General features: G+C 45.6%; 63 protein-coding genes (1 of these 63 only partly in view). All 63 read right to left on the bottom strand.

Translation table 11 applies throughout. The features are described 5' to 3' along the window. Positions 1 to 715 carry the 5' portion of a hypothetical protein gene (locus ACRXC1_RS00315; RefSeq protein WP_433655616.1) on the bottom strand. The gene continues 56 nt to the left of window position 1, outside the view, so the window shows 715 of its 771 coding nt (coding positions 1-715); it begins with the start codon at positions 713 to 715; the stop codon falls past the left edge of the window. Between the two features lie 11 nt (positions 716 to 726). Beyond that, a complete protein-coding gene (locus tag ACRXC1_RS00310; RefSeq protein WP_433655614.1) occupies positions 727 to 1,908 on the bottom strand; it encodes an AAA family ATPase in 1,182 nt (393 codons plus the stop codon). 209 nt (positions 1,909 to 2,117) lie between these two features. Beyond that, the gene (locus tag ACRXC1_RS00305; RefSeq protein ID WP_433655612.1) at positions 2,118 to 3,440 is read right to left on the bottom strand and encodes an AAA family ATPase; all 1,323 of its coding nucleotides are present in this window, start codon (positions 3,438 to 3,440) and stop codon (positions 2,118 to 2,120) included. Between the two features lie 28 nt (positions 3,441 to 3,468). Continuing rightward, the gene (locus ACRXC1_RS00300; RefSeq protein ID WP_433655610.1) at positions 3,469 to 4,068 is read right to left on the bottom strand and encodes a hypothetical protein; all 600 of its coding nucleotides are present in this window, start codon (positions 4,066 to 4,068) and stop codon (positions 3,469 to 3,471) included. Between the two features lie 2 nt (positions 4,069 to 4,070). Continuing rightward, positions 4,071 to 4,262 carry a hypothetical protein gene (locus ACRXC1_RS00295; RefSeq protein ID WP_433655608.1) on the bottom strand — a complete coding sequence of 64 codons (192 nt, stop codon included), beginning with the start codon at positions 4,260 to 4,262 and terminating at the stop codon, positions 4,071 to 4,073. Between the two features lie 498 nt (positions 4,263 to 4,760). Beyond that, the gene (locus ACRXC1_RS00290; RefSeq protein ID WP_433655606.1) at positions 4,761 to 4,946 is read right to left on the bottom strand and encodes a hypothetical protein; all 186 of its coding nucleotides are present in this window, start codon (positions 4,944 to 4,946) and stop codon (positions 4,761 to 4,763) included. 337 nt (positions 4,947 to 5,283) lie between these two features. Continuing rightward, complete coding sequence (locus tag ACRXC1_RS00285; protein WP_433655604.1) at positions 5,284 to 5,823, bottom strand: hypothetical protein; 540 nt, start codon at positions 5,821 to 5,823, stop codon at positions 5,284 to 5,286. 201 nt (positions 5,824 to 6,024) lie between these two features. Continuing rightward, on the bottom strand, positions 6,025 to 6,588 hold the full coding sequence (locus tag ACRXC1_RS00280) for a hypothetical protein (protein ID WP_433655602.1): 564 nt from the start codon (positions 6,586 to 6,588) through the stop codon (positions 6,025 to 6,027). Positions 6,589 to 6,590: 2 nt separating this feature from the next. Further along, complete coding sequence (locus ACRXC1_RS00275) at positions 6,591 to 6,938, bottom strand: hypothetical protein (protein WP_433655600.1); 348 nt, start codon at positions 6,936 to 6,938, stop codon at positions 6,591 to 6,593. Positions 6,939 to 7,031: 93 nt separating this feature from the next. Then, positions 7,032 to 8,570 carry a hypothetical protein gene (locus tag ACRXC1_RS00270; RefSeq protein ID WP_433655598.1) on the bottom strand — a complete coding sequence of 513 codons (1,539 nt, stop codon included), beginning with the start codon at positions 8,568 to 8,570 and terminating at the stop codon, positions 7,032 to 7,034. After that, positions 8,560 to 11,154: a phage tail protein gene (locus ACRXC1_RS00265; RefSeq protein ID WP_433655596.1), complete on the bottom strand. Its 2,595-nt coding sequence runs from the start codon at positions 11,152 to 11,154 to the stop codon at positions 8,560 to 8,562. The genes ACRXC1_RS00270 and ACRXC1_RS00265 overlap by 11 nt, the downstream gene beginning before the upstream one ends. Position 11,155: 1 nt before the next feature. Next, positions 11,156 to 11,971, bottom strand: coding sequence for a phage BR0599 family protein (locus ACRXC1_RS00260; RefSeq protein ID WP_433655594.1), 816 nt, complete (start codon positions 11,969 to 11,971; stop codon positions 11,156 to 11,158). 1 nt (position 11,972) lies between these two features. Next, the gene (locus tag ACRXC1_RS00255; protein ID WP_433655592.1) at positions 11,973 to 13,262 is read right to left on the bottom strand and encodes a hypothetical protein; all 1,290 of its coding nucleotides are present in this window, start codon (positions 13,260 to 13,262) and stop codon (positions 11,973 to 11,975) included. A 494-nt stretch (positions 13,263 to 13,756) separates the two neighbouring features. Then, a complete protein-coding gene (locus ACRXC1_RS00250) occupies positions 13,757 to 15,073 on the bottom strand; it encodes a hypothetical protein (protein WP_433655590.1) in 1,317 nt (438 codons plus the stop codon). Beyond that, positions 15,073 to 16,605, bottom strand: coding sequence for a hypothetical protein (locus ACRXC1_RS00245; protein ID WP_433655588.1), 1,533 nt, complete (start codon positions 16,603 to 16,605; stop codon positions 15,073 to 15,075). The genes ACRXC1_RS00250 and ACRXC1_RS00245 overlap by 1 nt, the downstream gene beginning before the upstream one ends. Before the next feature lie 12 nt (positions 16,606 to 16,617). After that, positions 16,618 to 20,148, bottom strand: coding sequence for a hypothetical protein (locus ACRXC1_RS00240; RefSeq protein WP_433655586.1), 3,531 nt, complete (start codon positions 20,146 to 20,148; stop codon positions 16,618 to 16,620). A gap of 190 nt (positions 20,149 to 20,338) precedes the next feature. Next, entirely contained in the window at positions 20,339 to 20,800 is a 462-nt protein-coding gene (locus tag ACRXC1_RS00235; protein WP_433655584.1) for a phage pre-tape measure protein, read from the bottom strand. Between the two features lie 86 nt (positions 20,801 to 20,886). Next, positions 20,887 to 21,663, bottom strand: a complete 777-nt coding sequence (locus ACRXC1_RS00230; protein WP_433655582.1) for a hypothetical protein — start codon at positions 21,661 to 21,663, stop codon at positions 20,887 to 20,889. A 13-nt stretch (positions 21,664 to 21,676) separates the two neighbouring features. Continuing rightward, positions 21,677 to 22,123: a hypothetical protein gene (locus ACRXC1_RS00225; protein WP_433655580.1), complete on the bottom strand. Its 447-nt coding sequence runs from the start codon at positions 22,121 to 22,123 to the stop codon at positions 21,677 to 21,679. After that, positions 22,123 to 22,536, bottom strand: a complete 414-nt coding sequence (locus ACRXC1_RS00220; protein WP_433655578.1) for a phage virion morphogenesis protein — start codon at positions 22,534 to 22,536, stop codon at positions 22,123 to 22,125. Before ACRXC1_RS00220 ends, ACRXC1_RS00225 begins: the two co-directional genes overlap by 1 nt. Before the next feature lie 618 nt (positions 22,537 to 23,154). Next, positions 23,155 to 23,478, bottom strand: a complete 324-nt coding sequence (locus ACRXC1_RS00215) for a hypothetical protein (RefSeq protein ID WP_433655576.1) — start codon at positions 23,476 to 23,478, stop codon at positions 23,155 to 23,157. Positions 23,479 to 23,573: 95 nt separating this feature from the next. After that, entirely contained in the window at positions 23,574 to 24,578 is a 1,005-nt protein-coding gene (locus ACRXC1_RS00210) for a hypothetical protein (RefSeq protein WP_433655574.1), read from the bottom strand. A gap of 68 nt (positions 24,579 to 24,646) precedes the next feature. Then, a complete protein-coding gene (locus ACRXC1_RS00205; protein WP_433655572.1) occupies positions 24,647 to 25,681 on the bottom strand; it encodes a hypothetical protein in 1,035 nt (344 codons plus the stop codon). Positions 25,682 to 25,787: 106 nt separating this feature from the next. Next, positions 25,788 to 26,423: an XkdF-like putative serine protease domain-containing protein gene (locus ACRXC1_RS00200; RefSeq protein ID WP_433655570.1), complete on the bottom strand. Its 636-nt coding sequence runs from the start codon at positions 26,421 to 26,423 to the stop codon at positions 25,788 to 25,790. A 256-nt stretch (positions 26,424 to 26,679) separates the two neighbouring features. Beyond that, positions 26,680 to 27,852 carry a hypothetical protein gene (locus ACRXC1_RS00195; RefSeq protein ID WP_433655568.1) on the bottom strand — a complete coding sequence of 391 codons (1,173 nt, stop codon included), beginning with the start codon at positions 27,850 to 27,852 and terminating at the stop codon, positions 26,680 to 26,682. After that, positions 27,845 to 29,431 carry a hypothetical protein gene (locus ACRXC1_RS00190; protein WP_433655566.1) on the bottom strand — a complete coding sequence of 529 codons (1,587 nt, stop codon included), beginning with the start codon at positions 29,429 to 29,431 and terminating at the stop codon, positions 27,845 to 27,847. Before ACRXC1_RS00190 ends, ACRXC1_RS00195 begins: the two co-directional genes overlap by 8 nt. A gap of 291 nt (positions 29,432 to 29,722) precedes the next feature. Beyond that, positions 29,723 to 32,152, bottom strand: coding sequence for a DNA polymerase (locus ACRXC1_RS00185; RefSeq protein WP_433655565.1), 2,430 nt, complete (start codon positions 32,150 to 32,152; stop codon positions 29,723 to 29,725). 9 nt (positions 32,153 to 32,161) lie between these two features. Then, positions 32,162 to 32,995, bottom strand: a complete 834-nt coding sequence (locus ACRXC1_RS00180; protein WP_433655563.1) for a hypothetical protein — start codon at positions 32,993 to 32,995, stop codon at positions 32,162 to 32,164. A 181-nt stretch (positions 32,996 to 33,176) separates the two neighbouring features. Then, positions 33,177 to 33,683 carry a protein-tyrosine phosphatase family protein gene (locus tag ACRXC1_RS00175; RefSeq protein WP_433655561.1) on the bottom strand — a complete coding sequence of 169 codons (507 nt, stop codon included), beginning with the start codon at positions 33,681 to 33,683 and terminating at the stop codon, positions 33,177 to 33,179. Then, positions 33,680 to 34,720 (bottom strand): hypothetical protein, encoded by a 1,041-nt coding sequence (locus ACRXC1_RS00170; protein ID WP_433655559.1) that lies wholly within the window; start codon positions 34,718 to 34,720, stop codon positions 33,680 to 33,682. Before ACRXC1_RS00170 ends, ACRXC1_RS00175 begins: the two co-directional genes overlap by 4 nt. Positions 34,721 to 34,782: 62 nt before the next feature. Further along, a complete protein-coding gene (locus tag ACRXC1_RS00165; RefSeq protein ID WP_433655557.1) occupies positions 34,783 to 35,418 on the bottom strand; it encodes a protein-tyrosine phosphatase family protein in 636 nt (211 codons plus the stop codon). Continuing rightward, positions 35,411 to 35,734: a hypothetical protein gene (locus ACRXC1_RS00160; protein WP_433655555.1), complete on the bottom strand. Its 324-nt coding sequence runs from the start codon at positions 35,732 to 35,734 to the stop codon at positions 35,411 to 35,413. Before ACRXC1_RS00160 ends, ACRXC1_RS00165 begins: the two co-directional genes overlap by 8 nt. Before the next feature lie 3 nt (positions 35,735 to 35,737). Next, entirely contained in the window at positions 35,738 to 37,837 is a 2,100-nt protein-coding gene (locus tag ACRXC1_RS00155; RefSeq protein ID WP_433655553.1) for a PEP/pyruvate-binding domain-containing protein, read from the bottom strand. A 118-nt stretch (positions 37,838 to 37,955) separates the two neighbouring features. Continuing rightward, on the bottom strand, positions 37,956 to 38,576 hold the full coding sequence (locus tag ACRXC1_RS00150; RefSeq protein WP_433655551.1) for a hypothetical protein: 621 nt from the start codon (positions 38,574 to 38,576) through the stop codon (positions 37,956 to 37,958). Between the two features lie 275 nt (positions 38,577 to 38,851). Continuing rightward, a complete protein-coding gene (locus ACRXC1_RS00145) occupies positions 38,852 to 39,424 on the bottom strand; it encodes a hypothetical protein (protein ID WP_433655549.1) in 573 nt (190 codons plus the stop codon). Between the two features lie 214 nt (positions 39,425 to 39,638). Further along, positions 39,639 to 40,145, bottom strand: a complete 507-nt coding sequence (locus tag ACRXC1_RS00140; protein ID WP_433655547.1) for an RNase H family protein — start codon at positions 40,143 to 40,145, stop codon at positions 39,639 to 39,641. Between the two features lies 1 nt (position 40,146). Then, positions 40,147 to 40,470 carry a hypothetical protein gene (locus ACRXC1_RS00135; RefSeq protein WP_433655545.1) on the bottom strand — a complete coding sequence of 108 codons (324 nt, stop codon included), beginning with the start codon at positions 40,468 to 40,470 and terminating at the stop codon, positions 40,147 to 40,149. A 128-nt stretch (positions 40,471 to 40,598) separates the two neighbouring features. Beyond that, positions 40,599 to 41,003 (bottom strand): hypothetical protein, encoded by a 405-nt coding sequence (locus ACRXC1_RS00130; protein WP_433655543.1) that lies wholly within the window; start codon positions 41,001 to 41,003, stop codon positions 40,599 to 40,601. Continuing rightward, positions 40,984 to 41,277 (bottom strand): hypothetical protein, encoded by a 294-nt coding sequence (locus ACRXC1_RS00125; protein ID WP_433655542.1) that lies wholly within the window; start codon positions 41,275 to 41,277, stop codon positions 40,984 to 40,986. Before ACRXC1_RS00125 ends, ACRXC1_RS00130 begins: the two co-directional genes overlap by 20 nt. A gap of 1 nt (position 41,278) precedes the next feature. Beyond that, on the bottom strand, positions 41,279 to 41,863 hold the full coding sequence (locus ACRXC1_RS00120) for a hypothetical protein (RefSeq protein ID WP_433655540.1): 585 nt from the start codon (positions 41,861 to 41,863) through the stop codon (positions 41,279 to 41,281). 117 nt (positions 41,864 to 41,980) lie between these two features. Next, positions 41,981 to 42,412 carry a YcbK family protein gene (locus tag ACRXC1_RS00115; protein ID WP_433655712.1) on the bottom strand — a complete coding sequence of 144 codons (432 nt, stop codon included), beginning with the start codon at positions 42,410 to 42,412 and terminating at the stop codon, positions 41,981 to 41,983. Positions 42,413 to 43,064: 652 nt separating this feature from the next. Next, positions 43,065 to 43,583 carry a polynucleotide kinase gene (locus ACRXC1_RS00110; protein ID WP_433655538.1) on the bottom strand — a complete coding sequence of 173 codons (519 nt, stop codon included), beginning with the start codon at positions 43,581 to 43,583 and terminating at the stop codon, positions 43,065 to 43,067. Then, positions 43,568 to 44,119 (bottom strand): hypothetical protein, encoded by a 552-nt coding sequence (locus ACRXC1_RS00105; RefSeq protein ID WP_433655536.1) that lies wholly within the window; start codon positions 44,117 to 44,119, stop codon positions 43,568 to 43,570. Before ACRXC1_RS00105 ends, ACRXC1_RS00110 begins: the two co-directional genes overlap by 16 nt. A 1-nt stretch (position 44,120) precedes the next feature. Then, complete coding sequence (locus ACRXC1_RS00100) at positions 44,121 to 45,365, bottom strand: helix-turn-helix domain-containing protein (RefSeq protein WP_433655534.1); 1,245 nt, start codon at positions 45,363 to 45,365, stop codon at positions 44,121 to 44,123. Between the two features lie 57 nt (positions 45,366 to 45,422). Next, the gene (locus tag ACRXC1_RS00095; RefSeq protein WP_433655532.1) at positions 45,423 to 45,644 is read right to left on the bottom strand and encodes a hypothetical protein; all 222 of its coding nucleotides are present in this window, start codon (positions 45,642 to 45,644) and stop codon (positions 45,423 to 45,425) included. Beyond that, complete coding sequence (locus tag ACRXC1_RS00090) at positions 45,634 to 45,780, bottom strand: hypothetical protein (protein WP_433655530.1); 147 nt, start codon at positions 45,778 to 45,780, stop codon at positions 45,634 to 45,636. The genes ACRXC1_RS00095 and ACRXC1_RS00090 overlap by 11 nt, the downstream gene beginning before the upstream one ends. A 123-nt stretch (positions 45,781 to 45,903) precedes the next feature. Then, positions 45,904 to 46,719, bottom strand: a complete 816-nt coding sequence (locus ACRXC1_RS00085) for a hypothetical protein (RefSeq protein ID WP_433655528.1) — start codon at positions 46,717 to 46,719, stop codon at positions 45,904 to 45,906. A gap of 87 nt (positions 46,720 to 46,806) precedes the next feature. After that, complete coding sequence (locus ACRXC1_RS00080) at positions 46,807 to 47,124, bottom strand: hypothetical protein (RefSeq protein WP_433655526.1); 318 nt, start codon at positions 47,122 to 47,124, stop codon at positions 46,807 to 46,809. Beyond that, on the bottom strand, positions 47,111 to 47,335 hold the full coding sequence (locus tag ACRXC1_RS00075) for a hypothetical protein (RefSeq protein WP_433655525.1): 225 nt from the start codon (positions 47,333 to 47,335) through the stop codon (positions 47,111 to 47,113). Before ACRXC1_RS00075 ends, ACRXC1_RS00080 begins: the two co-directional genes overlap by 14 nt. Before the next feature lie 202 nt (positions 47,336 to 47,537). Beyond that, positions 47,538 to 48,392 (bottom strand): thymidylate synthase, encoded by an 855-nt coding sequence (locus ACRXC1_RS00070; RefSeq protein ID WP_433655710.1) that lies wholly within the window; start codon positions 48,390 to 48,392, stop codon positions 47,538 to 47,540. Between the two features lie 6 nt (positions 48,393 to 48,398). After that, positions 48,399 to 48,791, bottom strand: coding sequence for a hypothetical protein (locus ACRXC1_RS00065; protein WP_433655523.1), 393 nt, complete (start codon positions 48,789 to 48,791; stop codon positions 48,399 to 48,401). Positions 48,792 to 49,108: 317 nt separating this feature from the next. Then, a complete protein-coding gene (locus ACRXC1_RS00060) occupies positions 49,109 to 49,684 on the bottom strand; it encodes a hypothetical protein (protein WP_433655521.1) in 576 nt (191 codons plus the stop codon). A 370-nt stretch (positions 49,685 to 50,054) separates the two neighbouring features. Further along, entirely contained in the window at positions 50,055 to 50,273 is a 219-nt protein-coding gene (locus ACRXC1_RS00055) for a hypothetical protein (RefSeq protein ID WP_433655519.1), read from the bottom strand. 40 nt (positions 50,274 to 50,313) lie between these two features. Beyond that, a complete protein-coding gene (locus tag ACRXC1_RS00050; RefSeq protein WP_433655517.1) occupies positions 50,314 to 50,637 on the bottom strand; it encodes a hypothetical protein in 324 nt (107 codons plus the stop codon). Positions 50,638 to 50,886: 249 nt separating this feature from the next. Beyond that, positions 50,887 to 51,270, bottom strand: coding sequence for a GIY-YIG nuclease family protein (locus ACRXC1_RS00045; RefSeq protein WP_433655515.1), 384 nt, complete (start codon positions 51,268 to 51,270; stop codon positions 50,887 to 50,889). Continuing rightward, positions 51,270 to 51,503, bottom strand: a complete 234-nt coding sequence (locus ACRXC1_RS00040; protein WP_433655513.1) for a hypothetical protein — start codon at positions 51,501 to 51,503, stop codon at positions 51,270 to 51,272. The genes ACRXC1_RS00045 and ACRXC1_RS00040 overlap by 1 nt, the downstream gene beginning before the upstream one ends. A 150-nt stretch (positions 51,504 to 51,653) precedes the next feature. Next, positions 51,654 to 51,950, bottom strand: coding sequence for a hypothetical protein (locus ACRXC1_RS00035; protein WP_433655511.1), 297 nt, complete (start codon positions 51,948 to 51,950; stop codon positions 51,654 to 51,656). Positions 51,951 to 52,012: 62 nt separating this feature from the next. Next, positions 52,013 to 52,252, bottom strand: a complete 240-nt coding sequence (locus ACRXC1_RS00030; RefSeq protein WP_433655509.1) for a hypothetical protein — start codon at positions 52,250 to 52,252, stop codon at positions 52,013 to 52,015. Between the two features lie 1,445 nt (positions 52,253 to 53,697). Beyond that, a complete protein-coding gene (locus ACRXC1_RS00025; protein ID WP_433655708.1) occupies positions 53,698 to 53,850 on the bottom strand; it encodes a DUF7170 family protein in 153 nt (50 codons plus the stop codon). 127 nt (positions 53,851 to 53,977) lie between these two features. Further along, positions 53,978 to 54,586, bottom strand: coding sequence for a hypothetical protein (locus tag ACRXC1_RS00020; protein WP_433655507.1), 609 nt, complete (start codon positions 54,584 to 54,586; stop codon positions 53,978 to 53,980). A gap of 450 nt (positions 54,587 to 55,036) precedes the next feature. Further along, positions 55,037 to 56,017, bottom strand: a complete 981-nt coding sequence (locus ACRXC1_RS00015; RefSeq protein WP_433655505.1) for a hypothetical protein — start codon at positions 56,015 to 56,017, stop codon at positions 55,037 to 55,039. 4 nt (positions 56,018 to 56,021) lie between these two features. Then, positions 56,022 to 56,264, bottom strand: coding sequence for a hypothetical protein (locus ACRXC1_RS00010; RefSeq protein WP_433655503.1), 243 nt, complete (start codon positions 56,262 to 56,264; stop codon positions 56,022 to 56,024). Between the two features lie 2 nt (positions 56,265 to 56,266). Continuing rightward, the coding region (locus tag ACRXC1_RS00005) for a hypothetical protein (RefSeq protein ID WP_433655501.1) at positions 56,267 to 56,505 on the bottom strand (239 nt) is incomplete at its 5' end.

The following is a 56,505-nucleotide window of genomic DNA, read 5'->3' as shown; positions in this document are numbered from 1 at the left end:
TAGATAAATCCTCCTCGCTTACTTTCTTCGCGGCGTATTTATCTTTTTTAGGCTTGTTGGCCTTACCAGTGCCAGCGGCCTTACCCGAACTGGTAGCTGTAGGTATGCTTGGTGCCGTCTTGGTACCTGACGTACCCGCAGCTTTACTAGCCTGTTTGTTATTGTATTTCTCGATAACATCCTGCTTGGTTGGTACCGCTGGGTCGTTACAGTACCCTAGGTCGATACCACAAGATTTAAAGTCAGCATGTAGGCCGTCAAAAATATGCTCTACCACTTCCATTAGTTTGTAACGCGGTGTACCACCCATCGCAGTAACACCCTTGAGGACGTCTGCCACAAAACCACAGGCGCATGCTTTAGCGGTAGCTAGGTCTAGGTTAAAATCTTTGTCCGGTATGCTAGTGGTTATTTTACGCTCTAGCATGTATGACGCGTAATCGCTCTTAACCTTAGCGTGCTTTGCTTGGGTTGGCTTAGTTGCTGTTAACTTGCTGGTCATCCCTTGGTAGTCCAGTGGTACCCCGTTGTCTACTTGGAAGCGCACGCGGTATCCAATGTACAGCATCATGGAGCCGTCAACGTAACTACCCTGCACATTTGATAGCTGACGAATACCCACTTTGATAGCCGCCCCATTAATGGTCATGTCAGCAACTACTACGAACTCCGGCACACCACTGGTACCGCTCATCATTTCTGGATTAATACTCATGGTTGTCCCTCCTATGAATAATTCAATTTTTTAATGTATTTGATGTACAGGCCTGTTATTTCAGCCTGTGCTAAAAACTTGCCTTTCACGGTGCGTACCTTGATACCGTCTACTACGTTGTAGCGCTTTGCTGTTAGCTCCTGCCACACCAGACCCATATCCGGCAATATTAGGCCTTCTTTGTGAAATGGTTCCGCTAGCCCTTGTACGAACTTGGCTACTTCTTTCTCGTCCGCTGGCATGCCGTTTAACGTAATGTTCTCATCTATGCGCGGCGGGCGGTACATTTCTTGTGGTAAAGCATCTATATTGTTGGTAGTCATAACAACCAGTATTCGTGCTTTGCGCTCTTGCAACCACCATAGTAGTTTAGCTAACATGCGGCTGCTTGCCCCGTCTTCTTCACCTGACCTAATCACTTTCTCCACTTCGTCTAGCAGTAGCACACAAGGTGCCATTTGCTCCACGGTGTTTAGTGCTTTTTCTAGGTTGGTTTCTGCTTCACCTGACCATTTGCTTAACATGTCGCCTATGCCTAGGTGTAGTAATTGGACTCCTAGCTCTTGGGCTAGGTATTTGGCACCCGCTGATTTACCAGTACCCGCCACGCCCTCTAGCAGCACACCACGCGGTGTTAATCTATCAATAACTGCGTGCCTAAATGGCTGCTTATTGGTATCTAACCATTCTACTAGGTCTGCGTCCGGCACATAATATGGTTGGGCTGATTCAATTAGCTTTAACCCGCGTACGTCACCGACAAAGGCCTTGCGTGTTTCACGTATACCGCTTGGGGTAATCTCCCCGTCCCTAGCCTTAGTTAGACGTAGTACCGCGTCAATGTTGGTTAGAGTTAGACCTTGTACAGCCTTTTGGGTCATTGGGATTAGTATTTCATCTACAAAGGGTAATAGCGCGTCATAAACCATATTATCTGGTGGGTTTAGTACACCCGCATGGTAACCTAGGCCGAAGTCCTCCCCGTTGCGTAGTACTACTACCACCGTAGAGCGCTTCTCTACGCAAGTTTCGTATATGTCTTTCCATGCAATGTCTTTGGGGTTGCCGATAAATGCTACCACCTTGTTACCAAATGAATTGGAGTTACTATCCCCTATAATTAATTTGGCTAATGGTTTTTCTTCGGATACAACACCGTTTGATGGAAACATGCGATTCGCGTCTGTTGTCATATGGCGTATGATAGCCGTATCGTAGAATGGGTCGTTAGAGTGTACGACCACTAGTGGTAATTTTGCTGTTATTGCTTGTTGTACTAAACAGGCCATTAGTTGCACTCCGAGGGTAAGTGGGTGCAGCCACTTGCTTGTCATCATCGGGCTAGAATCGGATTTACAAGGGCTGCATAGGTTAATTTCACCAGATTTATTAGCAGTTGGTTTTACCCTGCTGCATTTTGAGTATTAACTAGCTTTGGTCGTTTGTCAATAAACTTTTTAAGTTCACGTTTAACCACTTCCGCATCTAGTTTAGCCTCTATTTTAATCTTGTTAATGTCCTTAGCAATTAGGCTAGGAAACTCCACATCCGGCATTTCACCATATAATAGCTCAAAGTGGGCTTTAACTGCTTCCGGCCTAATTTCTGGTAACTCTATGGTTACGTCGGTGCGCCCTTCTCGTAGCACAGCGCTATCAATCGACGCTATACAGTTGGTGGTCATAATAACCACCTGCTTGTCTAGTGGCACTACCCCATCCAACACGTTTAACACCCCCGATAGGGTCAACCAGTCTAGGCTAGCTTCTTTGGTACCAGTTTTAATGGTTAGCTGCTTGTCCTCGTTATCTGCTTCTAGGTCACCTGTCACGTTATCGCGCTTATGTATGCACTTAGCGGAATCGAAGTCCTCAAGCACTAACATGGTATTTTCTGGCACCTCTGCGAAGGCTTTTTTCAATGACTCGTCACTAAAGCGGGCTAGAGGTACTAACGCTATGTTCATGTCATAGCATGAGGCTAACGCTCTAATTAGGGTTGACTTACCGTTACCTGCCCTTCCGTGTAATAGCATGGATAGCTTATGCGCTAGACCTTTGGCTAGCATGTCTTCCCTGTGCTCTAGGAAAAACTGCATATGCTCTTTTAACTCTTTTACTGTCTCTGGATTTAACGCTAGTCTGTCTAGGTCTAGTTTCGGTGTCCTGCTCTGCACGCGCCAATTATTGTCGCCCCACTCGTACACCTCTAATTTGCTGTTATCCACCTTCGGGGTTAGGTCTTCTACTAATTTGGCAAAGGCCTCATGACTGCGACCAAAGGTGTGTATCATTAGCTGCTCTTTTTGAATATCCGAACCGCTCGAATCCTCTTTGCTCTTTCGTACCCACATTAGGCGTTTTTTGTAAAAGAACAAATGCAGACCGTAGCCCACTGTTAACCGCAGCGTGTGTCCATTACCGTGGCTATCGTAGAACGTGTCTAGCATCAAATTACGGGTGAAATGTTTATTGGAGTTTTCCCTAATATAGGTGGACATTCTGATAAAGGTCTGGTTTTTGTTCCAGTCCGTATTATTCAAAACCATAGAGGTGGTTAACTGCGTCCACAAAAAGTTAAATACCCTATTAGGTAAGTCTTTAAGCACATAAGCAATAGCCGTGCCAACCATACCCGATACTGCAAGCGCTAGCGCCCCCGCTACCATTTCGTTACCACTACTCAACTCTATAATGTAGTCCATGATGTGAGATAACCAATCCATAACACCTCCTAGTGCAATCGCTTGCAATTTATCGTTTAGTTGACTTAATTAATTTTTTAAACTTTTCCCAGTATGCTTGCCTAACCTTCCCTAATAGTACTGTCTCGTCGGTTGTGCTGCCTTTGGTCATCTGTGAGTTTATGTGCCTTTTAACTATTTTGTCGTACTCTACAAGTCTAGTTAGCGGTACGTAGTCGTTACACCTGCGCATAAGGCTAAATAATAGGTCTCTTTCTGCTAGGTAATTAGACTCAAATTCCGAGGACTTAATTTTAAAATATGGTTCCCCCTCCTCCGGTATCCAAATTAGACCCCAACCGTCTGGTAGGTCTTCCGGTTTTATAAGGTGTTCTGGGCACGCATAGTAACGGTATCTACCCATACCTTTTTTAGGGTACTTTCTAAAGTCCTTTTTCTTGTCCCGTAAAAAGTCGGTACGGTCTACCTTGACCTCTATTAAGTCCGTAACCCCGTCGCTTCTAAAAAAGATAACGTCCGGTGATTCTCTGTTACGACCATTGCCCCCCATCACTTCGTAAAATGATAGGTGGGCTGTAAAACCTTTACCGTTAGCGCGTGACTTACCACCCATGGGTAGTACCCTCTGGATTGCTTCATCATGCGTCATAACTACCCCTTAGCTACTAAGTACTCGCAGTCACTTTTAAAGCGTTCGATACCGTGTAGTTGCGTCCCGTCTTCTTCGAATAGCTCGTCACCGATACGCTCTACAGCCCATGCAAAGTTAGTACCGTACTCGGTGCCAACTATGATGAAACGCCCACTTTCCGGCATAGTGTCTACTGCTTCGAAATTTTTCATAATACGTCTCTCTTGTTCATGTGCAATACATCTACATGGGTCTCCCCGAATACTTCCGCCATTGCATCATCATTAGTTACTACGAGATTAACTCGCCCTAGTTCTTCCTGCGGCATACCCATTAGCCAGCGTTCGTACACTTCCTTGTTAGCTAGTTGGTTACCGTCGGGTCTTAAAAATAGCTGTGCATAGGAGTTAGCTAGCACGCCCTGTTTATTTAGCCACTTGCGTACATCTTCTCGGCACGCTTCTACTGAGTTAGCCCACAAATACACGTCGTAATCTGGGTTTGCTAGGTACATTTTCAACAAAGTCATAATAGGCTTAATCGGCTCGTCCTTTATACCTGCTCTATGGAATTTTAACCACTCCGCTGCGCACTTACGCTTTGTACCAATTGGTATCAAATTTAAACGCCATGATGCGTCGCGTAGAGTATTGTCAACTGTGAAAATTACAATGTTCCGTTTGCTACTCATTAGTCAGCCTTAGCCCGCGCTAAAACGGGTCTGATACGTTCTTATTGTACGACCACTCGTGGTCATGATGTGCCGCAGCTTCCACTAAAAAGTCCATACCGTCTGCGTACTCGCCGTCAGTAATATCATGGGTAATTCCCCAATCACCTGTAGCCAGCTTCTCAAAAGTATAGCACTCTACCGACTGGTGACTAGTCTCACACATGATTAAAAGTTTATCATCCCCTAGGTACAGCTCGCGTAGTACCGTTAGGCCTTTGGAGCTAACTACGCCCTTGATTGCCTGTTGTAGCCCCGCGCGTTTGTACTCCACTGGTTTGTGGGTACCTTCAAATACCGAGTCAATAACGAAACAGTCCGCTGTCCAAGGGTCTGGTTCGTTAGTGTTATCGTTTAGCCAGTTTACTAGCTCGTTAGCTAAGGCGTCCTCGTCCGTGACGTCCGTTACCTGCACGTGTGCTACGTAGCGCGTTAACGTGTCAGCACAGTGTAGTGCTACCGTGTATTCTTTTAATTCGGTCTTAGGCATGGCTTTGCCCTCCTTATTGTATGTTACCGTCATCTTTCGGATTCCAGCCCTCAAGGTCGAAGGTGTCCTTACATTCTGGCTTAACTACATGTAGGTCAGCCGTACCACCGTGTAGATTTGGTTTTAATTTAGGGTCTGGTTGTTCACCCTGCGGTAGGAATTGCATAGCTTCCTCAAAATTAGAAAGGAGCTTGGACTGATTCGGTACCCCGAAGCCGTCACATACTTCTTGCATCATATGGGTCATTACGGCTACTAGGGTACCAGACGCGTGGTCTAGTTCTTGCTGTGCTGCCTGTGCTTCTGGCGAGTCGATACCTTGTTGTGCGGCTATAAGTTCCGCTCTTTGGTCTACTTCCATAGTCTGACAAGTTATCTGGTCGAAAATATGCAGTACTGCCGAGGCACCAGAAAAGAAACAACCGCGTAGGGCTTCCGTTTGCTCCTCTGATAAGCTGTCTTTGATATGCGCGATATAGCGTTGAAATATTTCTTCAAGGCTAAACGAATTAAGCGAGATATTAAACTGTACTTTATGGCCTTTCATGCTCATTTTACGGTTCCTTATTTTTCGAGGGTAAGGTAGCAATCCAAGTTACTAACCACGATGGTAGTAAAGAGAGTGGGTTTTACTTGTGATTGCTTAATTGAAAGTATACTTAACTTTACTGCTTTGTCAAAGAAATAAATCTAAAAATAATTGCGCCCCCGCTGTATTAGCTAAGGGGCGCGTTTATCTGATTTTAAGTACTGCTTACGAGATACTAGGAGGCCTTTTAGTCCTACCCCCGAACCACCACAAAATCACTGTGGTAGACACATAACAAACGGTGAAAATCAGATATTGCATTAATGTAAATGCCTCTTTACCGTCGTTAATAGTCTGTAGGGTAACTAAAAATTTATCCAAGTTGTTATAAATAAAGTAGGTCATGTACGCAAGAATCGCCATACTACCGAACGACGCGACTACTCGCACCAATCGTCTACCTACTTCTACCATGCCGAAAAGGAAGGCTATAAAGCGGTTACGGTGGTTTGTATCGTCTGAATCACGGCTAGCAAACTGGTACGAACTCATCATACGGTTGTCTGCTGATATTTCTCGCTCGTGCTCGTTCTTTAGCTTGGCTGTTTCTAATGTGTACTGGTGCGTCTTGTCCATCATTAGCACCTCATGCGCGCGTTTATCTTTGCGCTCGTCGGCTTCAAGCTCGGCTATTTTTAGCTCTTTCTTATTGTTAAGATACGTACCTATTAGTCCGGTTACACCGCCCAGTAGGGTACCCAACCCGCCGCTTAATAGTGCTTCTAACATGCTTAATTACTCCTACTGCACTCCGGTAGTCCCGCCAGTGTGCAAACCCTAACTAGTTCAATTTCCATTTCTTGTAGGTCGTCCTTCAACCCGCGAATCTCCCCAGCTAGCTGCTCCTTTGTGGCATAACCACTCATTTCTACCTTCATATCGTTAACCACTTGCTTTGTTTCTTTAGTGTCTGCGACTAAGGTAGCTATTTGCGGTTGTACTGCCGCTTGAAAGGACAGCGATTGTAAATTACTTAAACCTATCCAACCTAGTAAGGAAACCACTACCGCAGCTAGTATCCCCATACCCCAGTTTTTTAGGTTAACACGTCCGTTATCGTTGGCGTCTTTATCACTCATAACCCTCTCTTTTTCAATATGCAAAGGTGCCAATACCTAAGACTAATTAGATACTAGCACCTGAGTGTTAAAACGGCAACTAACTAAATGTAATTAGAACAAATCTAACGTAAGTTCTATGTCATCAATATATGCGTCTAAGTTGGAACCGCCCACCCTAAGCATACTAATGTCAATTTCTATTTTTTCCGTGGTTGCTGGGAATATTACTACTTCCGTGCGGTGTGTCCATACCCCGCTACTAGTTGCTATTACTATAGGGTTGGTGGTGGCTAGAACCACATCGCTAGCATCTAGTGCTTTTAGGCCTAACCCTCCTTGGTCTTCTCCATTAAAACTACGTTGCCACCAAGAAACCGTAGCCCTAATATCGTAGGTAGCTGCCTCACTAGCCGTGATATAACCCCCCGCTACTAGGTCAATAACTTGGTTTGCCTCTACTGCCGCTGTGGCATCACCAAAAAAGTAATAACTACCTGTATGCGGTGTTGGGCTTGAACTCCTCACAGCTAAAGTACCTAGGGTGTTAGTCCACCCTGTGGTGTCTCCGGTCTCTGCTCCGCCGTTGACTACTGTAACTACTTCTGTCCTAACTGGTGTCTGTGCTTTTACAAACATCACGGCCTCCATGTTAGCTACCGTAGCACCCGCTGGCTCCAAGAATACCACAGATTCCATATTGTTAACGTGTAGGCCTTCCGGTTTCAAGAACGTTATAGCCTCCATGTTTGTTACTGCTGTTGGTAGTATCTGGGTGGCTGCTAGTGTCCAGTCTATAGCATTAGTCGAGTACAGCACCTCGCTAGGGGTATAAAACCCTTGAGCTAGGCCGTAGTCCCCCGCCGATTGTACCGTTTGGAAGTAGTCCGTACCCGACGGTGCAACGTATGATACCAATAGACCTAGGGTTAGTTTCCATCGGTATATGGTATCGTCTAGTGCCCAACACAGATAACCAGCTACGCTTAATTGCTTATGCGGGTAATGCGCATAGTACTGGTTCAATGATATAGCGTTAACTGCATTTAGATTAACACTCCATGCCATAGGGGCATATCTTGCCGTCACTGGGTCAAATTGATTAAACGTTAGGCCTACCCCAGATTCCCATGCGGATACACTTGGGTAGCATAGCGTAAGCCCAGTAACTAGTACGTCTTTAAAATAAACCGCTAAGGTGCTCTTATCTACCACCTCATAAAACGCCGTCCTAGTCACAGTGCCATTAACACCCACCTCTAGGGAAACCCCCGCGAAGTAATAAAACCCGTCAAACTCACACGCTTGACCCTGTACTACGTTCCTAGTTATGCCTACCGTGCCTAGGGACTCTACTCCACTGGTAGTTATGGTGATAAATTTACCCTCATCTGTTACCAGCAAAACCCCCGTAGATATTTTTATCGTGTAAAGAAACTTAAACGACCCTATTAGGCCTATCGAGGCGTAGGTAGCTGTAACCCACGTTGACGTACCCGCGTCTAAGTAGTCGAACTCGTCACCTTCGCGTATATGGTACAAACGGGAACCCACTATATGTAGGCTCCCCTCTGTTTCGGCACTATTAATACCATCCACATACACTAACGGCTCACCTTCTGTAAAAGGTGCCACAGTTAGATTATGCGCCATGTCGTATCCCTATCATTTTACCATCAAAGTACACCATTGCCCCTGTAGGTGCTAATGGGTCTGATTCTACATCACGTTCTACGGTACCTTCTAAACGGCTAAATACTTTTACAGCCGTGTAGGTTGAGTCCTCCGCCGCGCTAACGTCCGTTGAGGTAATTGTAACCCACCCGTATGGGTCAGCCTGTACCCCAGCCCCGTACAAGTCCGCGTACGTGAATGTAGTCGTATTTAGTGCTGTAGCGCCTGTTAGTGCGCTCACGTTGTTAGTTAGTAGTAACCCGTCCGGTGAGTAAACCGATATAGTGTAGTCAGTATCCACCTGTAGAGCTTGGCTGGTGTCGTTACTATCCACGGCTATGCCTAACTCTTTAGGGTTGTTACCCCATGTAACCGTTAGGTCTACATCTGTATCTAGGTTGGTAAAGTCGTACACCCCGTTAACCTTCATGTCCGTTAGAACATAAGGCCTAGCTTTCTCACCATAAAACAAGTGTGATTGCTCGGTAATGTCATCTAGGTCTAACGATGCACCCACACCTAGTGGCTGTAGCTTGTAGTATAGTGTTTCACCTACATTATAGGTAACTGGTGGTATGAAACCCCCACCGTTTAGTAAGGCCACCCTAGAACCTGCTTGTGCGTCCACCATAGTGGTATTTAGCAGACCCCTGTGTAACCCTAAAAATACGTAGTCACCATCAGCGTTTAGGCTGTAGCTATCGTACCCTATAAACTCCCCACCAACGTATATTAGTGCCTCTTGGCTAGCCCCTGCCCCTGCTTCCGGTACCTCTAGTAAACCTCGTACTATTAAGTTACTGGTTGCCGAGTAGCTAGGGTCATTAACCCGTAGGCTCGACACGATTACCGCCGAATCCGTGAACGTCTCCGACTCGGCCTCGTCATCACTTAGTACCCCAGTCACATTACCAAAAAACGCGTTATATTCGGCGTTTATTGGGCTTGTGTTATACACCAGTGTAAGTAACTCCGGTGTGGCGTCCTCTGGGTATAGCGATAGTCCTATCGGTGTCTCTATATTAACTAGGTCGTCTAATTCCACCGCATCAAAGTTAGGTGGTGTCCAGTTATTATCATCCGGTACTGCGAATATGGTCTCTCCTCGGGTAAATACATCTTCCACAGCGTGTAGAATTACCTCACCTGATAGGTAGTCTCCTCGTTCTACCTTATTCACCCGCATTACCATTTCTTCTATACCGTAGCGGGGGTCTGACCACTTAAAGACCCTACCGACCTGCCATGTACTAATATCTCGCGTACATTTTAAGGTAGTTCTAACCAGTGGTATAGACAGCATACGCAAGTCCCTAAACCCTACCCTAATGGCAATCGATTTACTTGTTATGCCATGGTACTGGTTAGTCCGTGGTACTACCTTATTTTGCACGTACACGTTACCAATATCATTAACGGTTACCGTGTTTAACTCGAAGTACCTAGCGGGGTCGGAATAGGCTACGGTTATCTCGTTCATTGACCCATCCCAAGTCGAGCGGGTGAACTCCTCCACCTCTATTACCGTAGGTGATTCTAGTAGGTCTAGAGTCTCGGTATCATAATCCGAACGCATTAGGCCAAACCTTATCTTACCGGATATTTTGTCCTCGTAATAATACCCGCTGATATGTTGCATAATGTCGTCTAGTACATCTTTTATAGTCTTCTCGTTGTCCCACAACATAGATAAACCAAAGCCTTCATCGTACAACGTCTCACCCATGGCGCGTAGGTCGTCCACCTCGAAACTGTCCTCTGACCAACCCATACCCCAATCCGGCTCGGTTAATAACTCATGTATCATACACGCTGGGTTACAGTCTCCCGTTATGTCGTGCATACCCCCTGTTAGGTTAAGTGTGTTCGGTAACCTAGTACCAGTAAACCACATGGTACGTAGATTGGTACTATTGGCTACGTAACCCGTAGGCACTGGTAAAAACAAATTAAAGTTACCTAATTGTACGTCCTCACGCAGTGACGCACCATACCACACTACGTGTGCCACACCTGCTCTATTCGGCTGCTCGGCTCCTATCTGCCTATCTAGGTATGGGTCTGACGTTTGGTCGTCTGAACCGTTATAAAAACGAAAATACCCGTAGATACCCCCGCCTCGTTCATTACCACCATAAAGGTTATTATTGTCTACTAGCTGTAGCTCTTGGTCAGATACTAACCCCTCCCATGCTACCTTATCACCGTACCTTAACCTAGTCAGTGCGGTCATTTGTTGGGTCGCCCTAGTACCCCCTAGGCATAGCACTAGCTGCATACCCATATGGTACCTGTAACCCACGGTTATACTTTTCTTAGTGAAACCTGACCTTACTTTTTTCTTAACTGGTTGCACATAAAAGTCACCAGCCCATGTACAGTTAGGCGCTTTAAATTCCGCGGTACCCCATAAAACTGGTATGGGTCTTGCTTGTGTCGCTGTTGGGAATTTAAAGTCGGCTATACCTGCTGGTTTGGTGTGGCTGTCCACTGGCTTGGAAAATATTAGAGATATAACCAGCGCAATAATAATCTGTATTATTAAGTTAATGATAAACGCCATATTAGCCTATCCCCGTCTCGAAATAATTAATCGTAGGAATTGTAGTCCAACCACCAAACCTACCGAAGTTGTTAAATCTGTTTCGGCATACTGTCTCCGACTTATCGCACCCTGCCGAAATTTCTATCAAGTCCCCAACTTTTAGACCTGCTATCGGTGCTAATAACGTTAGGTTTTGGTTACCCGTATAGTTGGTTATCATCATGTGCGAGTTTCTGAACGTTACCAGACCCCCACGGTAGTACCCGTCTTCCTCTGGGGTCATGTCGGTGCTTATAACTTCGCCCACTATACCAGTTACGGTAACGTACTTGGTAAATGCTACCCTCTGCACGCCACAGGAGTTTTTATAGAGCACGTGTGGGCAGTTACCAGAAAATTTACGGCGTAGACCTACGGTACCCATACTTAACGCTAGGCTCATACACTCTATTTTAGCTTCAACATCGCTGTAAGCTGGTGACGTCATGTTGCCTATAAATAGCTGTGTCGAGTTTTCGTCTAGTAGCTCTAATGAGTCCCCCACTAGGTGCCCGCGCCACACGCGTATAGTGGGCATGTACGTTGGCAACTCTGTTTTAAACAGTGCGCCTATCTCCGTGTCTACCCCAGTCCATAACATCATCTTACTATCTTCTGCATCATAAGAATCTGTTAGCTCACTCCTGCGTATGCTGCTTGGTGTGTATAATTCACCCTTAAAGCTAACCTCTACGTCTATGTTACATACACGTATTGAACTTTCCGCCGTAGTAACTTTAAACAGTTCTACAGGTCGTGCGCCCTCCTTGAGCGCTTCATAATCACTATATGCCATATTAGGTACCAACCGTAGTAATCATACTCAATGAGCACGTTACAACCGCGTCCGTTGAGTATATCAATGTTATGGTGTCTGAATTTAAACGCCACTTTTGCAAAAAAGATATGTTCCTGACGGTATTAGCGTCCATTTCCTCTGCTATCGGGGTATCTAGTGTCAACACCAACTTACTATCGACGTCTAAACTTACGTTAGTTATTTCTCGGTAATAAATGCCTGTATGGGTTTCTACACAAATATGCTTGTATTGTGCTAGCCCCCAAAGCTCGCTAATGTAGTTATTGTTCTCTACTGTTAGAGTACTAAACCCTGCCTCGTACAACTTAGCTATCTTAAAGTCCTTAGTGTACGTTGGTTGCCAAAAACTGCGGTGCCGCCCTTCTATATAGAATAAGAACTCCCTTAAAAGCGAGATATTAGTTTTACCTCCTACTAGGTATGCCCAGTCTATTTGGTGCTGCGCTATTTCCATATCGTCGTAGTACACAGGGCTAGACGCTTGGTAATCCACTTTTTTGGTCATAGGCTTAGAATACTGCTCTGGTATATCCTCTGCCCAGTTAGGCCTAAGTGGCATTATAGGCGAGTTATTGTACAGGCCTATCCTTCCGCTATCCGCTGGTATAAAGGTTGCTATATCTTCCGGTGCAATATCGAACGTTATAGAATCTAGGGCGGCTTTAGTACTGGTCAGCCCTCGTACTAGTACTGGACTCCTAGAGGTTCCTGCTACCACCAAAGTAACCACCGACCCTACCCGCCATGACGATTTTAGGTCTGATTGTAACGTTACTGTGGTGTCAGTAACCGAGTCTACTTGCAGTATTTCGTAGTCATCCCACCCTAGGGTTAGCATTATCTGGTCACCTGCTTTAGCCCCTAGCTCTACATTATCCACTGTTAATACTGGCTGGTTTGCAAGCGCTTGCACTGCTAATATCACTTGCCGCTGCCATAACGGTACTGTGTAGTTTTGGCTATGCCATGTAGCCATACGTGCCCTAAACTGGTTTAGCTGTTCCTCGGCTATAACTGCCACTTGGTTTACTTGCACCCTTGGGTAATACCTTAGTGGCATACGTTGCTCATCACCCGTAACCGCTGTGGTAACTCCGGTTAGCCACGTGTAGGTCTCTACCAAGGTGCTAGCCCAGTTATGCCTATACCCAAATACCGACGACCTTAGACCCGTAACCCTTAAATCATAGGTGTCTCCGTTTAGCATGTTATAGGTAAAGGTTGCGTCTATTTTATCCTGACCCTCTGGGTCTGACAAAATACTCATTGGGTAGTACCCAAAGCTCTGCATATCCGACGGTACGCTTATTTGGGTATCCAGTGTTAAACCTGCGGCATTGGTTGGCGTAACGTTTGTTAACTGCTGTGGTCGTAAGTATGTACACCACACGTTAAAATATGTCGTCTTGAACCCAGTCAATACACCTAGGTCTACCACTTCCGGCAAAAAGTGCAAACGGTTAACAATCCATGTACTAGGACTACTCGCGTCGTCCCCCATGTTAATAGACGAAAGCCCCGAATCTATATTTAGATTTCGGGGTGTTTTTTGTATCGTTACGCTTAAATACGTTTTAGTGTTTTCGAAAGATTCCGTATTGTCCGTAGGCGTATTACCTTGATTCGCATCTAACCTATAGGCGAACGTAATAACGTCCTCTAGCCCATCCACTAGGTTAGGTGCTGGGGTATACCCTACTGCCACATCAGAATCTAGGGGTGATGGTGTAATCACCCCTGAGTATTGGATAACTGCCATTTTTATACCACTTTTCTAATAGCCAACCCTAGCCCAAATAGGTGCGCGTCTGGGTACGGGTTCATGTCAGCAAACACGCTACCACCCGAATAATCTATACCGTCCCTGTGCATGTTGTCCGTACCGTTAGCTTTTAGTGTGCTTAATGGAAATACCATATAGGTCTCACTACCTATCACTATCTCCTCCTTGCCCGCTAGGCTACCCATAGTGGTAACTGCTACGTGTTCCCAAGAACCCAAATACACTGCGCCTGTGGTCTCGTGCTCACACCATGCCGTTAGGGGTACTGGTGCCATTTGGCCTGTTACCTTATCAAATGTTGAGCCTGTCGGGTTGTCACCTATAAAGCTATGCGTCATTGCTGGCAACGTTGGTAACCCTAGTAGCTCCGAGCGCATTACCTGTGAATCATATTCACCGTCCACGGTGCTAATATTAACGTCTACTGCTGACGTCCTAGCAACATGTATACCTGTGGTTTGCCAAACCCTACCCCAGCCTTTCATGCCTAGTATGGTTTCGCCTGTGTAAAACACGCCCCCGTCCCCTTCACAGTATACCCCGCCGAAACATAAACTAGCTGGCACTACTGCTCTAGTGTAACCAGTACATAACGGTAAGTATCCGAAGTAGTCCGCCTGACTGTCTAGGCAGTTGCAAGAGCCTACAATATATTGACCACCCACGTAGGTGTGTGACTTAGCTAGATTACCTATCGTCATGTGCGAGTAGTGTTTTGGCTTGTACTCGGTAACTATATGCACGCAGTCTGGGTTAGTGTTGATGAATATATACACGTTTGGCACGTCGTCACCCGCCACTATTGCCGAGTACATATTAGCGCTAAACCCGTTACCGTCGTTATCGTCATCTAACCAAAATGCCTTAGCATCTGGTTGTTCCCACCAGTCCTTATTAACGTCGTAGGTTAAGTGCCTAATAGCCCCTAACCATGGCCTCTCGTTTAACGTTACGTCTCCGGCATAGTTGGATAGCTGGAATATAAAACGCCCGTCTTTGGCGTTCTTAGACGGCCAATCGGCGTTATGGTTAATACGCCCTTCATTTATAAAAGGTGTATCATAGTAACCACCTGCGGTACCGTCTATCGACGGGTACGGTCTGGCGCTAGTGTTAGTAGAGATAAACGTAACGTACGTGTTATCTGGGCATTGCATCGTAGTAGTTTGCATAGAGACTAGGTTAAGAGTCTCTGTCTGCGTCCTTATATGCGTATACCCGTTAGCCGCCATAAAAGTAGTTATAGCGTTCATTAGGTCGTCAGTATCAGTAGCCGACGTGTTTAGATAAGCCATTACTTAACCTCAATCATACAAAAATCGTTTGCACTCTGGCGGAATACGTTATTAAAAACTATATGGTAGTTGCCGTCTGCCTCCATAACGTTACCAGCCTGTTGCCCATTATCTGAACTAACCGCCGTCAAACCGTCAAACCTACCTAAAACCGCTTTCATTGAGTCCGTGTGCGAACTTAACCACACTGGTACTGGGGTGTACGTGCCGTCAAAGTTAGCCCTTAGCCTAGACATACCAAAGAAACTAAACGGTGCTACACCATAACGCACGTTGTTATAGTCCGTGCTATTCAACCCAGTAGATAACGTGTTAGCCACCTGCTTTCCACCTACTGGCTCATAGGTATCATTAAAGGTGTATACCGCTGCTTGACTAGTTGGGTTAGTACCACCTGTATAAACTACCGGATTCCAGTATGCTGAATGTACCGCTACTTGCTTTTGGTAGTACCCTGTATCGCCTTCTAAGTCATCGTCTAGCGCATAGGGTATATTACTACCTCCTACAAACATAGGGTACGGGTAATGCGTTGGTGCTTGGTGCCCTTGTAGTAACCCTACATAAAAGTGGTTGTACACTTCACCACTACCTACCACACCCATAACACGTCTACCAGTGATACTAATATAAAAGCTTATTAGCTCATGTTTCATAGTTATCGCTGGTTGCTCAATCGCTGGTATATACCCCTGTTGTAGCGTGTGGTCTATCCCATCAGTCCACCCAGTAAACCCAGTAAACGCCCAGTTAACATAGCGGTCAATCAAGCCCCAGTGCCTAAACTGCGCGTAGATATTTTCGTTACCTGTGTTACCTCTCCCGCGCATGGCTATACGTGTTATGCCCTCGTGTCCGGCCTCCTCGCCGTCGAACCGCATCACACCTAGGTCTTTCTCTAGCACCTCCCAGCGTTGTGCTACTGGTAGCTCACTCGCCCTTAGTGGGTAAACTATGTTATCCGATACACTAAAGTCCACACCGTCTAAAATAGTAAATGTATGCCCTGTTAGCTCTGTTCTAGCACCTTGGTATACCACACCTATTAGCCCAGACACTGAACCACTAACGTTAAATATCGCACCAGCCCCAGCCGTACTAGCTCCTGTACAGGTTAGCGTTAAATCTTCCTCTATACTACCTGCGGTGGTTTCTAGGTATACTTCTGCATCCACTGGCACACTACTTGAACCTTGCGCCGCGATAGTGATAGTGTCCCCCACTTGCCACGCAGTAGAGCCAACACCCACCATGAAATTTAAACCGTTATAGTTATATGCTTCATAGGTCTTAGCTGTTGGGGCACCTGCGCCCCCTACCGTAACCGAAAACTCCGCCGAGTTGGCGGTAGTTAATGTACACGTTAAAACAATCGCGGTATTAAATAGACTAATAGGCAATTCCAATCCATGGAGCTGCCCATTACCCGTACCTGCTACCACGTATCGCCCAACGGTAGAGCCGCCAGTCATAGCGGACACTAAGCGCGTGAATAGCTCACGCTCGTTTTTAGCAATACCTGCAATAAACATTTAAGTGCCTCCTTATTGAAGCAAGTTTTTAATCTTGGTTTTGTTCTTGTCCATAAACTGGATTAGCTCGCCTTGACCTCTACGTGACTGGATAAAGGCTTGCGCCTCGTTGTCGTCCTTAACTTGCACTAGGGTTACGTTTAGGTCACTACCCCTAGCCCCACCGTCCGGTGTTGACAATACGTCACCAGATACGAAACCACCCGAACTAAACCTAGGCGTCCTTGGCCTATGTATAGGCATTGAGCGTGTACCGCCTAATAAAGACGCTAGTAGCTCTCTAGGTATCATTTTGCGGCGCAACATTTCCATAAATTGCACGCCGTAATATGCCGTAGCGTCCGCTGGCTGCACGAACTCCTTATCTGATAGCCATGCCCTAATAGAGTCACTTTTAGTAGTACCAGCCCCGCGAACGTAACCCCCATCAGCGAACCCGACACCAGCGCCAAAGCCACCCCCAGCACCGCCAGCCACCGCACCTAAGATTAGGTTAGCGAACTGCTTAGCAACTACCGACTGCACTACCTCTAGCATCGACTGTAGTATGCCCTTCATAACGTCCTTAAAGGCATCACCCAAGCTCTTAGCCTCGGTAGCTATATCCGTTATAGCTTGCGCAAAACCCGAACCCGCCGCCTGTGCCCCAGCTTCTAGCATGTCGTCCACCATGCTTTTAGTGGTGTTATCCACTGTTATCTCTAACTGGGTGAACTGGTTTGCAAGCTCTTGTACTCGCGTTTTCAGTACTTGGCTACCAGACTCATTAGCTAACGTTTGCATTGCTTCCACTACACTGGCTATTTCTGGCCTCATAGACTGGTAAGCGGCCTTAATCTGGTTAATTGCCTCGGCTTCCGTGATTAGGTTTTGTTCTTGGGCTAGGCTGATAGAGGATAAGATAGCGTTAAACGCGTCTACCCTAGTATCAAACAAGTCCTGTAAAACGCCTAACCGCGCGTCTACTGCTGCTACGTCTATAGCGTCCTCTATAGCTAGATTGGCTTCATCCAGCTCTATGCCGGATAACTCGTCTTGTATTTTTTCCTTTAGCTTATTTAGTGGCCTTACCGCGTCTTCCACTGCCGATTCCATAGCCGCATCCAAACCTTCGATAGTTACGCCGTTTAAGTTAAGCTCGTTTTTAATGTCTTGTATCTTTTCCCTTGTATCTACTAGGCTCTCTAACCACTCTGGCCTTATAAAGCCTTCGTTACCTAGGTCTGCTTTGAACTGCTCAACGGTACCGCGTAGCACTTCCACTTGCTGGGCTAGTTCTTGACTGCCCGTCTGTTCGGCTAGCTTCTGCATACGCTCTAACAGTCCATCTAGTGTAGCGCCAGTATCACCGTATATCTTGCGTAGCTCCTCTTGGGCTGTAGCTTCCGTGATAATACCGCTTGCCACCTGCCTACCTAGTTTCTCTGCTCTGAGTTCCACGTCTTCCGATACGCGGTCAAACTCTGCCGATAATATGTCGAACTGCTTACGTGCGGTTTCTTGGTTTATTAAGGCATTAACTAGGTCAGCTTCGCCACCTAACTGCTTAATGCGGGTTATCACAGATTTATAGTTTAAGAAAGTGGCATTAGCCGCCGCCCCTAACCTAGCCTCTAGTGTCTTACCCGTGTCGGTGTAGAACTCTGCTAACTGTGCTTTATACCCGTCTAGTAATTCTTGCAGTACTAAACCGTTAACACCGCCGTTAGGGTCTACTGGCGTTATCTCCGTCTCTTGGCCTTCTTTTAATGACTCGTTATACGCTTTTTGGGCTGCGTCTAAAGCTAACTTAGCCTGTAGCACTTTCTCTACGGCTATACCCTCTTGTGCTGTTAGGTCAATAATAGCTTGCTGTGCCTCTGCTAGGTCGTCCTGTAGCTTCTGCTGCTTAGTCCTACTTAAATTAGACTCGTCTAGGCGTTGTTTTATTAGCTCCTCTGCGGTCTTCATTTGTGCTAGCCTTGACCTAATTTTGTTAACCGCATCCTCGGCTGAGTTATAACCGTCCGTAAGCTTCTTCAAGTTGGTAGCTGCTAAACTCTGGTTAGCATCGTCCACCCCTAGAATAGCGTCCCGCACCTTCTCTGCCGCTATACCGTTAGCGGAAAACGTGCCGAATAGGTCGTTTATTCCAATGATAGCTTTTTTCCAGTCGTCCCAGTCGTCGATACCATCACGAAGTACCTTATTAACAGACCCTATGCTAGCGGAAACGTCCTTAACTAGGTCTACAAAGTCCTCCATTAACGGCAGAATCGCTACACCTATACGACGCCATAGAGTCTCCAATGCCTTACCTAAGTCGGTTATAGCACGGTTAAACCTTAACGCGTCGGCTATCTCCTCGTCCGATAGTATCGCGCCCCGTTCCTCGGCAGCGTCCCCAAACTCTTTTAGGGCTTTACCGTTGTCGCGGATTATAGGCAGTAGTTTAGACGCTTCACCAGATATTGATTCCCATAAAAATATCTGCTGCTCTAGTGGTAGATTAGACTTTTCTAGGTCGTTTTGAACCGCCTGTAACGCCTCTAGGGTTTCCATTTGTTGCAGTTCCCTAGCAGTAAAGCTAACGCTCTCCCCTAGGGCGTCAAAGTAGTCTTGTAACGAACCACCCGCACCTGACAACATATCACCTATACGGTCGTTAAAGTCCTTTAGTACGTCTGCTGATTTTTTAAGGTCGAACCCCACACGCTCGCCACCCGCCGCAAAACGTTGCAAGTCCTGTGTGGACGTGTTAGCTACGGCTGATAGGTTCTTTAGTTCCTTGGCGTAGTTACCTACATCGTTAGCTGCCTTGAAACCAGCAAATGCTACGGTTAGGGCGGTACCTATACCTATTAGCACAGGGTTAACCCTACCCAGCACTACTAACAATTGGGACGCTTGCCCCGTTATACCACCGATATTACCGCCTACGGCGTCCGCAACATCCCCAACGTCGTCTAGGTCATCCTTAAATTTACGCATCCTTTTGCGTGTTTTTTCGGTCTCGTCGTCTAGGTCTTTTAGTTCGTCCTCTACGTCGTTTAGGTTGTCCGCTAGTTCTTCCGAAGACTCCGCCGCGTCATCAAAGTTTTCTTGCACGTTTTCGGCGTTCTCTGCTACGTCCTCTAGTGGTCGTGCTACGCCCTCCATAGCGTCTGCTGCTTCGCTAAAGCCTCTACCCGTTGCGCGTACAGATTGCCCAACGTCACCCATATTTTCATCTAGGCTGTTGGTACCTTTAATCGCTTCTCTGATAGATTTAAGCATTTCGTCGGTTGATTCACCTACGCCCCCAACCGTTTGGGAAAACTCGGTAAAACCATCACCAGCGCCCGCTACGTCCTTAGCCGTGGTTTTGGCAGCTTTGCCAACGTCTGCAAAATTATCCGATATGTCCCCTATTTCTACCCCTAGGTCTTCTAGGGCTTGTTGTACCTCTTTCCACTGGTCTGGGTCTAGTGTTTGTTTTAGTACTTTAGCTAATATTGATACTTGCTTAGTGGCTTCATCCTTGACGCGTACTATCAGCTCGGCTACGCCTGTCGTTTCAGCCATTGTTATTACCCTTTAAGAAATTTAAAAAGCGACTTAACGTCTTTTTCGTCCCCCCGTGCAGATACCATAAGCATGTGTGCCATATTTAGGTCACGGTGGCGTTCTTGCTCCCTACTTAACGCGTACCATACGTGTATTTGGTTTATGGTGTATGTCCTTGCGTTAACGTGACCCTTAGTTATTAGATACGCTATGGCCTCGGCAGTTTGATGCCAGAACCCGTTAAGTGCATCATCACTTTGTGCTGCACCGCTCCGGTCACTACTGTTTTTAGTAGTATCTCTAGCTCTGCCATAAACTTTCCCAACATTTCACCGTCTGGGAATGTTAGCTTGAATATTGTTGCAAGGATTTGTGCTTGGTATTGCGTAGGCATCTTTAGTGCCTTCTCTACGGCCTCTTTCGAGTCATTGCCGCAACCGCAAGCTATTAAATATGCGACCTTACGAGGTTGGTCTTCGAGTAGTTGGGTTACCGCGTTTGCATCACCCTGTAGGGCTAAGTCAAGGTAATGTAGGTTATCCTTGAACGCGGTTAGCAGTTGGTTGTATGGAATCCCCATGACTACCAATGCTTGGTTATTGTTTAGTTTAACAGTTTCCTGCGGTAATTCCAGTGCCGCAAGGTCTACGATATTTAATTTATCGTCCATACGAGGTCTCCACATACAAAAAAAGGTTAGGGGCAAAAAGTCCCTAACCTTAAATTTAGTCTAGTTTTTAGGCTTCGTCAATCTAATTAGTCCGCGATAATCTCACGGAAGAAGGACGAAATACCCGCACCACTTCGGGTGGCGTCTGCTAGTGCGGTAGCTGACACCGACGCTTGCGCTATACCGTCATTGATAAACCCTAGACCTGTAAATGGCTGCGTTTGTAAACGGAATATTTCTAAACGCACTGGCTTGTTACTATCTTGGGTGTTTAGACCATCTAGAATAAAGTAACGTTCCGGTGCTGCCGTTGTTAGCGCTTGTAGGTCGTACTGGGTATCATAGTCATAGGTTACCTTGATAGTGTCACCATCTACGATACCGTCGTCATTACCTGTCTTAATCATTATCGCGCCGCCTTCGGCGTTAATTTCCACGTCTACACCTTCGGTTAAGGTTAACGCTGCGTCTACCGCGTCCTTGAATGACAGGTTTGATACCGATACGTGGTCTAGGTATGTCCACTTATCTAGGTACACCTTAACTTCTAGGTCTGTTTCGGTAGCCGCTGCATTGTTGGTTACTGTACCAAGTAGACCTAACGCTAGCATGTCTGGGTCAAATGACTCAAAAGTAATCGCCACTGTTACCGTAGTTTCAGTAGCTAGAACCACGTCCACCGCACGCTGCCCAGACCACGATTCTTTATGTTCCTCGGTGGTCTGCTCGATAGAAATAGTAAGCTCTGGTACGTTACCAATAGGTACCATGCCCATAGGCTTACCCGTTGCGCCGTCCCTAACGCCCATTAAGCAAATACCTTGACCCGAGTAGTAACGGGAAGTGTTATTAGGTCGTGCCATAATTTTTTACTCTCTATATAGATTGTACTGTAGCTTGCCATACTTGGTGGTAACCTATGCCTTTATCGTCAAAGGTATATGGTCGCTCTGTTCTTAGCTGCCATTTGTGCATTGACGGGGCTGTTTGACCACCTATAGCCTCGCGTAAGTCTTGCAAGAATTGAGTTATACTAACTAAATCCGCCTCTGATACGCCCTCTTGTGTTGTTGGGCAGTTCTTTTTAGAGGTTAGGTTTTTCTTAGTTCCAAGAATGTATATCCCAAACATCATTTTAGCAGACCGTCCCTCTTTGTCTAGTCCATTAGGGTCTAGCCCTAAGTACACTAAACCTACAAAAGGTGGTGCAATGTGCGCCGTAAGCTCTAGCATATCGTCTGGGTCATATACCGTTATGTTTGACGTAACAGACTGGATAAGAGCTTTTATATTGTCTTCCATGGCTACTATTGATGTTGCCATTATTTAACCCTCGATATGATAAAGTCGGTAACGAATTGTAAGTCACCATCGTTAGTGTCTAGGAAAGGTCTAGCTACCATACCGTCTAGGCCTCTGTGGTGCTTAATAGCGTAGTCCTTGTCCGTCTGTATAGCCCTTATGCCTCTCCCGCGTTTAACTGCTTGGATACTCCTAAATAGGTCGCCTGAGTCGTATAAGGTACCCCCACCCCGTCCGGTCTCCTCACGCATGATAGCTGCCTTAGATATAGGCCACCTACTACCATCCGGTGCCGTCTGGTTTAAGAACCTCTTACGAATACGACTTAAAATTATCGCTACCGCATCGTCTGCCACCTTATCCGCGTCCAACTGCTTGTTAACTTTAACTAGTAGTCGTGTTGCGCTTCTAAAGTCTGCCTCAAAATCAAGCATAGGCTATTACTCCGCTTGGAACGCGTCCTGTCTCCCTCGCCTATATGGGGCTAAAAGCTCCTTAGCCTCACATGGCAGACCGTCACATAACTCGTCCGTGTTCTCAATGTTAGGTAATAAATAGTGGTACGCCGCTGTTACTAGGGCTGCTTCTTCTAACCAACTAGGCACGTTTTGTGCTAACTGGTACCCGTTACCGTCATCGGCGGTAGCTAGCCCCTTGTTATAGGTAACCTCTATTACTTGCCCCAACGCTACCCACTCTTGCAGTTTAACTATACCGTTTGTGCTGTCATGGGTATAAGTTAATGGGTCTACCGCCACAATATCACCAGAACTCAAACCATATTTAGAGCGTGCTACGTTGCAAGCGATTGCACCATTTATAAGGTTGTTTCTAAGCTCTAGTCTAATAACATTGGAACGTGACCTAAAGTCGGCACTACGTAGGGTGAATACATCTTTTACCCCTGTTACTTGGGTAAAGTCCGTACGCAAGTAAGCGGCAACATGGATAGTCGCCGCTTGAAGTAACGCACCACACCTAGCGTCAACGGCACCCAGACTAGGGGCGTTAACTCGCTGTTTAAGTTTTGCTAGGGTGGTTAAAATCATCTTTTAGACTTCCTCTATAGTCGGCCTATCTTTAGGCTCTGCCAGTGGCTCACCTAGGCCTAAGTCTAGGGGGTTGCTAACCTCTGTTTTAGTCATGGCCTCGTAGTCCTCCGCGCGCATAAACAGGTTTTCCCCCGTCATACGGTTTTTAGCCAATAGTAGGCGTTTTGCGTGGGATGGGCTTACCCCAAAGTCCTTGCCTCGGTATAGAGTACCCATACCCATGATAAACTGGGTCTTACGGCCTACTAGTACTAAACGTACTTGGTCTTCTGCTGCTGCTAGTTGCTCTGTACCTGCGGTTTTTTTTGTTTGCTGAACTGCCATAGCTAGTCCCTCTTGTGTTGTTGGTATTTTATAAGGAAAAAGGCACCCCTACGCTTATTTCCGCTGGGGTGCCTAGTTAGCCATTAACCCTTAGCTTAGGCTAGTGGGTCAAGGATGTTGTTATAGTGAATAACTGCCTCGGTTTCTTCGATTTGAACGTCAACACGTGCAGTTAGTACTACAACAAATTCACGCGCTCGAATGTCCTTATCAATTTCTAGCGATAGGTTACGCTGGATACCGAATAGCAAGTTTTTAGGGTCACATAGGATACCCTGCGACTCTGGCATAAGTGCCACTGGCACACATAGTACACCGTTACCATATACTGGCGCGGTACCTTGTGTATGCTTCGAGTCACCTAGCTGTGTTTCACGACCTGCTAGAGTGTCTGAGTACTCGGTAACTTGGTTATGCGACAAGAAATGGCGCATAGACTGCATGTTACGTTTGTACTTCGGCTCAAGCATTTGAATACCGATTTTAAACAGTTTACGTGTAATACCTTGGTTACCGTAATCTAGTGAGTTTGCTGTTTGCGCACGCTTCAACCAACCGTCAACTAGTGCTAGGTACGCATCACCCGACGCTGTATCACCTAGTAAACAAAGTTCTTCCATATCGATAGCTGCGCGCTCTGCGATAAGGTCAAGAATAGTGTTTAGGATACCGCCATTAGGTGCACCGCCTGACACTTGAGTAGCACCACCAAAGTTAATGTTACCGCCTTCAATGTTGTCCTCTAGCAGTTCGTATGGTAAACGAATCTCTGCCATGATTTCTTTGGTGTTCAATTCGATTTTCTCGAATTGTGGTTTAGAACGGTCAGCCGCCGCTAGTGCACGGTCGTCCTGTGCCACACCGCCAGTGTACGTACCTTGGTTAGCCGCACGCATGATACGCTCACCAAAACCGATTTTATTAATGCGGCGTGATGGTGCACTCATTGCGATAGTACGACAAACACGTAGCAATGTCGGCGCTTCGATTAGCTTACGGATAAAACGGTTTGACTGTTCAATCGTAAGGCTACCTTGTCCGTTAATCTCTGCTACCGCTAGGTCGGCCTTACGTAGAATAGTTTTGCTTTGTTGTGACATAACTCTGTCTCTCAATATCTAAAAGTAAAATTAAATAACAATGCCTTAAACTGGCATTAAGTCAAAGCTTAATAAAGCTCTATACCTGCTTCGTGTAGGTCGTCGTTATCGGCTAGGCTGCGTTCGTCTAACCCTAGGTCTAGGTCGTCGTCTGCTTCTGCCTCGGCAATAACTGTACCACGTGCATTGTTTAACACCGCTTCTGCTTTGCTAACTAACGCTTGTGATTCCCCCGTAGCTTTTACTGCTTCTTCTGCTTTTTGAGCGGTAATCTGCGCCGTTTCTTCTAGCGCACCCATACGCTCTGTCAAACCGTCAACCTTAGCAACTAGCTGGGTAGCCCATGCTGGTGCCTCGTCTTCTGTTTTAGTAGTTTTTTCCGGTTCTACTTCCGCCGTTACTTCTGGTTCTTCTTTACCTTTGTCCAGCTCGTCGCCTTCTTTGGTAAGTTCATCACCTTCCGTTTTTACTACCGCTTCGTCTTCGGTCTTAGTAGCCGTTTCGACGGTAGCTGCTGGGTCTTCTGTAGTGGTTGCTTCTTCCACCGCGGGGGTAAAGTCAATGCTTGCGATAGACTTAACCACTGTAACTGGTAGTGCCATAACTAGCTCTTTGACATATTCGCCAAACGCTTGTAACTCCGCTTCTGCTTTAGTTACTAGGTCTTGGTCGTCCTCTCCATAGGCGATATTAGCAATAGTATCCACTAGGGTATAGCCAGCCTCACGCAGACTCGGAAAAAACGATGTTTTGCGAATGTTGTCTTTGAACGACGTAGAGTTAGCCCAAAATTCCATCTTACTGGTGCTCTCTTTAACACCCGAAATGATAAACGACACGTTATCATCATGTTTGTAAACTAGGCAGTTTTCATCCATCTGCGGGTTGTCCACGAAGTTGATAACGTCGCAGTTATTAGCCTCGTCTTTAACCACTGATACTACATCTAGACCGTCTACGTCTTTTAGTAGCTCTGAGATTCGCTCGCCCTCGCCCTTGTGTACGATAGCTGCAATAACTACCGAGGTAGTTTGTTGCTCCGCTTTAATAGCACGTGCACCGATTGATGCTAGGTCGAGTGATGTTTGTGCACCTTTACTCATGGTATGGTTCCCATCCTCTGATTTATATATTTTGATTGGTTGTCGATTTGCACCGCGTTTAACTAAGCTAACCCATGTGCACTCAACGTCTGATAACGCAGTAGCGCTAAGTTTCTTGGTTGTCCGGTTGGTCATCGTCGTTCACCAATGCGTCAATAAAATTAAAAGTGTGGTTATGTTGTTCCGCGTCATCGGTCACAGTACCACGTGAAATTAAGTGATAATGCCCGTCCAAAATCTCTCCATTTTCCGCTAGTGGTGCCGACGTCTCACCGCCTAAAAAATCCCCACTCTCGTTAAAGTAGACTTTAAACAAATGTATATGCCCGTCACGCTCTGCGGTCTCACCTGTCATAGTAAACGGTATTTCAACGTCGTATAGGGCTGTGCTTTTATGCACCAAACCCTCAAAGCTAAAACCGTTTATGTCCCCACTTAGGTAAAGTTCCCACATTTCGTCCGGTAGCTTTACACCTATGACCCAAGCGCCAGCAATAAAAATAGGGTCACCTTCGTTAGCTATGTAGGATTCCACTATTCGTGCGCCTGTCTTGACGTTATTATGCTCGCGGTCAACTGCTGTTAGGTCACCGTTAGCCATGAACCCGTGCGCCATTGCGGTAATTTCCCAATGGGTCATCCACTCACCATGCGAGTCTAACACGTTCGGTATATAAACCTCCCCGTATATGACCTGCAAAAGCTTGTTATCTTCCTTAATGGGTACGTTAATTACTTTCATAATTTTTTCAGCTCACCTATAACGGTTTTAAGTGTAATCATTTGGCACAGTTCTTGCAAGTTTTACCACCAAATAAACCCAAACTTTTTACTTAACCGTAGTACTTCTTGTATCGCGGTTACTTCCTCTAGTCTTTTTCGGTGTTGTGCAAGCGTTTGCAATTTTTCCAATGCCGTTAGTTCTTCGTATTTTCTAACCTCCCTTTTTAGCACCCTTAAACGTAGGCGTAGTTTAAGGTAGTATTTTAGATTGTCTCTCATAGGAAACTCTTTACCTTCTCTAATGAATCAAAACTAATTCCAAAAATATCCATTAATTCGAAGTCGTCATATTCCCCAGACCTTATGGCTTTTATTAGTTCTTCGACCTCTACCACAGACAGGTTAGGTATCATTGACCATAGGTTAGTGGCCTCTTGTATGTTAACGTCGTCTAATATCTCCTTACCTAAGTTTGCTAGCCCTAAGTTAGAAAGTGGTATACCGAACTGGTCTAGTAACAAGGTCTCTGCCGTATCCTCCCCTAAAGGTACTATCAGTGGTTCCACTTCTTTTGGTGTTATTATCGATGTTGTTTCTGAAAAATCTACCTCGATAGTCTGCCCAGCCTCGTCTATATATGTCCTACAGTATGGGTGAAACGGTGGTATAGCCCAACCCGCTGCCATAAGCTCCGAGGTGTTCATAGACTTTAATAGCGCTAGGTCACTAGCTTTGGTAGCCCATGGGGCTAGGTACTTTAGCTCGTCTGGGTCTTCCGTTGCTAATAGCTTAATACTCTGCTCGTAGGCGTACTCCACTGGAAACACTTTACCGTGCATATGTTTACAAATGTCGGACGTTCTACCGTCTAACACTGCGTTAATACCATAGAAAGTTATAGCTCGTACTTGGGCTTCTACGGTAAACCCGTACTGCGCCAACCTTGAGCTATGTAACGATGAGATAAGCTTAATATTATTCTCACCTGCTAAACCTGCCGAATCGTCCATGAACGATACGAACTCTCGTATTTTCTCGGCTTTGGTTACCTTGCCCTGCACTGCTAGCGCCTCTATAGCCTTCATAGCGCGCTCCTGTATGATAGTCTCGGTCTTCTCTATCGAGGCTTTCATAAGGTTAACATGCTTTTTTAGGTACTCGTCCTGCGTAGCATCTGCGATAAGGTCTCTAGAATCGGCTAAGCGTGTCTGCCCAAACCTAAAAGAACCCTCGGACAATAAGCGCAATCTTTTGCGGTTTTGCCAAAAAACGCCGTTTAACTTTGTACTAGTTGCTGCCTTCTCTAGGGCACCATCATAGTTATTGTTATCCAGCTCTTTAGCTATAACTGCTACAAAAGAGTTGCGCTTTTTCTGGTAGGTTTTTAATAGTGTGCTTTCTATGGCTTGTTCAACGGCTATAAACGCCTGTGGTTGAACTTTAGCCATTCTCTACCCCTTCCCAGTCTGGGAAAACTAGTGCTAAAGCGTTACCGTCTACGTTGTTGTGTAACAAGTTGTAGTAACTTAACTTGCGCACTGTCATGTAATCGTTAGCCGTAAGTCCTAGTATTTCGTCCCCTACTTCTTTAACTAGCGCCACATCCCCATCAAAACACGCTTTAGTTACTAGGGTTGATAGCTCTATCAGCTCTAGTACTGACCTCTTAGGCGCAAAGTCGCCTTTCTTGGTTGGTGCATTTACAGGGGACTGCTTGCTAGTGTTCTTAGTATTAAGCGGGTCTGGTGTGCCGCCTTGCTTTTCTAGGGCTGCATCTATGCGTTTCTGCTGCTTCTCAAAGTTTTTATTTTCTTCTTCGTCTAGCTTAGTTTCGTCATAGGTCATGTTTAGGTCTGTTTCTTGGTTTAGTAGGTCAATAAAGTGCTCTACTGTAACCCCGCCCTCACGTTTCGCCATTTCGATAGCCTTTAATCGATTCTCCACGTTTTTCAAATTAAGCGGTTTAGACTTCAAACGATAGCCAGCCGTAAAAGTCTTTTCGTCAGCAAACACGGTGCGGTTTATAATGGTGTCAAACTCTAACCGCTCTGGCTCGAATACTTGGGTTTCCGTTACCATGTACATGGTATATGCCGTGGCAAAGTTGATACCGTCTATATCACCCATGAATAGCTTAGGTAACCTAAACGTTTTACGTATTTTAGATTCGCACTTGTCATCATAGTTTTCAAACATGGAATCGTTTTTGTCACCAAATTGGTGCACTTCCATATTAACGTTACCGTCCTTCTCTACCGAACCGCCCGTAGCCTCGGCCTCTATTACAGCTCCTTCTAGCTTCTGCTTGGCTGTCCCTGAGAAAATCATTTGTAACGCGTTACGTGCTGACTCTGTTAACGTACCGCCCGTAATAGCCACTAGTACTGGTGGCACACCCCCAGAATCAAAAAACGCTAGGTTTAATTCCTCGGCCTCCACCTGACCACGTACCGCCCTATGCGACGAAATCCAACGTGGTAAGCCATATGGGGTCTTTGAGTCCCTATCTAGCGTACCATGTATTATTTCGGTAGCGACTCTATCCGGTGGTACCTTGGTTTTACCACTGTCTTCACCTTGCCCTACTGCTTCACCCTCCCAGCGACCTGTAACCTTGTCTAGCTTACGGCTGGCTCCAAACTCCGCAAAGTATACAGGCGTTTTCGATACCACTTGTGCGAATCTACGCTCGCGTACCATCATTTTTACAGTGGTCTCAACCCCTTTTCGCTCTATAGTTAGAGTCTTCTCTGTTGGCTCTGATAGCTTACATAGTCGCATGTCTTCTGGTGCTACACGTCTAACGAATGTTATCTCGCCTAATATGTTCCTAATCACCTCTAGGAAGTAGTTGCCTGTCTCCTCTAGGTCTCTACGTATTAACCTACGTAGGCTTAATAGGTCTGTGTGCGGGTATATGTACTCGGCAAAGTCCCAGTACTGTTTAACGGCTGGGTCGTCATCGTCTACCATTTCCCCGTTTTCGTCCACAAAGTAAAACCCTGTACCGTCTATGTTAACTTCCATAGTCGCAATACAGGGTGCTAATGTTGGGTTTTCTCGGCACGCTTCACGTAGTGACGCAAAGTCGTATGGTGGGGCTATCATGTTAGCCGTCGAGCTACTACCTTCTGCGCTTACATAGAACTGAGAAAACTTGTCCTCACCCTCTTTAGCATTAGATTGTAGCAACCCGTCACCAGCTTTGCGCACTACCATAAACACGTTACTGTCTACGCTAGCGCGTTTTTCGGTTTGTGACATTGGTTTGTCTCCGGTGTATCTAGGTGCTAGATAATTCTAGCCCCTAGACCCTTATTAGTAAACAAAATCTGCTAGTAGCTCATCTTTACAGGCCATGTACTTATCAAAGTTCATAAGCTCTGATAGGTTATCGTGGTGTACTTCTGAATCTACATCAAATTTAACCTGTGGGTACCACCCGAATAGCTCACCTAATGGTAAGTTGCTCATAACCTCGGCAAGTTTAGGTATCCACTCCGCTGCGTGTTCCATAGGCACATACCCTAGTAGGGCATCGTGCACCATCATGCAAAGGCGTAATGGGTTAGACCTAGACCCGAAAACGCCGTACTCCTTCTCGAATAGGGTGGCAGCTAGCTGGGTTAAGTCTGATAGCGTCGCTTGTATAGGGCTGTTTATAGCCTGACGCTCCGCTTTACTTCTAATAAAACCGTCTGAGTGGTTTATTAGTGGCAGGTGGCGTATACGCCCTAGTGGGGTTCGGATAAACCCATTTTGTCTAGCGAAGTTATGGTACTCATTGTGCCATGGTTTTAAACGGTCGAACATATTAAAAAACCCTACGTGCGCTTCCTCTGCTTCTGCTAGGGTCATGTCTACCCCATAACTGTCTCTAGCATAATGGTAAAACCCATTAGCGCTCATACCATAGGATAACCCGAAGTTAGCTGGCTTACCACGCTGTCTAATCTTTTTATAAAGTTTAGGGTCAGTATGCTCTAGCGCTGCCACCTCCTCGTATGTCATCTTACTTATACCCGCCCCACCCAGTACGTGGGGGTCTTTACCCGCTTGAAAGTTGGCAATCATAGTAGGCTCATTGGCTACTACCGCGATTACCCGCAGCTCACCCGCGCAAAAGTCTATTTCGAAAAATAGGTGTCCCTCTGGTGGCCTAAAACACCACCTTAACCTAGGTGCCCATTTGCTGTGCTTAGGTACTGTTTGTATGGCTGGGTCTTTGGCACTTAAACGTCCTGTTACTGTACCTGAGTCGTCCCCACCGTAGTCCCCTCGAAATAGCATGTAACTAGGGTGAAACATACCATCTGCTCGTAAAAACTTGCCAAAACCGTCTATATAGGTTGACATAGTTTTTTTAGCGGTATTGAAGTTGTTATAAGCCTCTACAAACGCGCCCGCATCTGGGTGGTCTTTAAACTTGTTTAGGTGTTGCTTAGTGGTTGCTGGTATCCAGTTTGCCTTATTGGGGTCTTTCATTGACTTTTCGGTAAATTCCAACGGCTTTAGGTTCAAGCCTTGCGGACTAAACATAAAGTCTTGTATCACCGCAGCACGGGTTAAAGCTAAACCTTTACTCTGGTGTTTCGCCTTTAGCCTAGCGGGCATTAAACTCTCCGCTATCTGTTGCATGTTGTTTATTTCGGCCTCTAACTCACTTCGCACTATGGCCTTACGCTCTGGGTCTATCCTTACGCCTTCGTGCTCCATCCTTGTAAAGGTCTTAGAGCTTGGGTGTAGTAAATTAATATAGAACCTAGTTAACTGTGGGTCGCGTAGTAGCTCTTTCTTTTGCTGGTTGTACACCCGTAGGCACGCGTCCGTATCCCCGCCCGCGTATGTAGAAAAGCTGTCCCTATCTTTCGCTAGCTCTAAGTCCATGCGGCTTTTGTCTGCCTTATCATTAAACTCATCATCATAGCCACCTATCGGTGTATATAACTTCGCGTGGGTGTTTAGGCTATTAGACCTATTTTCATCTATCAATGACCCAACTAAGGTGGTATCAAACGTGAAATTATCCACCCAAAGACCCCATTTACGTAGAATCCAGCGCATATCATATTTTAGATTAGCACCAATAGTTTTAACTTTTTTAGTGGTGAATAGCCAAACTAACTGCCTGTACACGTCTTCCCTACTGTTTTTTGGTAATGGTTGGTCACTGTGCCCGTCAAATGACATACCAACTGACCTACCCTCTTTATAGGTAAAGAATATAGAAACTATCCAAGCGTCTGGGTTAACCTCATCCAGCCCTACGGTCTCTAAGTCCATAGCAACTGGCACACCTTCACCTGTTTTAGCGTACTCCGACTCTACGTACTCTAACACCTCGTTAAAGTTTTCAGCCCATGAGTAATCCCCTAATGGCGGTTTGATTGAACCTGTTATAACTCGTCGGCATGCTAGATTAGTGTCTAGTAGCATGTTTATTCTTGTGGAATAGTCCCTACCCGCTGCGTAAGGGTCGAAGGTGAAAATTAAACTAATACCGTTGTAGTTAACTTCCTTGTTTCGCATTGAAGTTACCGAACGGTTTTTAGGTACGGCACCCCAGCCAGCAAATCTATCATAGGTTTTTTTACCCATACAAAGACAAGTATCACCCGACTGAATCATTGATAAATCATCATTAGGTGATACTAGTTTGTAATCGAATTGGCCTTGATAGTTTTGCAGTACTGAGCCTATGGCTTTGCTAACCTCTGCGTGGTAGGAGGTTGTAACAATGTACAGCATAATTATTCCTTACGTTTGGTATATGCCACTATTTAATAGTATTTGGCTTGGTTTAAAACATTCTAGGTCAGCTACTATAGCCCCTAATACCCGCTTAGATGACTTGTAATCCATCCCTTCGAAGTGTAGTGACGCATATAACACTTTCTTACTAGTGGCGTCCATAACCACGTCTAACCCCGCGTCATTTAATTTATTATGATAAGCGCTGCCCTTAGCTATGGTTACGTTTTCCGAAGGCTCCACCCGTACACTAAAGGTTGTATCTTGCAACCTACAGGCTAGCTTATACATCGTTCCTAGTGCCGCCACACGGTACACAGAGTTAACCGCCGTCCCTTTAACCTTTTGACCTAGCGCTACTGCTACGGATAGCTTTACTGGCTCCGCTTTTTCATGGAGTACATCTACAGTAATCACATCTTCCGAGTGTTTTACTATACCGTGCCCTAAATGTATTAGTTCTACGCTCTTGTCCTGTGCCTCTATGTTACTTTCCGCTGCTACTGGGTCTAGTTTGCTAAAGTCTAACTTTAGCCCTTCTGCCTTTTCTTCATCTGGGGCTGTTACGGCTGGTTTATACTTCTTGGGGCATGCGTTTGCTTCCCCCACATCGTCTAAGAACTTAAAGTAGCTCTCTGTGACTGCTATCACAGCACTACAATTTTGTGCGGCTAAGGTCTCGGTGCTGTATGTTAGTTCTTCATAGGTACTTAATAGCGTTATTACGTGTTTGAGGAAATATCCTACACCTTTAGTTAGGTCTAATAATGGCTGTTTACCTAGCATACCGGACATTAAAGAACCTACCACGTGTGACCTAACCCTAAATATCATCATCATGTTTTTACTTTGGTTTGGTAATGGTATTAACACGTCAAAGCAATGGGTTTGGTAGTATATTTCACATTTATTTAGTTGCCCTAGGTGCGGTACCACCGTAGCGGGTAACCCATTTTGGAAAAGCGCACCTAATGATTTTTGAGTAAGTATGTTTAGTGTGACAGCCATAGTAGTAATCCTTCTATAATTCCCCAATCCAGTTTACACGATTCCCGTACACGGGGTTAACTTTACTAATCCCGAAATGGTCGTATAGGTAGTCTATCTGCTGCGCCGATTCTACAGCCCTGTTACAATAGTTGTCCCGTAGCCAGTGTACGGCATTTACGTTACCTGTTAGTTTCTTAACTAATACTGCTAGTACTAACCCTGTCCTACCGTGCCCACCTATACAACCTACGTGCACTACTTCACCCGCTTCTAATGCTGTCACTAGAGTATCTACTAGCTTGTGCAGTTTCTTTAGATTTGGTACCCCCATGTTAGGTATAGGGAAATTAATATACTTCCCCCCGTCCTTAGTGTCATAGGTTCTATGCGCCTGTATACCTTGCCTTGGGTTTAGGTCTACGTACAGGTCTGCTTTATGACAAGGGGCAAACCCGTTACCCCCGTATAGCTCCCCTTTTACGGCAGCGTCTAGTGGTACTTTTGGGTGGGTATGATAACACTTAATCTTACTAGTCATTTTTTAGTCCTTTTAAATGTGGTGTATTTCTCTTTAGGTGCTAACTGGTAATACCCTTTTTCTTTTTTATCTTTGGATATTACGGCGTCCCCTGTCGTGTATATTCCAAACTTGGTATACCAGTGCTTCTTATAGCCTCCTAACTTGGAATACGGTGTAGCATATTTTCCGTCCGTCACTAAGTCCCAGTTAACATGCGTGTCTAACCCATCGAAGTGTTTAGCCATTACTACGAAGACTTGTTTTAAGGATAACCCGTACTCGCCCCAACCTTTAAGATTTTTTAAAAGCAGCCCGTCAAAATCACAGAAAAATAAGTCATAAGCTAAATTTATTATTTGTCCGGCATGTTGTAAGTCAAGTACAGTTACTAGCTGGGACGACTCTTTCTCGTACACGGTTCCCTTGTTGAATATTGCACAGGTATTGTGCTGTAGGCTAAAAGACTGGTCTAAAAGTGTCATTAGTGGTATACGACCTAGTACATAGTTTTCTAGTACCTTGGCAATATCACCCCACTTCTTACCCCCGTAGGCAGTATCCCATTTTAACTGGTAATACCCCGTGGTCATCATTTCACAGTATGCCCCTAGAGTGGCGTCTCCCGTATATTTCGTTAACTTGTCATATGCTCCGGTAGAGCTGTTGCTTTTTATCTGATACCCGAGGGTACTAGCTGGTGTGTCCCCTAGCTTAGAGTGGTACTCAATCTCTGAGCTTCGACAATACCTAAACTCACGGTTACATATTAAAAATAGGTAGGCGTACATGTCCGAACCAAACATAGTGGTTAGCGCGTGGTATAAATCTACCACTTCCCCTAGGTCGTCTGGTATTACTGTACCACTATACCTGCTCTTTATTAAGGCCACACAGTGGTCTAGGTAATAAAATGCAAACGCTTGCACCGTAGGTTGTCTAGCCATGCCTAACGTATCTAGGTAATGTCTTAGGCCTAACCCAGCACTACTTAACGGTACTGGGGCTAGAGACACGAGGTTAAAAGCTGGTCTAGTGTACAGCTCGGGTATATTCATGTACGCCACTCCTATTGGCTTATTGCTAAGGTATTATTAACTAACTTTAGCGCTTTGTCAAACTACGGGTTATAGCTGTCTATAAAATCTAGCTGCTGTTTAGTCTCTATCGCGTGTGGGTGTACCTTGCTACGGATATGATTACGGTAATCCACCGCTGGCCTTACCGTCTGGTGGAAAAGCTTGTCATGTAATTTGCAGATACCTGCTAAGGCTAGCCCAGTCCTGCCTATACCACCCATACATCCTACGAAAATCTCGCCTTTATTGACTAATATCTCTAGCGCTTGCGTTATACCCTTACTAAATGTTTCCATGTCTGGTACGTCAAAGTCACGGGTTGGAATGTCTATAGTACATTCTAGGTTAATCTCTGCTGCCATTTTTACACCTGCTATGTCGTCCGGCTTCGTCGCATATGGTGCTCCGTATACGTACATAACGTCCCCTGCATGGTTACACAATTCTAGATACGGATAACCTTCGCGTGGTTTCTTAGGGTAAGACCACCCCAGCATCACCACTGGTATATTTTGGCAAATATGACGCACCATAGCCGCTACATGCGTCTCCATAAACTTTTGCTGTTTAAAAGCGAAGGCCGTCTCTGCTTCTATTCGCTTATCCATCTTTGCTTTAACCGCTTGTCTATTAGCACGGTGTAAACGTCGTTTTTTAGTTGCACTTAAATTACCCATTTTTTCGCTCCTTCACCTCACGACGTAAAAATGTTACGTCTTCTTTGGTACCATGAAACGCTAGCCGCGTTTGGTTTCTTTGGGCATCCATGAGAGATACCCCCACGTAGGGACTACTGCAAATTTCAGCTACATTGGCCTCATTTTTGCTTAGGTCATGTTCTACTTGGTCGCCGTTTTCATAGTCCACGCGAATAATAGCTACCTTATCCCTACCGTTGTAGCGGTGTGATAATAAGGTTACTACTACCTCGATACCGTCTTTTGTTTCTGCTATAACTGATTCACCGTCGCGGCGTCCTAAAACTAGTGCCATATGTCACTCTCCTTTTAATGTATCGATTATCTCTCGGCGCGTGCTTACCCTACTAACCTCCGTTGGGTATAGTCCGTCGCTCAATGCCTTATCTTTAAGATAATCAAAAACACTATCCCCTAAGACTCGGCGTAACTCCTTCTCATCCACAAAACCCTTGCCCCCAGCTATTAGGTCTAGTGGTTTTTTAAGCTCGGTCACCTGTTTAAAACCCAGTGATTTTACCACTAACTTTACTAGTGGTGGTTGTTCCTCCCAACGTTTAGCAACCACATGTCTATCATCTGGTAACTTATCGGCGTTCACTAGTTGGTTTAGCCAGCCAAACGGGCTACCCTCTAGCCGCTCTTTAAATAATTCGTCCCTGTATTGGTCTGCACTGCTACCTACTAAGGCTAATAATTGGTTATCTAGTTTATTTAGTTTCTGGCCTAATTCTGACAAGTCCAGAATAAACGATTCTGGTTTGTCATTAACCTGTACCTCTTTCGTAACTAATGAGTATAAAGTACCTTCTACGTAGTCCCCATGCTGCACTAGCCCGCTACATTCTGCCATATAAGATATAAGCTCTCTAACGTAGTCCGGCTCCTGCATTGACTCGCAAGGCACAATACCCCCGTAAACTTTACCTGAGTCTGCGTCTACCGTTATTATTTGCTCGCCACCCCAAGGTGTACCAGTACCCACTACACAAGGTAGGTTTAGTGACCTCGCCACTACGGCTGCATGGCAAGTTTGCCCCCCAATCTCGGTAACTATTGCCTTAGCTACTAGCATTGCCTCTAGGTCGTTGGGGGTTGTTTCATACGCCCACAGTACAAAATCTTTACCTGCGGCCTTTAGCTTTAGCCCTTCCTCGGTACTAGTTGCTACTAAACCACTAGCTACACCACCCGTACCTAAACCAGTCGCCAGTACTTTATTCTCGTCAGTTGGGGCTAGCACTGGTTTACTTAGTAGGTCAAATGACAGTGGGTTTATCTTTTCCTGTAGGTCACAAAAATCCCATAACCCGTCTTTTACGAAATCACTAGCTATTTTTATCTCGGCTTGGGCGGTTCTTTTGGCGTTACGAGTTTGTAGTAAATAAAGCTCACCGGACTCTATAGTAAATTCTATGTCCTGCACATCGTTGTAATGTTCTTCTAGCGTCTTAGCCATTGTTAGCAATTTACAGTGTAAATCACTCGAAACTTTAGCTAGCTTACCTAGTGGCTCCGGTGTGCGTATCCCTGCCACCACGTCCTCCCCTTGGGCGTTCATTAAAAATTCGCCTAGGGTGATATTCTCCCCCGTGGTGGTATCTCTGGTGAACATCACACCCGACCCAGATAATCCATGCGCGTTACCAAAAACCATAAACTGTATATTAACTGCTGTGCCCCAGTCCTCGGGTATCCCATGGTGCTTACGGTACACCTTAGCTCGGTGGTTGTCCCAGCTATCAAATACCGCCCTTATAGAGCCTTCTAACTGCTCTTGGTAGTTTAGTTCTAGCGGTTGGTGGTTGTTTACTTTATATGCGGCATCAAAAGCTTTTATTAGCGTCATAAGCCCGTCTTCTGATAGCTCACAGTCTAAGTTTACGCCGCTATGCTCTTTAACCTGCTTTATAGCTGCCGCAAAAAACGCATCTTCGATACCTAATACAGTGGAACCGTACATTTGCTGTAGTCTTCGGTAGCTATCTAGGCATGTCTTAGCACCCAGCACTGGGAATAGCTCTGTAAAACGTCCTGTGTGGTGCCCTACGTTTAGTATGGTGTCCATCATACCAGCCATTGACACTTGAGCACCCGACCTAACTGAAACCAGCGGTAAGTACTCTTTAGTGTTTAGGGCTTTTAGTTGCTTCATTGCTTGGTTAGCAAGGCGTTTTACGAAACTTTCTTTTTCTTCTTGGTTGGATATTGAGCGGTACTTTATACAGGCTTCTGTGGTTATAGTTAGACCTGCTGGCACAGGCAACCCTAGGTTACACATTTCTGCTAGGTTGGCACCCTTACCACCTAGTAACTCTCGCATATCTGCCGAGCCTTCCGCGTCGCCTTGTTTGAATGTGTAAATATACTTTGAGCCTGTCTTTACTTGTACGCCCATTGGTGCACTCCCTATGCTACGAGGTGTATTAATTTATAGAGCCTGACGGTGCGTTATCCCGTCTATTCTAAACCGCGCTCGGTAGCTCTATAAATTTAACGCTGTATTGGTATTCTAGTTAGTTTTTGTAGTTTGTCAATTCTTGCTCAACCCTGTATAGTGATTCTATTAGGGCTTCTACGCCATGGTTACGTAAAATAGTGCGTAACTTTTCTGGGTCTACCGCTCCTGACACTAGTACCTTCGCGTAAACTTTTAGGTCTTGCTCTGGTGGTCTGAAATTGACGGATTTTAACCCCTTGCCAGTAAGTGAGTTATATACTACGAACATGTCCACTCCGCCCACCTCTACGGCATCCCAGTGGGTCTCTAACACTTCGCCCATTTTATCTGGATGTTTACCCAGCCCATAAGCCATTACAGACTCGTGGGCTTCTTCCGGTGTTTTACATACCTTACTCATGTTAGCGTAATTGACAATGGCTAGCACTATATCCGAGTCGAATTTATAGTCGTTAGCTTCTCCGTACAATACCACTAGAGAGTCCCCGTGCGCGTCCATAACTTTGTACAGTTCGTCGGCTTCTCTAGCCTCTAAACGCTCTGTAATCGCTTCCTCTACGATTAAGTCATGTCTTAGCTTTTTTTGTTGTTCCGAGGAAAACCCTACAGGCGCGTTAGGCTCTGCAAGCCCCATGGCTTTGTTAAAGTCAGTCACTAATTGGTAGTTTGTTCTCATCTAAAAGAGTCCTCAAAGTCGGGTCTATCTTACCCGATTCTATCGATTTGTTTACAAGGGTTACTAATTGTCGTATCTGGCGGTTTATGCGTAGCTCTTTAGTGCTGTACCCACTGGCTTTCAATAGCCCGTCAACATAGCCATAGAATCTCCTATGCGCCCGCCTATCGTCTACTCTTATTACCCCTATAGCTCTGGTTAAAAGACTTGCGTAGTAGTCCTCACTGGCTAGGTCTGACCACGCGGTGGTAGATTGTTTTATGACTATTGCCACGTTACCGCCTTAGTAGTTGTGCTGCCCTACTAATTACCGAGTCCTGCACGCTAATTTCATCGTTTAGCAGTGTATCATAGTCCTTTGCCTGTTCTGGCTCCTGCACGTCTTTGTTAACTGCCATTACCTCCGCTATCGGTGTCTCTAGGTCATGAGTAGCATACGCCGCTATGGGTTCACCATGCTGCATAACTGTTACCAGATACGGGTCGTTTACTTCTGTGTCGTCTGTTACGTAGTCTAGTATATCGTCTACTACCCCCGTCAGCCTCTCAACATCTTGGCGTAGCCCGTCCAGACCCCGTACCGTACGCTTGTTAATAGTACTCTGCGATTCCGATAGTTTTAGCATATTTTTATAATGCTCTTTCATACCAGCTAGCGAGCGTTCCCACTCGGATACCGAATCCACGGTCATCTTACGTGTAGCTCTGGTATAGCTGTCCATGGTTTCTAATTTCTTAGCAACCCTTTTAAGACTGGCGATAAAATATGCCGCTGCACCAAACCCCACCAAAAATAATAAGACAAACCCTAAAACAATAGCGTCCACCCTGCTTTGCAGTTCTTCCATACCTAAGTTCCTCACTTAATGTTAACGATAGCCTGAGCCTCTGCTACTGCCACCTCTTTAATACCGTCCGTGATACCACCAAAAAAAGTAATACCTAAAACGATTACTAGTATTGCTAGGGCTACTCGGTTTGCTGTTGAGTTAAACATGTTAAAGTCCTTAGTTACTTTGTTTGCTTAACTAGAGTATCACCTAACTTTGGTCGTTCGTCAAATCATTTCTTACATTTCTTTGTTTTTAGTAGTCTCGCCCTCATATGCTCCATACATGCTCTAGCATGTTTGTCTACTTCGCTGTTATAAAAAGCTGCCACGGTGTCGTCGTTAGTGTGTGCCTTAACGTGTATAAACTTAGCCTTAACCCTAGTATGTACGGTGAGCATCTTAAACACCTCACGGACAGACATACAGCTAGCTGGGAACTTACGCCCCTTCAAAGAGTGGCTACGAAGACCCGTTACGAATGTCTCCACTCCGGTGCAGTCCAAAACACCTACTATAACGCTATTACCGTGAACATAATTTTTTAGGGTAGGGTGCTGCATAATGGCCTGTAAAGCTTTGCCGTATGTCAATACCTCGGCTTCCCATGAGTCCCCTATTCCCCCTAGTTCGAAACGGTCTTTTATCGTCACGTCCTTACACTGCACTACGTAAGAACCACCAGCCGCGCCAGTGTTTGGGCAGTAGCTACCGTCGGCGTATAACTTAATTAATGGCATTTTAGTTACCCTCTACGTAGTCTATTGCATCTTCCGTGGCGTCGTGCCCGTACTTGGTATACATAGTAGATAGGAAAAACTCACAGCCTTTAACTAGGTTATTTTCCGTATCCCACTCCCCTAGCCCTAGATACTTCTTAACGTCTTCTATTAGGCCTAATTGAAAATCAAATTCTTGCTTATGCTTTTGTTTTGGCTTGCCTGTCGCGTCAAGAAAAACCGCACCGTGTGGTGTTTTCTTGTTGGCCTCGTATTCCACTTCGTCTACATAAAATTCGTGTAGGTTTGGCTTAGGGTGACCTGTCATACCCGAGTCACACAGCATTAAATGGAATATCTTAGCCGCCTCGTCCGCGTTGTCCTCGGTCATAGCTTTTATTAAAGCGTCCTCTAGGCACTTGTTATAACCTTCTAGGTCTATTTGAGCATCACCAATGTTTAGAATCATAAGCTTTAACCTTTCAATTTCCGCGCTAATGTTTTTGCCTGTTGCAACTTACCACTGTTAACCAGTTCTACTAGTTTGTTTAGTTCCGTTACTTTCTCATGAGCAAAGTAAACCTCTCTGAGTAGTGCTGCCTGTTCTTGGTGGCATGCCTCTAGAAACGGTAATAGCTCATTATCCCATAGGGTTGCTATATCGGCTACGGCTTCTTTTACTGTCATGTCGCCCTTAACCTGCACAAAATGTTGCTTAATTAGCACGTCAGACATTGTTTTTAATGAACGGTGATAACCTAGTGGTGTCGGGAATTTATCGTTAGGTTTGTTCTCCCTGCGTAGAGTAAATGAGCGACTGTCTACTAGCACTACATATGGTGTGCCCTCGAATTTAAGTCTAAGCGTCCTTTCTGCCATGGTCTGATTCCTCTTTTATAACTAGATTACTTAGGGCATTTAATCCGGCTAGTATGCCCATCTGATAGGCTTGTGCGGTTTTACCGCTAGCCCTTTTAGAGTTAATGGCGTCGGTTGCCTCGTCCATTAACTGCCCCTTATAAATTTCTTGTGCTTTAACCTTACCTCGTAGTCTTAGGTAGAGGTACCATGCCACACTACTAGATACAATTGACACAATACCGCTAACCCAACTACTTTGGTAGGCCTCTAACACTGTTGTCAGCCAGTCCATACTAAATCCCCTGCTTGTCCTTTAGGTATTCCGCCTGTACTTGATTAAGTAGGTTTAAAAATTTAGCGTCAGCCATTGCCAGCGTGATACAACCGCTCATAACCTCTCCGTAAGTCTGTAGGTTACTATCAAAATCTGAACTGGCTTGCTTTCCCCCGAACACCACGAAATCCTCAAGCAAAGCCAAATTACCTACGTAAAGCTCTCTGGTTCTTGTTACGATATACTCGTGTTTATCGTACTCTGCGGTGGGCATATTAGGTGCTGCCATAGCCATAGCGGTTAAATACGGCCTTGCCTCGGTCATATAGCCCACGCACGCGTCGGTTAGCTGAAATACAATTTCATCGTGCGGGACTGTATTATTTGGGTCGTTAACTAGCTTCATAGCCGCTGACATAGCTAGTTGTATGGAGCCATAAGAACGTACGTCAAATGCTAACTGCGTATCATCCTGCGGCTCCGGTGTTACCGTCTGCTGCTGGCTTGGGGGTGGTGTTTGGTGTGTTACCGTTGTGGTTGATGTACAACCCACTGACATTAAAATACCAATGTGTACACCTAAAATGATTAGGACTTTTTTCATAAGTGCCTCCTAGGGCTTGAGGGTGATTGGCGCGATTTTTAGAGAATCGCATAACTCATATTGGAAAGTTTACCTAGTTTTTGTGGTTTGTCAAATGTAAAATTTAACTTTTACTACCTACCATGACCTAATACGCCCAGAGTCTATATGGATAAACCCATGCTTAGGGTAATACCCTAACCCGCCTACCTGTGACCTTTTCGCTGCCTCCCATACCCTGTAGTTACTCACGCCGACTACACGTATATCTAAGGCTTTACACACCATGTGCTGTGACCTCTTTTTACCCCCGACCTTATTATTAGTTTGTAGAGTCCTATAGCCGGATACTATCTCTACTTGTGCATTATCCATACGTAGGTTACGTAGTATTTGGTGTAACCACCCTATAGTTTTCCTATCTATCCTACACTGCTGTTTAACTCGCCAGTCTCGGGCTATATAGTCCAGCTTCTTTAGGTCGTCTTCTTTGTCTAGGTTTATAGTAGCGTACTCCTCTGTGTGAGGGTTATGCGCCGTTATAGTGTGTGCTTCCGTACTAGGAACCATTAGAAATATAGCCACCACTACGGCTAATATAGCTATTTGTAGTGGTCGCGTATACTCCCACAGTTGCTCGTACTTTTCCTCGATAGACATACTACCACCATTCTGTAATGTACCTTGTGTCTATGTGAGCCTGTAAACCATGGTTTGTCATAGTGAACAAGCCCACCATACCCTCACCGCTATCCGTCCATATTACGCCACGGTCAACCTTACTAGAGGTGTCCCACGTAATCGTCCATTTGTGATTATCTACTAAGTCTAGCAGACTGTGCCATGTCATAATAGACGTTCTCCTAGTATCTGTTTCCCGCTGGGGTACTATTTCCCTAACCGTAAACTCGTCTAAGTCTTCTGCTAAAAAACTAAAAGTCTTGGTTTTTTGGTCTTTGATTTGCACTTCTTCTGGGAACGTTACGAGAATATTACTGATTCCTGTATCTGGTTTTATGGTGGTTATAAACCCCCTAAGCCCTTGTAATGCCCTGTATACATCGTTAGCCCAACGTGATTTACGTTTAATACTTACCTGCACGTACGCGCCTTCTCGTAGATTCATTTGTAGTCCCCTTTTACCTGTTAATACTATTAACCCTAATTTAACTTTTAGGATTTGTCTAATAACAAAAAGGCACCCGTTAAGGTGCCTATATGATTAATTAAACTTAGCCTGTTCCCCCGCTGGGGTGTTTAGTTCGTAGGGGTCTTCTACGTGGTACACCGTGTATCCTAGCGAGCGTATGTGCGCGCATACCTTTGGCTGGTCATCCCAAAAAGCCAATATACGCCCGTACTTCTGCTCTATCTGCTTAATACGCATTTCCTTATATTCTCGGTCTCCCGAGCAATCGTCGTAGTCAGCCATATAAAGCTCGGCGTAGGGTATGTCCCATTTAATACACTGGTCTTCTAGAATCTCTCGCCCAATTTCATTGGCACGTGTTAGTAGTATTACTGGGTGCCCAGCCCTGTGCAGTGCTCTAGCAATTTTGATGGTATCCCAAATAGGTGTATCGTCCACTGCTGCTAGGTTCATGGCGTCGAACGCTCTAGGGTTACTCATCTGGTCTAGCGGTGGTAATAGGTCTAGGCGGTGCTTACCACACCGTAGTGTTCCGTCCACATCAAATACCACAGGTTCTAGTATGGTTTTTGTAATCAAATTTGCTTCCATCCTCTGTCCTCCCTCAAATGCGTTAGAACTGCCTCAATATCGTTATGAAACTGTCGTAACCCATCCATTTTATTATTAAGGATAATGTCACCCTGTGCGAACTCTACCCCATCTTCCGATTTATGGTGGTCTACCACTTCGGACTGTTTTAGGTTCCGCACGTGTATTAATATACCGTTTTGTCGGCAAAGCTCTGCCTCATTCTCAAAACGTACATCACTCATCACGTATAGCTTATCATGCTCTAACCTCTCGGCTTGCAGCCTAACCCATATGTCTGGGTTTATCAGCATACGCCCCCATTCTGTACCTAGCGTCTGCAACATGTGCCTAATAGAGACCCCATATTCTGGTATCACCTGCTCCCTGTCATAGCCTTCACCGTTGACCTGCTCCCAAGTAAAACCAAACATAGTCATTAGTGCCCGCTTAATAGGGTCTGCTAACATCACCTGCTCCGCCCCGTATTTTTCTAGGATGTAACTAGCTGCGGTGTCCTTACCGCAACGTTTTAACCCAGTAAAGCCTAATATCATACTAAACTCGCGTTATATTTTGACGTTTACCTAAGTCCTTAATATGTTCCGCTCCGTCTTCACATTCCTTTAAAATCATATCTCGTACTGCCTGTATGTTTAAGGTTTGCCTACCGACCTCCCCGTACTCTCGGTGCAAATCAACTCGGCTAATACATTGCCCCGAACGCCACCCGCCGTCGTGCGCGTATTTGTCCTTATTGGCTAGAATATTAAAGCTTTCCACCTTAATACCCCTAAACTCGTCTTTAGAGTGGCTATGATGTATGTGCCCCACCCATATGTAATGGTGTGCTGTAGCCCCATAGTCTTCCCTAAAGTCATTTATCAACACGTCTACCAATCGGTCTGGTTTGCACTTATCACTATGATGCGTGAGTACCATAGTGTTACCCATGCGGTAGCCTATAAACACACTCGTGTTATCTAGTATGTTAACCCTAGGCTCGTTAGCGAACATGCGTTTTAGGCAACGCACCGCCCAAAGGTCGTTAGTCCTACTATGGTTACCTTGGTTAATGATAACGTCTACGTACTTGTGCTTCTCTAGACAACGCTCAATAGCAAAAAGCATTATGTCAAGGTAGGCCTCTACCATTTTAACAAAACGCCCGTCACAATCTAACATGTGCCCTGAGTGTTGGGTCACCCCCTCTAAGTTTTCGTAGTGCGTCGCGTCACCTAGGTCATTTATTACGCAGCGCTCCCTAGACGGTGTATCCGATATTACGCGGTCAAGGGCAAACTTTAACTCTCGTACCGCTATCTTAATGTCGAAATTCTCACCTATTTCTAGCTCGTGCCCCATCATACCTATGTGGGCATCCCCAATATTGTACCATGGGATTATGCTACAATCGGTTTCGGTTGGTTTGAATGGTCGAGGCTCGAAAGGCTTATACCCCTCTAGCAGCTCGTCCATAATCTCCCCATACACGTCGCATAGCATTTCGCTGTCTTGTGCGTAACGGTTCCATACTCGCTCTATCTCCCCATCCTTATTTATCTGGACGGTTGATTTAGTGAACATGTAACCCTGTGGTAGCTCTAGAGAAGTGCCTAACTGCGGCGCATACCCTTTCTTAGCAGCTCTTGACTCCACCCTAGCCAGTGTATGGCCTATATTGGACTTAGAGCAACCAAGCGCCTTAGCGGCATTTTCAGCGCTACCGTGTTTTACTACTGCTTCGATTATCTCCTTTTGCCTGTTTGTACAGTATGGCAAAAACTGTAGATAGTCTTTCATGTAAAATACCTATTACGTAATGTGCACTTATTGTCAGTACGCACTAAGTATCCGGTATTAGTTATATTTAGTCAAATTACCCCTTGACTTATTACTTTTTACCACTTCTATTTTGAGGTCTTGGAAATAAAAAACACCAGTAGTTTGTAACGCTGCGTTTGCTGCCGCTGCTGATTCCATACCGCCAACCTTAATTAGCGCCATACGATAAACCGCCCACGTGCTAACATGGACGGTTTCTTTATAGGTTGCCTTGATTGCTGTAGTTCTAGCTAGCATTTAGTTTCGCTAGTTGCTGCTCTACCATATGACGCTGGTTTTTAGCTTTTGACGTTTCTACGTGCATAAGCTCGGCTAGCATTTCTTCTAGTTGGCCTACAGTTGCTTCTTGGATTTGGCGTTTTGTTACTTTCATGGTAAAGCTCCTTGCTTTGATTGAGGGTAAATCGTTTTGTTAATACCAGTATTATCTAACTTTAATAGTTTGTCAACTATCATTATAAAAAAAGGGTAAAATAAATTACCCTTTCTATTGCTGTTACACTTCTAGGCGCGCTACATAGTTGGTAGCTACGTCGGTAAAACCTGCGTCTGTAGCAGTCTCACCGCCCCAAGCTGAGCTAATAACGCCTGTTGCTGGTGTGGTGTCGTAGTCCGCAGTAAACAAGAATTTCAAGTATTCCGCTTCTGCTACATGTAGCACTAGGTCATAGAATACTACGTCTACCGCATTGGCAGTTACGTTGGCTTGTCCAAAGTACTGGAACGCTAGAGCGCCCACAATCTTATCAGTGTTAGCAACACTACCAGAAACCACTAGGTTTTTTGATAAGTTTTCTACTGCCCACGTAATGTTACCTGTACCCACTTCTCGGTCGTCTACACTAACCGTTACGCGTACCACGTCGTCTGCTACTAGGACACCCGCTAAATCTACACCAGTTACGTGTAAAGCTGCTAGGTCATCACCAAATGCTAATTCGAAATGGTCTGTTACGTAGTTAAACTGCACCGCAAGGTCATTAGCTCCACCACCCACTAGATTAATGTGAGCTGTGCCCAGTGTCGGCACCTTAACAGTAGTTACTACATCAAAGCTTTCTGCTGTACCTGCTGCTGGTGCGGCTACTACGTGGCTAGCACCTAATGCAAAGTTGTTACCTGCTTCAAGTAGATAACCACCGCCAAAGCGTACTAGGTCTGCTCGCTCTAGTACTGTGATAGCCTCGTTACCCGCTACGTGTTGTGCTAGCCAATGGATTGCCTGTGCAAAACCACCCATGTCTGAGCCGCGACGGTTATACGCCGTTTTGGCTAGTTGTCCTAGGGAAAAACCCAGATTACGTGTACTCATTATATTAACCCCTGTGTTTTAGGTTCGGCATTATTGCCACTGTAAGGTCGAGGTTAATACTAGGCTATATTGCAAGCGTTTGCAATCTTAAATAACCATCTTGCTAAGGCAGTGCAGCGCGTATAAATGTCGCATCATTTCCTTAGCGTACACGTCCTCGGCACCATTGTTAGCTGCTTTGTTCGCTGACTCTAGGTGCTCTTTAGCTAGTTCGTGAACTGCCTCACGGTAACCCGCTGCTAGTACGTCGTTTTCCTCGGACATAAATTTTCTGTGCAGTTCCCGTGCACGTAGGGCTAATTTCCCGTCCTCGTTGTAGTCTTCTTTTGGCACAAAGGCCAAACCACCTGTATGGTTATTCATGTAACGTACAGTCGGAAAATCTAGGTCTTTATTCTTCGGCATCTTCGTATCCTTTTAATTTGTGGGTAACTGTTACCCCTTCAAAATCAACGTAGGTAAATTCACCGTCTTTAGCAAGTTTACCCTCTTTATCTACTTGGTGTAGAAAACCGCTATCGGGGTCGTCAAAAAGTTTATCTAGATATGTCATTGACACCGAACCGCAGTACAAGTCCCCGTACCATGTGTGCACGTAAAGCTCTTTATTTTCCATGTTATGTACCTTATTAAGTTGCGACCGCCCATCTAACTAAGCGGTCGCGTATGAGTAAAATTTCAAATGAACACCTACTACTTTGTACTACCAAAAAGTTGTTATTTCTCTGTTAGTTTAAGTTAGTTTCCATTCTAGGCTGTACTACCTAATCAACCATAAGGTAAAGATACCCTAATTTTACCCGTTCGTCAAACACAAATCACACTGAAAATGGGTAGCGTATTGGCTCTTTGTGGGGTTTGTAACCTATCACTTCTAGGCTATCCACTAGCTCTTTGTTTAAATCACCCCAATTTCTGGCTTTCTTCAACTTGACTGTAGGTGGCTTGTTTGGCACACGCTCGATATGTTTTTTTGCTAGCTCTAGCTGGTCTTCGTAAATATGGGCATTTACTATTTTATGGAAAGCTAGTTTAGGGTTTTTACCCGTCATGTCCGCCATTACACGCAAAAATAACCATACTTGCTGCATATTAAACGCCAAACCTAGGGGTACGTCGCAGCTTCTTTGTGTTGCGTGTAGGTACAGGTCATCGCCTAGTAGCGAAAACTGGAATTGATACATGCACGGGCGTAAGCAAGCCTTATCAAATTCATCCGGCTTCCAGTATGTGATAATCTCGCCTCGGTCGTCTATCCCGTTCTTTAGGTTGTTATATACCTTCATAAACTGGTTAATATTGCCGAAATCGTGACCTATTACACCATATACACGCCCCATATCGTCTGTGCCACGACGGTGTGGGTTTGCTAGCCATGCTTCATTTAGGTTAGCGTTAGCGTCCCATGTCTTGGTGCCTAGTGTTCTAAAACCTGCGGCGCTATCCAGACCTAGTAGGTACCCTGTAAGCTCTGCAAAAGCTGGCTTAGGGTTACACGGCCTAGTAGTTAGTAATGGATAAACCCCCGAACCAACGTCATAAACTAGGTCTGCATCTATAACAGTCCTAGTAAATTTACCCGTTCTTTCGTTGTATATGTCCGTACCTTGCTCTATTATTCGGCGCATTAACGCTAGGTACTGTCTCTCTGGCTGCTTTAAGTGTCGTGTCATTGCCATTTATTCTGGCTCCTCTTGTGTCATTGATTGATTATCTGGGCGGGTACAAAAATTGGTCTTATCACGTGCGACTCTTACTAGCGCGTCTGGGTCTAGGTGTGGGTTAAAAATAGCTGCCCCTTTGTATCTAAACCACTCTCGCGTCTCGTGTTCTTCCGCTTCTTTGATAATTGCAAAACATGCGCCTATAATCTCCTGTTTACACATATACTGGCTTAGGTACTTTTTACCGCCCTTCCAGTCTGCGGGCTGTTTAGTAACGCTACATACTCCTCCTGTTACTGATAGCTGTAGGTAGGTGCGTGCCCCATCCTCACCCACTATAATATCCCAGCCTTCTTTGTACGTAATGTGAGCCACCATTCGTCTAATCTGTTTAGTAGTAAGTCCCATATATTAACTCCTTTAATACATTCTCTAATACCATAACGTAGGCCTCAACCACCCCCGCTGGTACCGCTACCCTAATAAGTACTAGCACGGCTACCCCTATTAGGAACAACGTGAATCCGTCGCCGCGCTCATTATTGTGTCCCATCCCATACCCCCCACAAATAGTAGATAGAGCACCACGCCTATTAATAGGAACAGTGATATTACCCCGTCCCCAGTAGTGCGGTGTTTTTTGAACCAAATAAGGTGCACCGCAAACCCAATACCCACTAGGATAAACATCCCATACACCGCCCATAGTCCTATTAAGTACCCCATTAGAAGTCCTCCACTCGGTCTATGGAGTCTGGGACATACTCACGTTTAGTACTCGAACCACCGTCATTAAGACGTCTACGCCCAGCCATTACGTCCCACGTATCCAGCTCTCGCAAATCATGGTCTTCACTGCTACAGTCCCCTGCGCTTACGGGGATACCGTAGTTAACGTCGCCCGCTGGCTTACTAGCGTAGTCAACACCATCAATCATTTCATGCTTGTCTAGCACTTCTACTACGTTCTTAATGGCTTCTGCTACCTCTGGGTCTACGTACAGTAGGTCTTCTTGGTCTAACCCTGCACCCTTAGCCACGTCTAGGAAAGCTCTCGTCTTAGGGTCTTTGGCTACGGTGGCTGCTGCAACCATTGGTCGCGGTGGTACTCTTTTTGCTTTGGTCTGCACCTTAGCCTCCGCTTTTAGTAATAGTCTACCCCCCGATGCCACTTGCCCATAATCATGCACACCGTTAACCACATGTTGCTGGTGTACGAACTTAGCTAGTTCTAGCTCGGTCAAAATGCTGGATTCCAAGTCCTTAACGTATTGCTCAGCCCTAGCCTTATTTGGAATCATAGTGACCAATAATCGCCCATCAGTATGTGTGCCTACCGCATAAGTGATAGGTGGTAGGCTGGTTACTGAACTACGCATATTAATAGTTCTGATATAGTATTTCATTGTAAGTTACCCCTATGTATTAGTACTTTACTTAGATAATGCACGTTTACCCCTCCGCGTAGTTCTGGGTTAGTGCACACTATTGTGTGGTTAGCAATCATGCCGTATAACTTTCTAAGCTGTACGGCTTTGACTAGGTTTACCTCTCTAACGGGCACCACCTCATTTAACCACCCTGTCTGGCTACCTGTGTACGTGCACACGTGTGCGTACCCGTCTGGGTGCCCAGCACCACAGGCTATTACTTTTTGGTAACCTTGAGTAATCATGCTAACACCTTTAATAACGCTTCTCTAAGCTCGGATACTTTACGCTCAACGTCTGCCAGTACCTCTAGGTCTTTTGGTTCTGGTTCACCGCCGTCAGCTATAATAAATGCGTGTGCCTCCTGTAGCTGGTTCATCCACGCTACGTGGGCTTTGTACGATTGGTCTAAAACCAGATAAGCGTAATTAGCTGGTTTATTATTTACGAGGTTTTCCATAATGCGCGTCCTGTATCGCTGTGTGTACCTATAACTTATGCTAGTTTTTGTCGTTTGTCAAATCAGCTACCGCGTCTTCTGCCCAAACATGCACGTCTTTCAATACTGATTTAGCCGCTCGGATAGTGTCTGGGTTTATTACTCCGTAGAGCATTGACGCCATTTTTATTTCTTCCGGCGTTGGCAATACGAGGGCTTTTTGTTCTTCTAGTGCTTTACGCAGCTTCTTAGCCTCTGCGGTAATATCGTACTCTGGTGGTGTCCATTTCTGTTTAGGTGCCGTTGACCTAACATTATCCACCGACCCTGCACCGTTGGCTTTTTTAACCTTCCCGTTTTTACGCTTTTTACTTGACTTGGGCATGATGACTCCTTTTTAACCACATTGCGTGCAGCACCCCTAGCATACTACCCAACGAAACTGGTAAAAAACTCTCCCATGGGTTTGTAGCCACTAAGCCAATAGTTAACACGTTACCTAGTGACATTAGTATGCTAGTCGCTGCCGCCTGTCTGTAATTACCATGAATAACGTTAGCAGTCTGCAAACCTCGGACTAACACATTAAAATAGGCCACCGCAAACTGTGTGATAAAAAATATTAAACTGTTTTCTAGCCACACCAATAACATTTAGTGTACCCCTTGTTAACTCTGCGCTTTAGGCATGCTTGACACCAACCAGTAACACCTACTCGTGATTCTTTAACCCCTTCCTTTAGTTTTCGGTTATCGTTATGGCGCTTTGTCTTCTTGTTTAGTGCTGGTTTATGCTTATTAATTAGGTGTATTTCCGCGTCTAGCATTTCATCAGTCGTAGCATAATTATGCTGAACTACAAAGCGTAGCGGCTTGCCGTTGCTCTTGTGCCAGCGAAAACGGTCTTCCGGTCTCTGTATTGTGGTGCCTATATAAACTAGGTTACCTTTTCTTGAATACCCAAAATATACCCAGTGCCCACGCTCATTAGTACCACACTCATTACCGTTAATAACCATTATCCACCCACCTTAGACCCAGCTACGGTGGTCACCAACGTTTTAGTAGCTACTCGGTCTACTCCCCAGTGTTCAGCCCCGTAAAGCTCCACGGCTTTTACTGCTGCCTCTTTGGTGGTGAACTGGTACGCCTTATCCTGCTGTTGGCTACCGTGGATAGCATCAACGTAGTATATTTTCTTGGTCATGCTTTTAGGTTGCACCCATGCACGGTAGTAAACTTTCTGCTTCATAGTCCGTCCCCTTCTAACCATTGCTCGCAAGCACGCTCTGTGCTCGTCATCTTACACATGGCTAACGCATGCTCTTTGGCTGCGGCACAAACGCCTAGAGCTACTGCTAATAGCGCTAAGGCTGCTATCGCATATAGTAGTGCCTGTAACTTAGTCATGTGACCACCTCCCCGCCGCTGCCATTAGTAGCTCGGTGTCTTCTTCGTTCATGTCAAAGTTATTGTAAACATGTCCGCCGATATTGCCTAGTGGTGAGTACTTATGTAGGTGGAACCAGCCCGCCTTACCATCATAGGCAAGTAACATTTTAACGCCGTTTTTAGTCTGCACGTTAATATGTTTACGCTCCTCACAGGTCTTTAATACCTCCAAGCGTAGGGTAGGTTCCGTATTTTTTGGTGTGCCAGCTTTGTAAGCCGTACCTTTGTAGAATTGATTTGCTTTCATTACTGCGCGTCCTATTCGCTGTGTGTACTAAAAATATAATTTAACTTTGGTCGTTCGTCAAATTATTTGAAGTCTTTTTTACCAGAAATTGTTTTGGTTTCCAGCGTCACCACTTCGCGGTCGTTCTCGATATAAACCCGCTCGTTATCTTTCACTATCACGCACACGCGTAGTGCTCTCACTGCGTTCAACTTGGAGTGTTTTATGGTCTTCCCAATACGCACCTCTGTACACCCATCAAATGCCAGTACCACCGTTTTCCCGTGGTCGGTTTTTGTCTTATTCTCGTAACATACTTTCATCTGGTCACCAGTCTAGCTTTGATGCTCGGCGCATCAGTTGTCGGTGTGCGCGCTCATCGTCGGGTAATAACTCGCGCTCCTTTTTCATTATTTCACCACGCAGTAACTTAACCTCTAGTTCTAGGTTTGCCAACTTAGAATACATTGGCGTTAGCACTGCGTCCGCCTTCGGTATGTTCTTGGCCTTGTGGTCTTGTATCTTAACTACTTTACTCATACCTACGTACTCTAAATATTGACCCATGTAAATTCGTCTCGTATGCCCCACCACCCATTATGCAGTTACGCATTAGTACGGCCTTCTCTGGGCATAGCGTTGTTTTAACTATAAAGTTACTTACGGTTTCTAGGTTCATGGTGCTTACGCTCTCTTTACCATTTTTAATAATGGTCACCGTAACGCGCAAGTCCGAGTCCTTTAGCTTTAGGTCTAATTCCACGGGCTTGCCCTCTCAACTATGAAGTCCACTACAGCACCTATAAACGTTAGCGGCTTAACCACTAGGTAGTAAACCACGGCGTACAGAAAGATACAAAACAAGATAATCACGACGCCCATTAAAGCCCAAACCACGGTAGTGGCTACCATAGCGTAAATAAACGCAGCTATTGCTACTAATAAACTAAGCATAAAATACCCCCGATTCATCCTCGGCATATTCGAACTGTAAAGCAACCAGTTTGCAAACTAGTTCCCAACGTAGTGAACCCCAAGTAACTTTGGTCATTAGGCTTAGCCCTTTCAAAGTCATCTGTCGTAATAGTCGTTCCATTATCCTATTCCTTTTTTCCTACGCTGCCACCACCGACGGTGGGGTAACGTCTTATTTTTAGGTGCTGGCTTTTTTGCCACGTTAGCTTACTCGGTTACCCGCGTCTAGGTCTAGCTGTCGGTAGTGTGCCATGTCCATGGTGCAGTTATAGCCTAATGCTAGATTCTGTTTGCGTCGTTCTTCGGTGGTGTAAAACCATGCCCAATAATGTGACTTGTAGGTGCCCGTCGTACCACGTCTACGGGCTAGACCTACCATCTTGCGGCGCATACTCGCCACGTCCGCTACCAGTCGTTCAAAGTCTTCCGGTGGCTTAACATAACCGTAATTTAATCGCTCGGCTAGGTGTTCTAGCTCCGCCTGTAGGCGTTTAATATGGCTATCGTAGTAGTACCTGCTTAGGTATTTACCTGCTACTGAGTGGTGTTGTGGCCTGTTTTTCTTACTCATCTAGCACCCCCTTACCTTCGGCGCGCGCTACATCCCGCATGTGGTTAGCTACTATATAGCACTTATGGCTTAGTCGGTTACACCCTGTGCCTTTTGGTTGTTCTAACCCGTGTTCTTCGATGTACGCGTCAAGGTCGCAGTTAGGCATAAATAGCACTATGCGGTTATAGTACGGGTTAGCATTATTCGATTGACGTACTTTTAGCATCCACTCGCTCATGGTTATAGCTCCAATTCTACGACGTCTGTTTTATGGTCGATAATTTGTACCTTATAGAAACCCCCGTTCTCTGCCATTGCGCACGCGTGGGTGTACGGTACTTCGCGGACTTCTGGGCTTGAGGTTTGATGTTCCCAGACTTTTAAAATTACCATTTCCATTTTGCGTCTCCTTTTCGCTATTTGGTTCGGTCAATAAAAAGATAACCTAACTTTGGGCGTTCGTCAAACACAGATAATAAAAAAGCGGGAAATAATCCCGCTCTTTGCAAACGCTTGCACGTTATATCATGGACACGAATCCCGCTGGCATGTATGCGTACCCGTCTGCTTTAACCTCTGAACCTTCACCGTATAGCATAACCATAGCATAGGCTGTGGCGTTTAATGCCGCACCCGACACGGTTAGGTTTTTGATTAAAACCCCGTTCTTGAAGTAGTGTACTGTGTTGTCATCGTTAACAATACCCACCCCGATTCGGTCGCCCACTTCGAAGACACCGCCCCAGTTACCTAGAGTGCCACCACCGGAAGCGCCTGACGGGTTTACCCCTTCGTCGCCGTTAGACCACACACCCATACCATAAGGTATCTTTGGGTCTGTCCTGTCGCCCGAGTTTGAGTAAATAGAACACCCAATACCAACCGCCCCACCCACGGCTATAGCTACTACCTCTACCTCAAAATAAACACCTGCGCCACTACTGATAAACGAGGAGTTATGCTGTGTTTCTTTGGCGTGCGTATAGTACGTAGGTTCGGTACTGCTGCGACTTATGTTTACTACTGGTGTCTTGACCGCTGGTGCTGCTAGACCGTCATATAATAATCGCTGCTCGTTCTGGGCATAGAACTGGGCTGATTCTGGGTAAAGCGTAACAGGCGGGTGCATACTACCACCCCCTCCCGTATCACCTGTATTAAATACACTTGGGAATACTGCCGACGCCTGAGACGCCACCCCAGCTAGCCCAATTACTGGCAGCTTTTTTAAAGCACTACGCATAGTACTGCACCGCTTTAATCCTATAGTAGGCCATAGCTACGTCTGCGGACGTTATAGTAACGCGTAGTTTATTGGCTGGTGCTTGAAAAGAGCTATCTACTGGTGCGGTCATATCATTATTAGCTTCTATATCCACCCATGCACTAGGATTAGTTTCTGTGGTTACTTCGTACACTACGGTACCGCTAGACACTACCACAGGTTCACCGTTTACGTCACACGCAAAGCAACATACAAACTTATGTGGTGCCTCAAAGTCTAGGTCTAGTTCTTGCACCAGCCCATCTACTGCGACCTCGAATATTTGGTCTGCTTTTGTAGGTTTCATATCATCACCTATTTAGTGGTTACACCACATTCTACTGAGTTTACTTTAGCCACCGTCCATGCTCCCGCGTCTGGTGCGGTATGGAAAGTGCCTATGCGTGGTTTCTTAACTGCGTCCATTAGGATGGTACTAGACTCTACCTCGTTGGCTCCGTCCTTAATCATTACTGCTAAGTCCGGTGATGATGTGCCGCCCGAAGACGCCCTAACGCCTACGCCAACTGCTATAACATCGTACCCAACCGAATAGGCCGTAGGTACATCCTCGATTACAAACGTTGATTTGTCCCCAACTACCTTGGACGCTATTAGCGTGGAGTCTGGTAACCCAACATCGTTAATCATGTCGAAGTCATTACCCTCAAAGTCCGTGTGCGTCCCGTTAGCAGTTATGCCTAATTGAACTGGTATAGCCCCTGCCGTTGATTCGTCCATTTGGAAGAAATTAGAAACGTAACAAATAGTAGTACCGCTGTTAGTGGTATTCGGGCACCCTATTAGAATAGAGCTAGACGTAGCTGGGTATGACCCTGTGGTAGTGTCCCCCGTGTATGAGGCCTGTACGGCACCATCTACTCTGACTTCAATAAGCCCGTTCACTGCGTCCCTTTCGTAAATAACGTCTAGGCGCACCTTAGCGCTACCATTTGTTACCGAACCGTAACTAACCCAAGAACCTTGTTCATTTAGTTGTAGCACTAACTCGTCCTGTGAACTTGATAGTGGGTACAACCTAAACACACCTGCTAGCTCCACTGCTGCTGGGGTGCTGTACCAAGAACCTGACGACAATATACCAAAGGTAAAGCTTAGGTACACGTCTTGCTGTGAAACAAAGTTTATGGTTTTAGCTGATTCTGCATCACCGAAATAAACACCTCTAGCGTCTTTAGCGTTGACGTCCTTATAGGTGTTATCTACTGTGTACTTTTCTGGCGGCGAGCCTATTACGGTGGTTGAGGCACCAGCCGCCCAAAATAGTATATTCATGCTATTAACCTACCGAATTATTTTCGTGCTCGTCTTCTACGTCGTAGCCTTTCGCGTGTAACTCTGGTTGGGCTACTACACGTAGCGCGATAAAGAATAGGCCGATTAGGGCGTTAACCCAACCCATTACCGTCTCTGGTAGTCCTGTTGATACTAGCGTGTTGTACCATGTAATAATGGTATAAACTAACGCTAGTTGTACTGTGTGCATCTTTAATGCTGACTTCCAGTTATCTATAAGTTTCATAATTACCACCTCTCGTCGGTAACGTCTTGCTGTCTGTAGCTGTACACCTCGCTATTATAGCGCAGTGTGACAACCGTATTTTTGTTAGACCAATCTATGCACAACTCGTGCCCTTCAAAGGACTTAACGTCCTCCTGTACTAGCCTCTCGTCCTTGGTAGTCATTCCTTCTCGCCATATAAATAACAAACGGGCAGCATATCTAAAACGCCCTTGCAAGATTGCGTCTGCGATTGCGTCCC

Origin of the sequence: Halobacteriovorax sp. GFR8, assembly GCF_050955245.1 — a bacterium.
In the GTDB taxonomy this organism is placed as follows: domain Bacteria; phylum Bdellovibrionota; class Bacteriovoracia; order Bacteriovoracales; family Bacteriovoracaceae; genus Halobacteriovorax_A.
The sequence above is the reverse complement of the archived record's forward strand: the minus strand, read 5'-3'. Positions and strand labels throughout refer to the sequence as shown.

Excerpts from the sequence above, each read along its gene's own strand:
- ACRXC1_RS00085 (WP_433655528.1), bottom strand. The coding sequence starts at position 46,719 with ATGAGTACACGTAATCTGGGTTTTTCCCTAGGACAACTAGCCAAAACG.
- ACRXC1_RS00045 (WP_433655515.1), bottom strand. The coding sequence starts at position 51,270 with ATGGTTATTAACGGTAATGAGTGTGGTACTAATGAGCGTGGGCACTGG.
- ACRXC1_RS00255 (WP_433655592.1), bottom strand. The coding sequence starts at position 13,262 with ATGAGTATTTTGTCAGACCCAGAGGGTCAGGATAAAATAGACGCAACC.
- ACRXC1_RS00030 (WP_433655509.1), bottom strand. The coding sequence starts at position 52,252 with ATGAAAGTATGTTACGAGAATAAGACAAAAACCGACCACGGGAAAACG.
- ACRXC1_RS00240 (WP_433655586.1), bottom strand. The coding sequence starts at position 20,148 with ATGGCTGAAACGACAGGCGTAGCCGAGCTGATAGTACGCGTCAAGGAT.
- ACRXC1_RS00025 (WP_433655708.1), bottom strand. The coding sequence starts at position 53,850 with ATGGTAATTTTAAAAGTCTGGGAACATCAAACCTCAAGCCCAGAAGTC.
- ACRXC1_RS00110 (WP_433655538.1), bottom strand. The coding sequence starts at position 43,583 with ATGGAAGCAAATTTGATTACAAAAACCATACTAGAACCTGTGGTATTT.
- ACRXC1_RS00210 (WP_433655574.1), bottom strand. The coding sequence starts at position 24,578 with ATGTCACAACAAAGCAAAACTATTCTACGTAAGGCCGACCTAGCGGTA.
- ACRXC1_RS00220 (WP_433655578.1), bottom strand. The coding sequence starts at position 22,536 with ATGCTTGATTTTGAGGCAGACTTTAGAAGCGCAACACGACTACTAGTT.
- ACRXC1_RS00130 (WP_433655543.1), bottom strand. The coding sequence starts at position 41,003 with ATGGCAGAAAGGACGCTTAGACTTAAATTCGAGGGCACACCATATGTA.
- ACRXC1_RS00235 (WP_433655584.1), bottom strand. The coding sequence starts at position 20,800 with ATGGACGATAAATTAAATATCGTAGACCTTGCGGCACTGGAATTACCG.
- ACRXC1_RS00095 (WP_433655532.1), bottom strand. The coding sequence starts at position 45,644 with ATGCTAGCTAGAACTACAGCAATCAAGGCAACCTATAAAGAAACCGTC.
- ACRXC1_RS00100 (WP_433655534.1), bottom strand. The coding sequence starts at position 45,365 with ATGAAAGACTATCTACAGTTTTTGCCATACTGTACAAACAGGCAAAAG.
- ACRXC1_RS00020 (WP_433655507.1), bottom strand. The coding sequence starts at position 54,586 with ATGCACCCGCCTGTTACGCTTTACCCAGAATCAGCCCAGTTCTATGCC.
- ACRXC1_RS00175 (WP_433655561.1), bottom strand. The coding sequence starts at position 33,683 with ATGACTAGTAAGATTAAGTGTTATCATACCCACCCAAAAGTACCACTA.
- ACRXC1_RS00205 (WP_433655572.1), bottom strand. The coding sequence starts at position 25,681 with ATGAGTAAAGGTGCACAAACATCACTCGACCTAGCATCAATCGGTGCA.
- ACRXC1_RS00225 (WP_433655580.1), bottom strand. The coding sequence starts at position 22,123 with ATGGCAACATCAATAGTAGCCATGGAAGACAATATAAAAGCTCTTATC.
- ACRXC1_RS00280 (WP_433655602.1), bottom strand. The coding sequence starts at position 6,588 with ATGTTAGAAGCACTATTAAGCGGCGGGTTGGGTACCCTACTGGGCGGT.
- ACRXC1_RS00065 (WP_433655523.1), bottom strand. The coding sequence starts at position 48,791 with ATGGGACTTACTACTAAACAGATTAGACGAATGGTGGCTCACATTACG.
- ACRXC1_RS00180 (WP_433655563.1), bottom strand. The coding sequence starts at position 32,995 with ATGATGATGATATTTAGGGTTAGGTCACACGTGGTAGGTTCTTTAATG.
- ACRXC1_RS00125 (WP_433655542.1), bottom strand. The coding sequence starts at position 41,277 with ATGGACTGGCTGACAACAGTGTTAGAGGCCTACCAAAGTAGTTGGGTT.
- ACRXC1_RS00080 (WP_433655526.1), bottom strand. The coding sequence starts at position 47,124 with ATGCCGAAGAATAAAGACCTAGATTTTCCGACTGTACGTTACATGAAT.
- ACRXC1_RS00105 (WP_433655536.1), bottom strand. The coding sequence starts at position 44,119 with ATGATATTAGGCTTTACTGGGTTAAAACGTTGCGGTAAGGACACCGCA.
- ACRXC1_RS00195 (WP_433655568.1), bottom strand. The coding sequence starts at position 27,852 with ATGGCTAAAGTTCAACCACAGGCGTTTATAGCCGTTGAACAAGCCATA.
- ACRXC1_RS00215 (WP_433655576.1), bottom strand. The coding sequence starts at position 23,478 with ATGGCAGTTCAGCAAACAAAAAAAACCGCAGGTACAGAGCAACTAGCA.
- ACRXC1_RS00040 (WP_433655513.1), bottom strand. The coding sequence starts at position 51,503 with ATGAAGCAGAAAGTTTACTACCGTGCATGGGTGCAACCTAAAAGCATG.
- ACRXC1_RS00150 (WP_433655551.1), bottom strand. The coding sequence starts at position 38,576 with ATGAGAACAAACTACCAATTAGTGACTGACTTTAACAAAGCCATGGGG.
- ACRXC1_RS00115 (WP_433655712.1), bottom strand. The coding sequence starts at position 42,412 with ATGGTTCCTAGTACGGAAGCACACACTATAACGGCGCATAACCCTCAC.
- ACRXC1_RS00135 (WP_433655545.1), bottom strand. The coding sequence starts at position 40,470 with ATGCTGTGTGACTCGGGTATGACAGGTCACCCTAAGCCAAACCTACAC.
- ACRXC1_RS00270 (WP_433655598.1), bottom strand. The coding sequence starts at position 8,570 with ATGGCGCATAATCTAACTGTGGCACCTTTTACAGAAGGTGAGCCGTTA.
- ACRXC1_RS00155 (WP_433655553.1), bottom strand. The coding sequence starts at position 37,837 with ATGGGCGTACAAGTAAAGACAGGCTCAAAGTATATTTACACATTCAAA.
- ACRXC1_RS00300 (WP_433655610.1), bottom strand. The coding sequence starts at position 4,068 with ATGACGCATGATGAAGCAATCCAGAGGGTACTACCCATGGGTGGTAAG.
- ACRXC1_RS00050 (WP_433655517.1), bottom strand. The coding sequence starts at position 50,637 with ATGCCCAAGTCAAGTAAAAAGCGTAAAAACGGGAAGGTTAAAAAAGCC.
- ACRXC1_RS00060 (WP_433655521.1), bottom strand. The coding sequence starts at position 49,684 with ATGATTCCAAATAAGGCTAGGGCTGAGCAATACGTTAAGGACTTGGAA.
- ACRXC1_RS00185 (WP_433655565.1), bottom strand. The coding sequence starts at position 32,152 with ATGCTGTACATTGTTACAACCTCCTACCACGCAGAGGTTAGCAAAGCC.
- ACRXC1_RS00285 (WP_433655604.1), bottom strand. The coding sequence starts at position 5,823 with ATGAGCATGAAAGGCCATAAAGTACAGTTTAATATCTCGCTTAATTCG.
- ACRXC1_RS00190 (WP_433655566.1), bottom strand. The coding sequence starts at position 29,431 with ATGGAAGTTAACATAGACGGTACAGGGTTTTACTTTGTGGACGAAAAC.
- ACRXC1_RS00145 (WP_433655549.1), bottom strand. The coding sequence starts at position 39,424 with ATGGAAGAACTGCAAAGCAGGGTGGACGCTATTGTTTTAGGGTTTGTC.
- ACRXC1_RS00310 (WP_433655614.1), bottom strand. The coding sequence starts at position 1,908 with ATGACAACAGACGCGAATCGCATGTTTCCATCAAACGGTGTTGTATCC.
- ACRXC1_RS00290 (WP_433655606.1), bottom strand. The coding sequence starts at position 4,946 with ATGTGTGAGACTAGTCACCAGTCGGTAGAGTGCTATACTTTTGAGAAG.
- ACRXC1_RS00245 (WP_433655588.1), bottom strand. The coding sequence starts at position 16,605 with ATGTTTATTGCAGGTATTGCTAAAAACGAGCGTGAGCTATTCACGCGC.
- ACRXC1_RS00055 (WP_433655519.1), bottom strand. The coding sequence starts at position 50,273 with ATGGAAAACCTCGTAAATAATAAACCAGCTAATTACGCTTATCTGGTT.
- ACRXC1_RS00120 (WP_433655540.1), bottom strand. The coding sequence starts at position 41,863 with ATGAAAAAAGTCCTAATCATTTTAGGTGTACACATTGGTATTTTAATG.
- ACRXC1_RS00015 (WP_433655505.1), bottom strand. The coding sequence starts at position 56,017 with ATGAATATACTATTTTGGGCGGCTGGTGCCTCAACCACCGTAATAGGC.
- ACRXC1_RS00265 (WP_433655596.1), bottom strand. The coding sequence starts at position 11,154 with ATGGCGTTTATCATTAACTTAATAATACAGATTATTATTGCGCTGGTT.
- ACRXC1_RS00170 (WP_433655559.1), bottom strand. The coding sequence starts at position 34,720 with ATGAATATACCCGAGCTGTACACTAGACCAGCTTTTAACCTCGTGTCT.
- ACRXC1_RS00305 (WP_433655612.1), bottom strand. The coding sequence starts at position 3,440 with ATGGATTGGTTATCTCACATCATGGACTACATTATAGAGTTGAGTAGT.
- ACRXC1_RS00275 (WP_433655600.1), bottom strand. The coding sequence starts at position 6,938 with ATGAGTGATAAAGACGCCAACGATAACGGACGTGTTAACCTAAAAAAC.
- ACRXC1_RS00250 (WP_433655590.1), bottom strand. The coding sequence starts at position 15,073 with ATGGCTTATCTAAACACGTCGGCTACTGATACTGACGACCTAATGAAC.
- ACRXC1_RS00140 (WP_433655547.1), bottom strand. The coding sequence starts at position 40,145 with ATGCCATTAATTAAGTTATACGCCGACGGTAGCTACTGCCCAAACACT.
- ACRXC1_RS00165 (WP_433655557.1), bottom strand. The coding sequence starts at position 35,418 with ATGGGTAATTTAAGTGCAACTAAAAAACGACGTTTACACCGTGCTAAT.
- ACRXC1_RS00200 (WP_433655570.1), bottom strand. The coding sequence starts at position 26,423 with ATGAAAGTAATTAACGTACCCATTAAGGAAGATAACAAGCTTTTGCAG.
- ACRXC1_RS00160 (WP_433655555.1), bottom strand. The coding sequence starts at position 35,734 with ATGGCACTAGTTTTAGGACGCCGCGACGGTGAATCAGTTATAGCAGAA.
- ACRXC1_RS00295 (WP_433655608.1), bottom strand. The coding sequence starts at position 4,262 with ATGAAAAATTTCGAAGCAGTAGACACTATGCCGGAAAGTGGGCGTTTC.
- ACRXC1_RS00260 (WP_433655594.1), bottom strand. The coding sequence starts at position 11,971 with ATGGCATATAGTGATTATGAAGCGCTCAAGGAGGGCGCACGACCTGTA.
- ACRXC1_RS00090 (WP_433655530.1), bottom strand. The coding sequence starts at position 45,780 with ATGAAAGTAACAAAACGCCAAATCCAAGAAGCAACTGTAGGCCAACTA.
- ACRXC1_RS00035 (WP_433655511.1), bottom strand. The coding sequence starts at position 51,950 with ATGAAAGCAAATCAATTCTACAAAGGTACGGCTTACAAAGCTGGCACA.
- ACRXC1_RS00230 (WP_433655582.1), bottom strand. The coding sequence starts at position 21,663 with ATGGCACGACCTAATAACACTTCCCGTTACTACTCGGGTCAAGGTATT.
- ACRXC1_RS00010 (WP_433655503.1), bottom strand. The coding sequence starts at position 56,264 with ATGAAACTTATAGATAACTGGAAGTCAGCATTAAAGATGCACACAGTA.
- ACRXC1_RS00070 (WP_433655710.1), bottom strand. The coding sequence starts at position 48,392 with ATGACACGACACTTAAAGCAGCCAGAGAGACAGTACCTAGCGTTAATG.
- ACRXC1_RS00075 (WP_433655525.1), bottom strand. The coding sequence starts at position 47,335 with ATGGAAAATAAAGAGCTTTACGTGCACACATGGTACGGGGACTTGTAC.